The 57,671-nt window shown below is 62.4% G+C and carries 50 protein-coding genes and 2 pseudogenes (1 of these 52 running past the window's edge); 41 read left to right on the forward strand and 11 right to left on the reverse strand.

What is annotated here, in order from left to right; translation table 11 throughout:
• The 9 genes from OKW45_RS00525 to OKW45_RS00565 form a co-directional block, all read left to right on the forward strand.
• Positions 1-199 carry the 3' portion of a catechol 2,3-dioxygenase gene (locus tag OKW45_RS00525; RefSeq protein WP_018424335.1) on the forward strand. 731 nt of this gene lie to the left of the window's left edge, so 199 of the gene's 930 nt are visible here — the last part of the coding sequence; its start codon lies beyond the left edge, outside the window; it ends in the stop codon at positions 197-199.
• A gap of 38 nt (positions 200-237) precedes the next feature.
• Positions 238-1,692: a 2-hydroxymuconic semialdehyde dehydrogenase gene (locus tag OKW45_RS00530; RefSeq protein WP_429465186.1), complete on the forward strand. Its 1,455-nt coding sequence runs from the start codon at positions 238-240 to the stop codon at positions 1,690-1,692.
• An 8-nt stretch (positions 1,693-1,700) separates the two neighbouring features.
• Complete coding sequence (gene dmpE / locus OKW45_RS00535) at positions 1,701-2,525, forward strand: 2-oxopent-4-enoate hydratase (RefSeq protein ID WP_184062073.1); 825 nt, start codon at positions 1,701-1,703, stop codon at positions 2,523-2,525.
• The gene (gene dmpH, locus OKW45_RS00540; protein WP_018424338.1) at positions 2,522-3,310 is read left to right on the forward strand and encodes a 2-oxo-3-hexenedioate decarboxylase; all 789 of its coding nucleotides are present in this window, start codon (positions 2,522-2,524) and stop codon (positions 3,308-3,310) included. The genes dmpE and dmpH overlap by 4 nt, the downstream gene beginning before the upstream one ends.
• 31 nt (positions 3,311-3,341) lie before the next feature.
• The gene (gene thmT, locus OKW45_RS00545; RefSeq protein ID WP_018424339.1) at positions 3,342-3,533 is read left to right on the forward strand and encodes a 2-hydroxymuconate tautomerase; all 192 of its coding nucleotides are present in this window, start codon (positions 3,342-3,344) and stop codon (positions 3,531-3,533) included.
• Positions 3,534-3,561: 28 nt separating this feature from the next.
• Positions 3,562-4,521, forward strand: a complete 960-nt coding sequence (locus OKW45_RS00550) for an acetaldehyde dehydrogenase (acetylating) (protein ID WP_429465188.1) — start codon at positions 3,562-3,564, stop codon at positions 4,519-4,521.
• A gap of 20 nt (positions 4,522-4,541) precedes the next feature.
• On the forward strand, positions 4,542-5,549 hold the full coding sequence (dmpG, locus tag OKW45_RS00555; protein ID WP_018424341.1) for a 4-hydroxy-2-oxovalerate aldolase: 1,008 nt from the start codon (positions 4,542-4,544) through the stop codon (positions 5,547-5,549).
• A gap of 71 nt (positions 5,550-5,620) precedes the next feature.
• Positions 5,621-6,523, forward strand: coding sequence for a SphA family protein (locus OKW45_RS00560; protein WP_429465190.1), 903 nt, complete (start codon positions 5,621-5,623; stop codon positions 6,521-6,523).
• 48 nt (positions 6,524-6,571) lie between these two features.
• Positions 6,572-7,399 (forward strand): alpha/beta fold hydrolase, encoded by an 828-nt coding sequence (locus OKW45_RS00565; protein ID WP_429465192.1) that lies wholly within the window; start codon positions 6,572-6,574, stop codon positions 7,397-7,399.
• Between the two features lie 692 nt (positions 7,400-8,091).
• On the opposite strand, the gene OKW45_RS00570 is transcribed toward OKW45_RS00565, so the two are convergent.
• Positions 8,092-9,009, reverse strand: coding sequence for an AraC family transcriptional regulator (locus OKW45_RS00570; protein ID WP_429465194.1), 918 nt, complete (start codon positions 9,007-9,009; stop codon positions 8,092-8,094).
• Between the two features lie 94 nt (positions 9,010-9,103).
• Between OKW45_RS00570 and OKW45_RS00575 the strand changes: the two genes are divergently transcribed.
• Together OKW45_RS00575 and OKW45_RS00580 are read left to right on the forward strand one after the other, a co-directional pair.
• Entirely contained in the window at positions 9,104-9,853 is a 750-nt protein-coding gene (locus OKW45_RS00575; protein ID WP_429465195.1) for an SDR family oxidoreductase, read from the forward strand.
• Between the two features lie 84 nt (positions 9,854-9,937).
• The gene (locus OKW45_RS00580) at positions 9,938-10,696 is read left to right on the forward strand and encodes an SDR family oxidoreductase (RefSeq protein WP_429465197.1); all 759 of its coding nucleotides are present in this window, start codon (positions 9,938-9,940) and stop codon (positions 10,694-10,696) included.
• 473 nt (positions 10,697-11,169) lie between these two features.
• Here the strand turns inward: OKW45_RS00580 and OKW45_RS00585 are convergent, their stop codons facing one another.
• The gene (locus tag OKW45_RS00585; RefSeq protein WP_018424348.1) at positions 11,170-11,754 is read right to left on the reverse strand and encodes a TetR/AcrR family transcriptional regulator; all 585 of its coding nucleotides are present in this window, start codon (positions 11,752-11,754) and stop codon (positions 11,170-11,172) included.
• A gap of 103 nt (positions 11,755-11,857) precedes the next feature.
• Between OKW45_RS00585 and OKW45_RS00590 the strand changes: the two genes are divergently transcribed.
• The 6 genes and pseudogenes from OKW45_RS00590 to OKW45_RS00615 all read left to right on the forward strand — a co-directional run.
• Positions 11,858-12,508 carry an NADPH-dependent F420 reductase gene (locus tag OKW45_RS00590; protein ID WP_429465199.1) on the forward strand — a complete coding sequence of 217 codons (651 nt, stop codon included), beginning with the start codon at positions 11,858-11,860 and terminating at the stop codon, positions 12,506-12,508.
• A 52-nt stretch (positions 12,509-12,560) separates the two neighbouring features.
• Positions 12,561-13,502, forward strand: coding sequence for an SDR family oxidoreductase (locus OKW45_RS00595; protein ID WP_429465201.1), 942 nt, complete (start codon positions 12,561-12,563; stop codon positions 13,500-13,502).
• 83 nt (positions 13,503-13,585) lie between these two features.
• A complete protein-coding gene (locus OKW45_RS00600; protein ID WP_429465203.1) occupies positions 13,586-14,206 on the forward strand; it encodes an NADPH-dependent F420 reductase in 621 nt (206 codons plus the stop codon).
• 73 nt (positions 14,207-14,279) lie between these two features.
• On the forward strand, positions 14,280-14,681 hold the full coding sequence (locus OKW45_RS00605; RefSeq protein WP_018424352.1) for a nuclear transport factor 2 family protein: 402 nt from the start codon (positions 14,280-14,282) through the stop codon (positions 14,679-14,681).
• A 73-nt stretch (positions 14,682-14,754) separates the two neighbouring features.
• Positions 14,755-14,965 (forward strand): annotated as a pseudogene (locus OKW45_RS00610) (LysR family transcriptional regulator); the annotation flags it as partial.
• Positions 14,966-15,267: 302 nt separating this feature from the next.
• Positions 15,268-15,531 (forward strand): annotated as a pseudogene (locus tag OKW45_RS00615) (transposase); the annotation flags it as partial.
• A gap of 350 nt (positions 15,532-15,881) precedes the next feature.
• On the opposite strand, the gene OKW45_RS00620 reads toward OKW45_RS00615, so the two are convergent.
• The 4 genes from OKW45_RS00620 to OKW45_RS00635 all read right to left on the reverse strand — a co-directional run bounded on the left by OKW45_RS00620 (position 15,882) and on the right by OKW45_RS00635 (position 24,640).
• Positions 15,882-16,937: an alpha/beta hydrolase gene (locus tag OKW45_RS00620; RefSeq protein ID WP_429465204.1), complete on the reverse strand. Its 1,056-nt coding sequence runs from the start codon at positions 16,935-16,937 to the stop codon at positions 15,882-15,884.
• Between the two features lie 486 nt (positions 16,938-17,423).
• On the reverse strand, positions 17,424-18,620 hold the full coding sequence (locus tag OKW45_RS00625) for a porin (RefSeq protein ID WP_429465206.1): 1,197 nt from the start codon (positions 18,618-18,620) through the stop codon (positions 17,424-17,426).
• 233 nt (positions 18,621-18,853) lie between these two features.
• A complete protein-coding gene (locus tag OKW45_RS00630; protein ID WP_429465208.1) occupies positions 18,854-24,409 on the reverse strand; it encodes a trifunctional serine/threonine-protein kinase/ATP-binding protein/sensor histidine kinase in 5,556 nt (1,851 codons plus the stop codon).
• A gap of 30 nt (positions 24,410-24,439) precedes the next feature.
• Positions 24,440-24,640, reverse strand: a complete 201-nt coding sequence (locus OKW45_RS00635) for a hypothetical protein (RefSeq protein ID WP_429465210.1) — start codon at positions 24,638-24,640, stop codon at positions 24,440-24,442.
• Positions 24,641-24,975: 335 nt separating this feature from the next.
• On the opposite strand from OKW45_RS00635, the gene OKW45_RS00640 reads away from it, so the two are divergent.
• A complete protein-coding gene (locus tag OKW45_RS00640; protein WP_429465212.1) occupies positions 24,976-25,662 on the forward strand; it encodes a TetR/AcrR family transcriptional regulator in 687 nt (228 codons plus the stop codon).
• 198 nt (positions 25,663-25,860) lie between these two features.
• Complete coding sequence (locus tag OKW45_RS00645; protein ID WP_429465213.1) at positions 25,861-26,271, forward strand: response regulator transcription factor; 411 nt, start codon at positions 25,861-25,863, stop codon at positions 26,269-26,271.
• Positions 26,272-26,370: 99 nt separating this feature from the next.
• On the opposite strand, the gene OKW45_RS00650 is transcribed toward OKW45_RS00645, so the two are convergent.
• Entirely contained in the window at positions 26,371-27,039 is a 669-nt protein-coding gene (locus OKW45_RS00650) for a response regulator transcription factor (protein WP_429469174.1), read from the reverse strand.
• Positions 27,040-27,386: 347 nt separating this feature from the next.
• On the opposite strand from OKW45_RS00650, the gene OKW45_RS00655 reads away from it, so the two are divergent.
• Positions 27,387-27,905 carry a hypothetical protein gene (locus OKW45_RS00655; RefSeq protein WP_429465215.1) on the forward strand — a complete coding sequence of 173 codons (519 nt, stop codon included), beginning with the start codon at positions 27,387-27,389 and terminating at the stop codon, positions 27,903-27,905.
• 110 nt (positions 27,906-28,015) lie between these two features.
• Here OKW45_RS00655 and OKW45_RS00660 read toward each other — a convergent pair whose 3' ends face one another.
• From OKW45_RS00660 to OKW45_RS00670, 3 genes are all read right to left on the reverse strand, one after another.
• A complete protein-coding gene (locus tag OKW45_RS00660; protein ID WP_429465218.1) occupies positions 28,016-29,143 on the reverse strand; it encodes a VIT1/CCC1 transporter family protein in 1,128 nt (375 codons plus the stop codon).
• A 23-nt stretch (positions 29,144-29,166) separates the two neighbouring features.
• A complete protein-coding gene (locus tag OKW45_RS00665) occupies positions 29,167-29,700 on the reverse strand; it encodes a DUF3331 domain-containing protein (RefSeq protein ID WP_429465220.1) in 534 nt (177 codons plus the stop codon).
• 275 nt (positions 29,701-29,975) lie between these two features.
• Positions 29,976-30,377 (reverse strand): HdeA/HdeB family chaperone, encoded by a 402-nt coding sequence (locus OKW45_RS00670; protein ID WP_429465222.1) that lies wholly within the window; start codon positions 30,375-30,377, stop codon positions 29,976-29,978.
• Between the two features lie 517 nt (positions 30,378-30,894).
• Between OKW45_RS00670 and OKW45_RS00675 the strand changes: the two genes are divergently transcribed.
• From OKW45_RS00675 to OKW45_RS00745, 15 genes are all read left to right on the forward strand, one after another.
• Positions 30,895-31,515, forward strand: a complete 621-nt coding sequence (locus OKW45_RS00675) for a class I SAM-dependent methyltransferase (RefSeq protein ID WP_429465224.1) — start codon at positions 30,895-30,897, stop codon at positions 31,513-31,515.
• A 747-nt stretch (positions 31,516-32,262) separates the two neighbouring features.
• Positions 32,263-32,823 carry an NADPH-dependent FMN reductase gene (locus tag OKW45_RS00680; protein WP_429465225.1) on the forward strand — a complete coding sequence of 187 codons (561 nt, stop codon included), beginning with the start codon at positions 32,263-32,265 and terminating at the stop codon, positions 32,821-32,823.
• A gap of 196 nt (positions 32,824-33,019) precedes the next feature.
• Positions 33,020-33,157 (forward strand): hypothetical protein, encoded by a 138-nt coding sequence (locus OKW45_RS00685; protein WP_162634096.1) that lies wholly within the window; start codon positions 33,020-33,022, stop codon positions 33,155-33,157.
• A gap of 266 nt (positions 33,158-33,423) precedes the next feature.
• Positions 33,424-34,392: an oxidoreductase gene (locus OKW45_RS00690; protein WP_429465227.1), complete on the forward strand. Its 969-nt coding sequence runs from the start codon at positions 33,424-33,426 to the stop codon at positions 34,390-34,392.
• Positions 34,393-34,457: 65 nt separating this feature from the next.
• Positions 34,458-35,129, forward strand: coding sequence for a heavy metal response regulator transcription factor (locus tag OKW45_RS00695; RefSeq protein ID WP_018424383.1), 672 nt, complete (start codon positions 34,458-34,460; stop codon positions 35,127-35,129).
• On the forward strand, positions 35,126-36,514 hold the full coding sequence (locus OKW45_RS00700; protein WP_018424384.1) for a heavy metal sensor histidine kinase: 1,389 nt from the start codon (positions 35,126-35,128) through the stop codon (positions 36,512-36,514). Before OKW45_RS00695 ends, OKW45_RS00700 begins: the two co-directional genes overlap by 4 nt.
• 193 nt (positions 36,515-36,707) lie before the next feature.
• Positions 36,708-37,991, forward strand: coding sequence for an efflux RND transporter periplasmic adaptor subunit (locus OKW45_RS00705; protein WP_429465229.1), 1,284 nt, complete (start codon positions 36,708-36,710; stop codon positions 37,989-37,991).
• Between the two features lie 16 nt (positions 37,992-38,007).
• A complete protein-coding gene (locus tag OKW45_RS00710; protein ID WP_429465231.1) occupies positions 38,008-41,103 on the forward strand; it encodes an efflux RND transporter permease subunit in 3,096 nt (1,031 codons plus the stop codon).
• Positions 41,104-41,120: 17 nt separating this feature from the next.
• Positions 41,121-42,617, forward strand: a complete 1,497-nt coding sequence (locus OKW45_RS00715) for an efflux transporter outer membrane subunit (RefSeq protein WP_429465233.1) — start codon at positions 41,121-41,123, stop codon at positions 42,615-42,617.
• A gap of 24 nt (positions 42,618-42,641) precedes the next feature.
• Positions 42,642-42,878, forward strand: coding sequence for a hypothetical protein (locus tag OKW45_RS00720; RefSeq protein WP_018424388.1), 237 nt, complete (start codon positions 42,642-42,644; stop codon positions 42,876-42,878).
• 240 nt (positions 42,879-43,118) lie between these two features.
• Positions 43,119-44,045: an ABC transporter substrate-binding protein gene (locus tag OKW45_RS00725; protein WP_429465235.1), complete on the forward strand. Its 927-nt coding sequence runs from the start codon at positions 43,119-43,121 to the stop codon at positions 44,043-44,045.
• Positions 44,045-45,655, forward strand: a complete 1,611-nt coding sequence (locus OKW45_RS00730; RefSeq protein WP_184006969.1) for an amino acid ABC transporter permease/ATP-binding protein — start codon at positions 44,045-44,047, stop codon at positions 45,653-45,655. Before OKW45_RS00725 ends, OKW45_RS00730 begins: the two co-directional genes overlap by 1 nt.
• A 64-nt stretch (positions 45,656-45,719) precedes the next feature.
• Positions 45,720-46,970: an acetamidase/formamidase family protein gene (locus tag OKW45_RS00735; protein WP_429465237.1), complete on the forward strand. Its 1,251-nt coding sequence runs from the start codon at positions 45,720-45,722 to the stop codon at positions 46,968-46,970.
• A 271-nt stretch (positions 46,971-47,241) separates the two neighbouring features.
• Entirely contained in the window at positions 47,242-49,623 is a 2,382-nt protein-coding gene (locus tag OKW45_RS00740; protein WP_429465239.1) for an acetamidase/formamidase family protein, read from the forward strand.
• 76 nt (positions 49,624-49,699) lie between these two features.
• The gene (locus tag OKW45_RS00745; RefSeq protein WP_184006966.1) at positions 49,700-50,101 is read left to right on the forward strand and encodes a RidA family protein; all 402 of its coding nucleotides are present in this window, start codon (positions 49,700-49,702) and stop codon (positions 50,099-50,101) included.
• 47 nt (positions 50,102-50,148) lie between these two features.
• On the opposite strand, the gene OKW45_RS00750 is transcribed toward OKW45_RS00745, so the two are convergent.
• Positions 50,149-50,913 carry a DeoR/GlpR family DNA-binding transcription regulator gene (locus tag OKW45_RS00750; protein WP_429465241.1) on the reverse strand — a complete coding sequence of 255 codons (765 nt, stop codon included), beginning with the start codon at positions 50,911-50,913 and terminating at the stop codon, positions 50,149-50,151.
• Between the two features lie 334 nt (positions 50,914-51,247).
• On the opposite strand from OKW45_RS00750, the gene OKW45_RS00755 reads away from it, so the two are divergent.
• From OKW45_RS00755 to OKW45_RS00780, 6 genes are all read left to right on the forward strand, one after another.
• Positions 51,248-52,240 carry a 2-keto-3-deoxygluconate permease gene (locus OKW45_RS00755; RefSeq protein WP_429465243.1) on the forward strand — a complete coding sequence of 331 codons (993 nt, stop codon included), beginning with the start codon at positions 51,248-51,250 and terminating at the stop codon, positions 52,238-52,240.
• A gap of 2 nt (positions 52,241-52,242) precedes the next feature.
• Positions 52,243-53,577: a four-carbon acid sugar kinase family protein gene (locus OKW45_RS00760; RefSeq protein ID WP_429465245.1), complete on the forward strand. Its 1,335-nt coding sequence runs from the start codon at positions 52,243-52,245 to the stop codon at positions 53,575-53,577.
• Complete coding sequence (gene pdxA, locus OKW45_RS00765) at positions 53,574-54,575, forward strand: 4-hydroxythreonine-4-phosphate dehydrogenase PdxA (protein WP_018424398.1); 1,002 nt, start codon at positions 53,574-53,576, stop codon at positions 54,573-54,575. The genes OKW45_RS00760 and pdxA overlap by 4 nt, the downstream gene beginning before the upstream one ends.
• Positions 54,576-54,596: 21 nt before the next feature.
• Positions 54,597-55,193, forward strand: coding sequence for a TetR/AcrR family transcriptional regulator (locus tag OKW45_RS00770; protein ID WP_429465247.1), 597 nt, complete (start codon positions 54,597-54,599; stop codon positions 55,191-55,193).
• A gap of 106 nt (positions 55,194-55,299) precedes the next feature.
• A complete protein-coding gene (yqhD, locus tag OKW45_RS00775; RefSeq protein WP_429465249.1) occupies positions 55,300-56,454 on the forward strand; it encodes an alcohol dehydrogenase in 1,155 nt (384 codons plus the stop codon).
• Positions 56,455-56,495: 41 nt separating this feature from the next.
• Entirely contained in the window at positions 56,496-57,401 is a 906-nt protein-coding gene (locus tag OKW45_RS00780) for an NAD(P)-dependent oxidoreductase (RefSeq protein ID WP_018424401.1), read from the forward strand.
• Positions 57,402-57,671: the final 270 nt, after the last annotated feature.

A 57,671-nucleotide genomic window follows, 5' to 3' on the forward strand; every position in this document is an offset into this window, starting at 1 on the left:
GCCGACGCGTCACGGCATCACGCGCGGCGCGACGATCTACTTCTTCGATCCGTCCGGCAACCGCAACGAGGTCTTCGCGGGCGGCTACATCCACTACCCTGACAAGCCGACTATCACGTGGCACGACAAGGACCTGGGGCGCGCGATTTTCTATCACGACCGCAAGCTCAACGAGGCCTTCCTGAGCGTGTTGACCTGAGCCGCGCGACTGGCGCAACGAAACGATCGAGACTATCCATGACTGAATTCAAGAATTTCATTGGCGGCGAGTGGGTCGGCACGGATCGCACGTTCGAAGACCGCAACCCGGTCGACGACAGTGTGATCGGGCTCGTGCACGAGGCCGGCCGCGCCGAGGTCAACGCAGCGGTGCAGGCCGCGCGCGTGGCCTTGCACGGACCTTGGGCGCGCATGACGCTGCCGCAGCGCGTCGAACTGCTGTACGCGGTGGCCGACGGCATCAACCGGCGCTTCGACGACTTTCTCGCCGCCGAAATTGCCGATACCGGCAAGCCGCATGCGCTGGCGAGTCACATCGACATTCCGCGCGGCGCGGCGAACTTCAAGGTGTTCGCCGACATGATTCGCAACGTCCCCACCGAAAGCTTCGCCATGGCGATGCCGGACGGCGGCGAAGCCCTCAACTACGGCGTGCGTACGCCGCGCGGTGTGATCGCGGTCGTGTGTCCGTGGAACCTGCCGCTGTTGCTGATGACATGGAAGGTCGCGCCGGCGCTCGCATGCGGCAACACGGTGGTGGTGAAGCCGTCCGAGGAAACGCCGGCTACCGCAACGCTGCTTGGCGAAGTGATGAACGAAGTGGGCGTGCCAAAGGGCGTCTACAACGTCGTGCACGGTTTCGGTCCCGACTCTGCGGGTGCGTTCCTGACTGAGCATCCCGGTGTGAACGCGATCACTTTTACCGGCGAAACGCGCACCGGCGAAGCCATCATGAAGGCTGCGGCGAACGGCGTGCGGCCGGTGTCGTTCGAACTCGGCGGCAAGAACGCGGGCATCGTCTTTGCCGACTGCGATTTCGATGCGGCCGTGGTAGGTATCGCGCGTTCCGCTTTTGAAAACACAGGGCAGGTGTGTCTCGGTACGGAGCGCGTCTACGTGCAACGGCCGATTTACGAGCGCTTTGTCGATGCGCTTGCGGCACGAGCGAAGGCGTTGCGTCCGGGGCGCCCCGGCGCCGAAGGCACCACCTTCGGTCCGTTGATCTCGCAGACGCATCGCAGCAAGGTGCTGTCGTACTACGAGCAGGCGCGCGTCGACGGCGCGGTGGTCGTAAGCGGCGGCGGCGTACCCGATATGGCGGCTGGGTTGAAGGACGGCGCGTGGATCGAGCCGACGATCTGGACTGGCCTGCCGGACGGCTCGCGCGTGATCCGCGAGGAAATCTTCGGCCCGTGCTGTCACGTCGCGCCGTTCGATGACGAAGCTGAAGTGATCGCGAAAGCCAACGACACGCCCTACGGTCTCGCCGCCACCGTGTGGACGCGCGACACCGGCACCGCGCATCGCATGGCGCGCGCGCTCGACGTGGGCATCTGCTGGATCAATTCGTGGTTTCTGCGCGATCTGCGCACCGCGTTCGGTGGCGCGAAACAGTCGGGGATCGGCCGAGAAGGCGGTATCCATTCGCTCGAGTTCTATACCGAGCTGCGCAACGTATGCGTCAAGCTGTGAGGGCTGAGATGAATCCGCTAAAAACAGAAGGGCTCGCGCCCGAAGCGATCGAGCGCTACGGCGACGAACTCTATCGCGCGTTGCGTCATGCCGAGCCGGTTGCGCCGCTGACCGCACGCGAACCCGGCATCACGATCGACGACGCCTACCGTATCCAGTTGCGGATGATTGAACGCCGCATCGCGCTCGGCGGCGAACGAGTGATCGGCAAGAAGATCGGCGTGACGAGCGAAGCGGTGATGAACATGCTCGACGTGCGCCAGCCGGACTTCGGGCATCTCACGTCGGCGATGGTGTTCGCGGACGGCGCCGCGATTGACGTGTCGCAACTGATCGCGCCGAAGGCCGAGGGCGAAATCGCGTTCGTGCTGAAACACGACCTTGCGGGGCCGGGCGTGACGAATGCGGACGTATTGCGTGCCACCGAGGCCGTACTGCCGTGCTTCGAGATCGTCGACTCGCGTATTCGCGACTGGAAGATCCGCATTCAGGACACCGTGGCCGACAACGCGTCGTCGGGCGTATTCGTGCTCGGCGATCAGGCGATCGACCCGCGCGAACTCGATCTCGCACTGGTCGGCATGACGCTCGAAAAGAACGGCGAGATAGCGGCAACCGGCGCGGGCGCAGCGGCGCTCGGGCATCCGGCCAACGCGGTGGCGTGGCTCGCGAACACCCTCGGCCGGCTCGGCATGACGCTCAAAGCGGGCGAGGTGATTCTGTCCGGCTCGCTCGCGGCAATGGTGCCGGTGACGGCGGGCGACTCGCTGCGGATCAGTCTCGGCGGCATCGGCAGCGCGTCGGTGCGTTTCATTCAGGGAGAAAAACCATGACGCTCGATCAAACGACGATCGACGCCCTCGCGCATCGGCTCGACGAAGCTGAACTGCAACGGGAGGCGATCACCAAGATCACCGACGCGTATCCGCAGATCGACTGGGCCGACGCGTATGCGATCCAGGATTCGCTGCGTGCCCGCAAGGAAGCGCGCGGCATGAAAGTCGCGGGCTTGAAGATGGGCCTCACGTCGCACGCGAAGATGCGCCAGATGGGTGTGACAGACCCGGTCTACGGCTTTCTCACCGACTACGGTTCGTGCATGGACGGCGCGGCAATCGACACGTCGTCGCTGATCCACCCGAAAGTGGAAGCGGAAATCGCGTTTGTGACGAAGCATCCGCTTGCAGGTCCCGGCTGCCACATCGGCACCGTGCTGGCCGCAACAGACTTTGTGCTGCCCGCGGTGGAAGTGATCGACTCGCGCTACGAAAACTTCCGCTTCGACCTGAAGAGCGTAATTGCCGACAACACATCGTCGGCGCGCTTCGTGACGGGGGGCCGGCATCGCAGCGCCGCCGGTCTCGACCTGAAGAATCTTGGCGTGGTGCTGGAGAAAAACGGTGAAATCGTCGCGACGGCGTCGGGCGCGGCGGTGCTCGGCCATCCGGCCGCCAGCGTCGCGATGCTCGCCAACATGCTCGGCGCGCGCGGCAAGGCCATTCCCGCGGGCACGTTGATCCTGACCGGCGGCGTGACCGAGGCCATTGCAGTTGCCGCCGGCGATTCGGTCACCGCGCGCTTCCAGCATCTTGGCAGCGTGTCAATGCGCTTCGTCTGAGCGAAGCGCGCCTGCATAAACGGAGACATTCATGCCCATCATCAACGTTCATCTCATGGAAGGCCGGACCGACGAACAGAAGGCGCGTTTGATCGGCGCACTGACCGACGCCGCCATCGAATCCATCGGCGCGCCGCGCGAATCGGTGCGCGTGCTGCTGATCGAAATCCCGAAGACGCACTTCGGGATTGGCGGCAAAACCGCATTCGAACTCGGGCGCTAGTGCGCCACGCATCAAAGGAAATCTGACCATGTCAAACGTGCACGGCGCATCGGCGCCGCAAAAAGTCGCCATCATCGGCTCCGGCAACATCGGTACCGACCTGATGATCAAGATCCTGCGTCACGGCAAACATGTTGCGATGGGCGCGCTCGTCGGTATCGATCCGCAGTCGGACGGCCTCGCGCGCGCGCAACGTCTCGGCGTGCCGACGACCGCGGGCGGCATCGACGGCCTGCTCGCCATGTCGAACTTCGGCGACATCCGCATCGCGTTCGACGCCACTTCGGCCGGCGCGCACAAGCATCACAACGCGCTGCTGCAGGCGCACGGCGTCAAGGTCATCGACCTGACGCCCGCCGCAATCGGCCCGTATGTGATTCCGTCGATCAATCTCGACGAGCAGCTCGACGCGCCCAACATCAACATGGTGACGTGCGGCGGCCAGGCGACGATTCCGATGGTCAACGCGGTATCGCGTGTGGCGAAGGTCCACTACGCGGAGATCGTTGCGTCGATTTCCAGCCGCTCTGCCGGTCCAGGCACGCGCGCCAACATCGACGAATTCACCGAAACCACGTCGAAGGCGATCGAGGTGCTCGGCGGTGCGACGCGCGGCAAGGCGATCATCGTTCTGAACCCGGCCGAACCGCCGCTCATCATGCGCGACACCGTCTTCACGCTGTCCGATCCCGCGGATCGCGACGCCATTGAAGCGAGCGTCGCCGCGATGGCCGAGCGTGTGCAGCGTTACGTGCCGGGTTATCGGCTCAAGCAGCGCGTGCAGTTCGATCTGTTCGACGCAAGCCAGCCGCTGAACGTGCCGGGCTTCGGCCCGATCACGGGACTGAAGACCTCGGTCTTTCTCGAAGTGGAGGGCGCCGCGCACTATCTGCCGGCCTATGCGGGCAACCTCGACATCATGACCTCGGCCGCGCTCGCGTGCGCCGAACGTATCGCCGAAACGCGGCTCGCGCCGCTCGCGGCCTGATCGCGCAACGGAGCGACACCATGCATAACCGCAAACTCTATATTTCCGACGTGACACTGCGCGACGGCAGCCACGCGATCCGTCATCAATACAGCATCGCGAACATGAAGGCGATCGCGCGCGCACTCGACGATGCGCGCGTCGATTCAATCGAGGTCGCACACGGCGACGGACTCTGCGGATCGAGCTTCAACTACGGCTTCGGCGCGCACAGCGACGTCGAATGGATTGCGGCCGTCGCTGAAACGGTCAGCCACGCGAAGGTCGCGACGCTGCTGCTGCCGGGCGTCGGCACCGTCCACGATCTGCGCAACGCCTACGATGCGGGCGCGCGCATTGTGCGCGTCGCGACGCATTGCACCGAGGCGGATGTGTCGAAGCAGCATATCGAGCACGCGCGCGAACTCGGCATGGACACCGTCGGCTTTCTGATGATGAGCCACATGACGACGCCCGCCGCATTGGCGCAGCAGGCAAAGCTGATGGAAAGCTATGGCGCGACCTGCGTCTATGTCGTGGACTCGGGCGGCGCACTGTCGATGGACGGCGTGCGCGAGCGCTTCCGCGCCTTCAAGGACGTGTTGAAGCCCGGCACCCAGACCGGCATGCACGCGCACCACAACCTGTCGCTCGGCGTGGCGAATTCGATTGTCGCGGTCGAGGAGGGCTGCGACCGGATCGACGCATCGCTGGCGGGCATGGGTGCGGGGGCGGGCAACGCGCCGCTCGAAGTGTTTATCGCGGCGGCGGACCGGCTTGGGTGGAATCACGGCTGCGATGTGTACGGCCTGCTCGACGCAGCCGATGACATCGTGCGTCCGTTGCAGGATCGGCCGGTGCGTGTCGACCGCGAAACGCTGGCGCTTGGCTATGCGGGCGTCTATTCGAGCTTCCTGCGGCACGCCGAGGCGACCGCCGGGAAATACGGTCTGAAGACGATCGATATTCTTGTGGAGCTGGGCCGGCGGCGCATGGTCGGCGGGCAGGAAGACATGATCGTCGATGTCGCGCTCGATCTGAAGAAGTAACCCCGTTGCGGGCGGCCGCCAGGCCGTCCACCCGCAAAGGCTCACGAAAACAATATCAAGGAGACAGCAAGATGGAAGTTCGAATCGCGTTCAGGCGAGGGATGCTGCTGGCCGGCATTTGCGCCGCACTCAGCACCAACGTGCACGCCACCGAAGGCGGCAGCGACACGATAGGCGAGGGCGCCGAGGCCTTTTTCGCCGGAGCGTTTCCGCCCGCGGGTGTGTATGGACTGCTGTACTACACGCATTACTTCGCGTCGCGCTTCAACGACTCGCACGGCAACAGTTCTGTGCCAGGGTTCAAGCTGAATGCCGACGTGCTGATTCCGAGGCTCCTGTACATGTCGAATCTGTCGCTGCTCGGCGGGCGCTTCGGCGCGTATGTGGTGCTGCCGATGGAGCATCTGTCGCTGGACGCGGGAGGCGCGTCGTTCGATCGCACCAATCTCGGCGATCTGATCGTGAGCCCAGCGTTAATCGCGTGGGGCGATGGTTCCCTGCGAACGGTGGGCGCGCTCGAATTCGTGCTGCCGACCGGACAGTATGACAAGAACGCAGCGCTAAACACCGGCAAGCACTATTACACGGTGAGACCGATATTCGGCGTCAGCTGGTTTCCGGCCCCCGGACTGGAGATGTCGGCGAAGATCACTTACAGCTTTAACTCGATGAACACCGCGACCGACTACCACTCGGGCCAACTGTTCCACGTCGACTATGGCGCGAGCTACGCGGTGACGACAAAGGCGCGGGTCGGCATTGCGGGCTATTTCGTCAAGCAGACCACGGACGACACGCAATATGGCGCGTCGGTGAACGGCGACGGTTTTCGCGGTCAGGCCTTCGCAATCGGCCCGGGGTTTCGCTACGAGTTTGCGAAGGGGAGCGTGGACGTGCGTGTGGTGAAGGAGCTTTTCGTGAGAAACAGACCGGCGGGCGAGGCGGTGTGGGCGCGCGCTGTCATCCCGTTCTGACAATCAATCAATGCCGCCGCCAGGAAGGCGACGGCCAAGGAGTTCACCATGACACAGCAACACGATCCTGAAATCGGCCTGCGGATTCGCGCGGCGGGCCTCGACACGAATTATCACGACGTCGGCGCCGGCGAACCGGTGTTGCTGATTCACGGCTCGGGGCCCGGGGTCACCGCGTGGGCAAACTGGCGTCTTACAATCCCAGCGCTCGCCCGTACGCGCCGCGTGATCGCACCCGACATGGCGGGTTTCGGCTACACGGAGCGCCGCGCGGGCACACATTACGACATGGATCTGTGGGTGAACCACTTGGTCGGTCTGCTGGACGCGCTTGACATCGAGCGCACCGACCTGGTCGGCAACTCGTTCGGCGGTGCCCTCGCGCTGGCAATGGCCGTGCGTCATCCGGAGCGCGTGCGCAAGCTAGTGCTGATGGGTGCAGCGGGTGTGCGCTTCGATCTGACGCCGGGGCTCGATGCAGTGTGGGGCTATGAGCCAACGGTCGCGAACATGCAAAGCATTATGAACGTGTTCGCGTTCGATCGTTCACGCCTCACGCCCGAGTTGGCGGAGTCGCGCTATCGGGCCAGCATCCGGCCCGGCTATCAGGAGTCGTTTTCCGCGATGTTTCCGGCGCCGCGGCAACGCTGGGTCGATGCGCTCGCGTGTCACGAACATGAACTGGGCGAGGTCCGACAATCGACGTTGATCGTGCATGGCCGCGACGATCAGGTGATTCCGCTCGCCAACTCGCTGCGGCTGCTCGAACTCATCGGCCCGTCGCAATTGCACGTCTTCGGTCAATGCGGGCACTGGACGCAGATCGAACATGGCGATGCGTTCAATCAGTTGGTCGACAATTTTCTGGTGGGTTAGAAAAGCTGGCGAGGCGGTCGATCCTCAGTGCGGCAAGACGGGCGCCGCCAGAAAGCTCCGGCGTAGTCGCGTATGTGGTGTGTCACGCCGTTCAGCCTATGGGGTTGCCCTGCCGACGAAGAACTGCCGCGTGCGGTTCACATGATCAGTGTCGACGCTGAGCTCGCAGGAGCACTGCTTGTCCAGACGAGGCGCCATCCTTTTCCATCGCGTCAAGTAAACGGGCAGATAGAGAAACTGACCCAATCGTGACGCCACGGAGCCGACTTTTCAAGCGTGACAAACGATTATCTGCGGTCGCTCGGCATCGCGCGTTTGCTTTTCTCGCAAGCGGCCATTCGCTATAAGCAAGTTCCAAAGGAAGATGAATGTCCGCAACATGGCCGATGAGCGGGCAGTGGCGATCTTCGCGTCAATGGCAGTTCCACCTTCGGAAGCTGTCATTCGACTGATGAGCATCTGTAGGTCCGCTCCGGGTCGGCACATGCCTTTTGCATTGCACGCGCGGCCAGGATGAGCGTCGCGCTCGGTCGTCGGGCGCGGATCGGCCACCTGCGGTCATACATCGGCCGTAGACGCCAGACATTCAGACATTCGATGGGCTGTAGCGGTCTCGATAACGGACATTCCTGGTGAGTGCGGATCGCATAGGGACGCGCGTCCGCATCTGAGAACAGCCTATTTGAGCCGCCTCATGCGCCGTTCGCGACCGCCTGCACCTCGCGCGCATACTGCGTGGGCGGCCGACCGACGTGCCGCGTGAAGGCGACGCTGAAGGTGCTGGCTGAACTGTAGCCGATGCGCTGCGCAATCTCGGCGATGCGGCCTTCATTGCGACGCAGCAGGTCCTTCGCGAGTGCCATGCGCCAAGTGAGCAGGTATTCCATCGGCGCGATGCCGACCGTGCGACTGAAGCGCTCGAAAAAGGCCGAGCGCGAGAGTGCGGCCTCCTTCGCGAGTTCAGCAACGGTCCAGGCGCGTGTCGGATGTTCGTGCATCCCGCGGATCGCGGCCGCGAGGCGGCCATCGGAAAGCCCGCGCACCAGGCCCGGCGACGCATTAGTCTGTGCCGCGGACCGCAGCGCTTCGATGAGCAGCACTTCCAGCAGTCGTGCGAGCACGACCTCGCGCGCGGGCCGCTGCTCCCGTGTTTCCTCTCGCACCAGTTGCACGAGCGTGGCCAGCCGCTGTTCGCCGCGCACATGCACGAGTTGCGGGAGCAGCGAGACCAGCAGCGATGCATCCGGTGAGCCGAAACTGCAGTGGCCGGCCACCATGTGCGCGTCGATGGGGCGATCGGGGTCGCCGATTCTGAATTCGCCGTCGCCCAGCGCGGCGGGCGGCCGCGTCTCGACGCCCGGCGATGGCGGCTCGAGGCTCGACATCGCTACGCCGTAAGCCGCGGGAATCAGGACAAAGTCGCCTGACAGGAGCTCGATGGCCTCATGTCCGTCGATCGCGATGCGGCAGCAGCCCTCGAGAATCACGCAATAGAACGGCTGGCCGGCGACCGAGCGGCAAATGTGCCAGGGACTCGCGCCGTGGACGAGCTTGGAGAACCGGGCGCCCGGCTGCAGCAGCGTCACGACTTCGGCCAACGGGTCGATCATTGCCGGACTCCTGCAAATGAAATTCGGATGATCGATTGTAGCAAGTACGGCCTTGGCGATTTATCGTACGGACACACGCCCTACAGGAGTCCCCATGAAAACCGTACTGATCACCGGCTGCTCTTCCGGATTCGGCCTCGAGATCGCCCGTTACTTCCTCGCGCGCGACTGGCACGTCATCGCCACAATGCGCATGCCGCGCGCGGATGTGCTGCCGCCCGCCGACGGTCTGCGCGTGCTTGCGCTCGACATCACGGACCCGGACAGCATTCGCGCGACTGTCGAGGCCGCAGGGCCGATCGACGTCCTCGTCAACAACGCGGGGTTCGGCGCGGCGTCCCCGGCCGAATTAACCCCGATCGCCACGGTACGCGAAATTTTTGAAACCAACGCTTTCGGCACGATCGCATTGACGCAAGCGGTGCTGCCCCAATTCCGCCAGCGCAGGGCCGGTGTGATCGTGAACGTCACGTCGAGCGTGACGCTGAAGGCCCTGCCCCTGATTGCGGCATACCGTGCGAGCAAGGCGGCGGTGAACGCATTCACCGAATCGATGGCGCTGGAGCTCGAGCAGTTCGGCGTACAGGTGCGGCTGGTGCTGCCGGGACGTGCGCCCGAAACCCGCTTCGGAGACAACGCGCGCGCCCACATGCATGGCCTCGACCACGAAGCCTATGCGGACCTTGTCAAGGACGTTTTCGCGCGGATGCTGGATGCGTCCGCCCCGACCACCCGGGCGCAGGACGTCGCCGAAGCGGTGTGGCGCGCAGCGACCGATCCGTCGGCGCCGATGCGCCTCCCGGCCGGCGCCGATGCCGAAGCCTGGGCGGCCGAGACTCGCTAACCCGCCAGTTGCATCGCGCTGAGCTGAACTGAAAAACGGAACTGGCTTTTGCGCGCTAAAGCGCAACACCACAAGGAGATTGCCATGCAGGACAAACCCGTCGCCCTGGTCACCGGGGCCAATCAAGGCATCGGCCTTCAGATCGCCAAGGATCTCGCGGCACACGGCTTCACTGTGCTGGTCGGGTCGCGCAATCTCGAGCGCGGCGAGGCTGCGGCCAAGGAGGTGGGGCCGGACGGCCACGCGCTCCAGCTCGACGTGACGGATCAGGCTTCGGTCACAGCCGCGGCGGAGCGCGTAAGCAACGCGTTCGGCCGCCTCGACGTGCTGATCCAGAACGCCGCCATTTCGAACACGAAAAAGCGATCCGGTCAGTCCGTCGAGGAGTACGCGAAAACGACCCGCCCGGGCAACGTGTCCCTCGATGAGATGCGCGCGGTGTGGGACACCAACGTGTTCGGCGTGCTCGCCGTTTATCAGGCGATGCTGCCTCTTCTGCGCGCGACGCCGGGCGCCCGCATCGTCAACGTGTCGAGCGGCGTTGGGTCGCTAACGACGAACTCGGACCCGGCCTTCGCCTACCGTGCGATCTTCGGCCCCGTCTATCCGGCGTCCAAAACGGCTCTCAATGCCTTGACGGTCGCCATGGCGATCGAGCTGGAACCGGACGGGATCAAGGTCAACGCTGTCTCCCCGGGCTTTACCAAAACGAACCTCAACGGCTATTTGGGCACCGAGACCGTCGAGGAAGGCGCTCGCGAAGCGGTGCGCGTCGCGCTGCTGGGCCCGGACAGCCCAACAGGGACGTTCACGCGCTGGGAGAATGAAACGATCCCGTGGTGAGGGAGTCGCGGGCGATCGGAGGGATTGATGGATCAGGCCAGGGCGGTTGCAAATCGGCCGTTCGCCTGAACAATCGGTCACTGCGCTGCGTTTGGCCGTCATCGGATTGATGTCGGCTGAGGGCCACTCGGCAAATTCGATGAGGCGACTGGCAGTTGCACCTCGGAAGCAGCCGTTGCTGTGGCGCGAGTTCGAGCGGCGGCTCGGGGTCGCGTGCTGTCGATCGCTGGCTGACGAGGTTTAACCTGCATATGCAAAATCGCATGGGTCGGCACCCGGCCATCAGTTGCCATTCAGCATGCGTGCAGCCTGGACGTTCACACGTCAGCAACACATTCGTGAGCGGCCGTTCGAACCGACGTGGCCCTCTCCACGATTCCCTCCCGCTATCTCGTCTGGCTGTTCGCGAAGTTACCCCTCGCTGCAACCGCTGACGACTACGCTGTGCTCATGCTTTGGTACATGCCGGCAGCTCAAACGTCCTGAGCCTGGGAGGCGTCATTCACTGATCGCTTACTTGTCAGGATTGCGCTCGCGATGATCTGAAAGAGATGATCGGCTCGTGGCGCAAAAGAGGGTAGGTCGATGAGCCAGCCGAGCGCCGCCATCAAGCCGAACATGTCGTCCCCGTTCATATCGGCACGTGCTGTCCCTTCGGCTTGAGCACGCAGCAACAGTCGCGCACTCGCTGAGTGCACCGCTGCGCATGAAGCATAAAGAGCGGAATCCGGGTTCGTGTGAGCGGCCGCCATCAGGGCGACAACGCCCCTGTAGCTTTGGGCGAACGCCTTCCATTCGCGAAACCAGGATACGAGCGCTTCGTCAGGGGAATTCGACGTTTCAAGTTCTTCTGCCTTCTGCGTCAGTGCATCCAGATTCGTGCATAGCAACGCTTCAAACAAAGCTTCCCGTGTCGGAAAGTGACGAAGCAGCGTAGCCAACCCGACATTGGCTCGGCGAGCGATATCGCGCATCGAGGCATCGGCACCATCTTCGATGAGAACCTCACGCGCGATCGTGAGGATGTGGCTGTAATTTTTTTTTGCGTCGGCTCGCATGGGCGTCTCTTGACAAATGGATCATTGATCCATATATTTGGATCAATGATCCACATGGTACAGCAAACCGTACGATTTGGAGAGTACGGGCGTTACCCAACCCATGAAGAGACTGCACATGAGCAACATCAGCATCATCGGAGCCGGCGGCATGGCCGCAGCGATTGGCGGCCTTGCTATCAAGGCTGGGCACACCGTTGAGGTTATGAGTCGCGATGCCGCGAAGGTGCAGACGCTGGTCGAGCAGCTCGGAACTGGTGCGGCGACAGGGACGTTCGGCAACGCGCCGGCCGGCGACATTGTCATCCTGGCGGTTCCCTACACAGTCGCTCTCGACATGGTGAAGCAGTACGGCGAAAAGCTGGCGGGCAAGCTCCTAGTCGATATCACCAATCCGATCAAATCCGACTTCACGGGCTTCTTGACGCCTGATGACAGTTTCGGCTCGCAGGAGATCGCCAAGGTCGCCCCTGCCAATGCGGACATCGTCAAGGCGTCCAACACTCAGTCCTCCCACGTCTTGGCTTCGGGTCCAGTCGAGGGTCACACATTGGACGTGTTCATCGCTGGGGACAACGTGCAGGCGAAGGCGCGCATCTCGACGTTCATCGAGAGCCTCGGACTACGTCCGATGGATACCGGGCCGCTGACTATGGCACGGACGCTGGAGCACGCCTGCATGTTGTGGCTGAGCCTCATGACTCACTCCATCAAGCACACCAACTTCTCCCTGGGCGTCAGCCTTCTAGGCTGAGAGCTCCCGTAGCAATACTTCTCGCATCACATCAACTTAAAGGGACTGCAACATGCACATTTTCGTCACTGGCGGTACCGGCCATTCCGGCCCGTACATCATCTCCGAATTGATCGCCGCCGGACACGAGGTCACTGGCCTCGGCCGGTCGGACACGGCCGCCGCGGCGGTGTCCGCGCTCGGCGCGAAGGTACGTCGCGGCAGCCTGGAGGATCTCGATGGGCTCAAGGAGGCGGCTGCGGACTCCGACGGCGTCATCCACGTCGCGCACAGGCAAGACCTGCTTCCATCCGGCGGACTCGCCGCCGTGGCTGCCGCGGAGGTGCAGATCATGCTTGCCTACGGCGAGGCACTGGCAGGGACCGGAAAGCCGCTGGTCGTGTCGGGCAGCATTGGCTCGCCCGGGTGGGAGGGCTTAGGCCGGCCAGCCACCGAGGAGGACCCGCCCCTTCCCGGCGGCGATGCGTACAAGGGCACCCTGCGGGTTCGCAACATCGTGGAGACGACCGCAATCGGCCTCGCTGAGAAGGGTGTGCGATCGTCGATCGTGCGGATTCCTCCCATCATGCACAGCACGACCGACAAAGCCGGCTTCCTCCCGCTGCTGATCGGGATCGCGAAGGAGAAGGGCGTCATCGGCTATCCCGGAGACGGCACGAACTTGTGGCCGGCCGTGCACGCCCGCGATCTTGCCTCCTTGTTCCGCCTGGCACTGGAGCAGGGTCCGGCTGGCAAGAACTGGCACGCGATTGCCGACGAGGGTATTCCGTTCCGCAAAATCGCCGAGGCCATTGGCAGCCGTTTGAACCTGCCTGCCGCGCCGATTCCCGCGGACGTACTGATGCTGCCGGGATATTTTGGGTTCCTCGCGAATTTGGTCACGCTGGACCTCCCAGCGTCCAACGCTATCACCCGCCAGACCCTCGGCTGGAAGCCCACCCAGCTCAGCCTGCTCGACGATTTGGACAACGGCCATTACTTCCCTGCCGTCTGAATTGAGCTGGGGCAGTGAGCTGGGCCGCAACGGGCCTAGTGGAGAGACTACGGGCAATACCCCAACTTATGAGGAAACAACACATGAGCACTATCAGCATCATCGGAGCAGGAAGCATGGCCGCGGCGATCGGCGGCCGTATCGCCAAGGCTGGACATACCGTCGAGGTGGTCAGCCGCAATCCCGCCAAGGCGCAGGCGCTGGCCGACCAACTCGCGGCCGGAGCGACCACGGGGACGTACGGCACTCCACCGGCGGGCGACATCGTCATCCTTGCCGTGCCGTACACCAGTGCGGCGGCGGCGGTGGCCGATTACGGGGATGCACTCAATGGCAAGGTGATCATCGACATCACTAACCCGGCCGCCCCCGACCTGTCGGGCCTCGTCACCCCCCACGGCAGTTCTGGCGCGCAGGAGATCGCCAAGGGCCTCCCCGCTGGCGCGCGTGTCGTGAAGGGTCTCAACACCATCTTCGGTCATGTGCTTGCCAAGGGTGGACACCTCGATGCGTTCATCGCGGCCGACGATGCAGAGGCGAAGGCACGCGTCTCAACTTTCCTCGAAAGTCTCGGGCTGCGTCCGTTCGATGTCGGAGGCCTGCGGATGGCCCAGACGCTAGAGGCTCTCGGCCTGATGATGATCAGCCTTGCCAAACACGGAGCCGGTACCTGGAACTTCGCGATGAAGGTCGATATCGGCTGACGCGTCGAAACCGCGTCCTCACCACGCGCTCAGTTCGAGCGTGACACGACCCGTGGGAAATGGAGAAATTCCTATGAGTACCGAAAAGAACGTCCAGGCCGTGAAGAACTTCTTCGCCGCGATTGGCCGAGGCGACAGGGAGGGTCTGCTGGCGCTGGTCGCCGAAGACATCGAGTGGATCATTCCGGGTGAGGACTGGCCGCTGGCCGGCACGCATTGCGGACACACCGGATTGGCAGCCTTGCTTCAAAAGGCTTCCAGTGAAATGGAAACCTCATTCCCAGAACCTCCGGAGTTCGTAGCCCAGGGAGACCGGGTGCTGGTTGTTGGCCTCGCCACTGGGAAAGTCAAAGCCACGAACAAAGCCTTCGAGGACCATTTCGTCTACGTCATCACTATTCGTAACGGTAAATTGAAGAACATCCGGGAGTACATCGACACGCAAGCACTGGCGCGGGCCTCCAAGATGGCGTGAGCTCTGGGCCCTGGCCTATGAATACCGGCGGCTCGCGCCCCGGAGCGAGACAGACTCAGGAGGAGCGATACGATTGGAGCTTCGACATCTTCGCCGGTTCGTCGCAGTTGCTGAGGAACTTCATTTTGCGCGAGCAGCGGAGCGACTGCACATTGAACAGTCGCCGCTGTCTCGCGCCATCAGGGAGTTGGAAGAAGACCTTCGTCCAGTTCTTTGCGTGTACTACGCTTAGCACTCGCTTAACTCGTGCAGGCACGCTATTCCTGGAGCATGTGCGTTCGGTCGACGTGAACGTGACGGCTTCATGCCTCCGTTCGCGATATGACGAGCGGCCGTTGTGGCCTCCAAAACCGCCTTGCAGATGCCGTAGATATACTGCCCGCTTCGGGTCGGCAGTACGCATTCGTTGAACTCGGCAGCGGTCATTCGCCTCCGGTCCTCGGCGAGCGACCGGTGAGCAGCAGTGAGCGGGCATATCACCATCGACGCACGAACGCCGGCTTTGGCCGACGACTTGCCCGTCAGTTCACGCCTGATGCACAACACCTTTGACCGACAATAGCCCGCGAGCGAAAGCAGGGAATGTCAATACACGTCCATTGCCTTTGGACGGCGCTGCCGCGAAGCAGGCGTACAGCCGTCGATGGGCACGGCCGGCGATGCCTATGACAACGCGATGTGCGAGTCGTTCTTCGGCACACTCGAAGCCGAACTGCTCTGTCGCGAACACTTCGCGACCCACGAACAGGCACGGCGGCGTCTGTTCTCGTTTCTGGAGAGCTGGTACAACATACGCCGCCTGCACAGCAGCATCGGCTACTGTTCGCCGCTCGAGTTCGAAAACCTGCATGCGCAAGGTCAAAGCTTATTGCCGCGCGGGTTCTCCACCGCCAGGCAGCGTCGTGGTCGTGACAGGCGACCCGCCGCCTGGCCGTGGACCACCCGCGATTCAACCTTATCGGGAGGTGCCACACCGCATTAAACTCAACTGCAGATCTATCCGTCGAACCGGGTCAACCTCATACTTCGTGACCGAGCATTTGCGTTTTGGTCGCCAGAGCCTGCGTCCCGGCGCGCACGATTCCATCGCGATCAGGCAGTGCTCCTGCTGCACGACATAATCCAGAAGTGCCTCGCGGTAATCATCACGGCGCCAGTAGTAACGAGAGGAATGGTGACAGCCCTGTAGAAGAAGCCTGATCAATGACCGAGGTGCCTGTTGAAGAACTCGGTAATTTCACCAAACGCTTCTTTTGTCTCGGGTATGCGGTCATCCATTTGGTACTGCGCGTGCGACATGCCGTCAAAGACCTCGAGTTGTGCATCGACACCCGCCTCCCGAAGCTTCCGATGCACGCGAATGGTGTTGCTGAGCAGCAGGTCCCGGGTTCCCGTGGTCAGGATAGCCGGCGGAAAACCGTGCATGTCTCCGTAGACAGGTGAGAGTAGTGGGTCTTTGAGATCGTGGCCGTGCGCATAGACCACGGCCGCGGCATCGCAGAATCCATCGCGTGACACCAGGACGTTGTCGACCTTCTCATTGGTGTAGAACGAATCGCCAGTCTTCGTGAGGTCCGACATCGGCGTGCCTGGCGCGATCGCGCCGGGCATTTGCAGGCCTTCCTGTTTCGCGCGCAGCATCAGTTCCAGCACCAAAGCACCACCCGCCGAGGTCCCAAAAACGCCCACGTTCTTCGCATCGTTCGACCGCAGTACTGCCTTGTAGACCGTCTCGACATCGTCAAGCGCAGCGGGGAAGTAGCCCTCAGGCGGCATCCGGTAGTCAATAGAAATCACCTTGTAATGCCCCAGGCCCGCCATGATGACGGCTTCGTTCGTGCCCGCCTCGCCCGGGTAAAGCTCATAGCAGCCGCCATGAATGTGAATCAGCACCTTGTCGTGATGATCGGGCGGAATAACATCGGGCGTCACGACGTACACCCTCACACCGTTGATTGTATCGGGCTGCACCGTCACACCGAGGCGTTCCCGCATGGCCGGTTGGGTTTGCATGACCGTGACAGCCTGCGCGTTGGCAGCCACTCTCCATTGCTCGCCCGTGGTCCACAACACATTCCATGCTGGGTTATAGGGCGCCGCGATGAGTTTTTGCAATTCGGGGCTAACATCTGCCGGGATTGGCAGGATCTTTGCGGGCACCTGCCGCGGGGCAAGCGCGTCGTCTCCGGCGAGCGCAACGCCCGAAACACCCACGAATGCAGCGCACGCGAGTACAAACAACTTGGTGAATTTCATGGATGACTTCCGTTTGCTTGCTCAAAGCGCGAGTTTATAAACGATCTCGAATGGTTTCAGGGCGCGAATCCGTCCGAGCTTCTGATCGTCACCGACGCTCATGGTGTGATCTTTTTGTGCTCGATGCCGCGTGGAAATATCACACCATCAAGCCGCTTTCGTCAGCGCTGTGTTCGGCTCGGCGCGATCGGCACGGTCACCCCCAAAAAAAGCCCGCCAGAATGGGCGGGCCAACTGTTTCTCGGAGAACGCTTCTCGGTGACAGGGACTACCGGCAACGTTATCAAGCCTCTCGCGCTCGAATAACGCAGTTGAGGTAGCTTGTCACCCGTCAATACTCGGCTCTCTCCCGGGGAAGCGAATGTTCCGCTCCCACGAATCGAGCCCCAACGATACAAATATCAGTCATCGCCGGGTGAGAAACACTCGTCCCTGCCGCACGCGAATCGCCGCAAGCCCGACGTTCCTCAACCGTTCGATCAGGCCTTAGAAGCGGGTGCGCAGACCAGCGCCCACGACCACCTGGTTCTTCGTTGCCGCAATCCCGCCGACATAGGAGCTTGCGCCTTCAAATGCAGTCAAGCTCGAATTACCCGGTGCCGCCGAGTTCAGACCGCCGCTCAAGTGTGACCAGTTGGCGACTGCGTACACGTCCGTGCGTTTCGACAGGGCGTAATCCGACAACAGGCTGAGCTGATTCCACTTCGGCGATGCCGCGTTCCCAGCATTGTCGAACTTGCCATCGGTGAAGGTGTAAGCTGCGCCTAGGGTCAACGCCGAGGTCAGGCTGTAATGCGCGTTCACTTCATAGTTCGTGAAATGAACATAAGCGGCGTTTGCAGCCGTCAACGTACCGCCGCCGGGGAAAGCGGTTGCGTTGTTCAGCTTGGTGTCCGTGATCACAAAACCAACTTTGGCCGGGCCGAACGTGTAGTTCAAGCCGCCGCCGAAGGTACGCTGACGCCCTGCGGTGAAGTTCTGGTCACCGGTGCCGCTGCCGTTGGCGCTGTTATCAACTGCGCCACTGTTGTTGAGGCTGCTGATGTTGTTGTTGATCTGCGTGTAACCCAACGTCGCAAGAATCGGCCCGTTGTTGTACATGGCACCAAAACTGTACGCACGGTTGTTCGCGAAGCCGCCGGCCTGGTTCGAGAGGCCATACAAGGCGCCGACGGTCAGGCCATAGTAATTCGGGCTCTGGTATTTCACCGCGTTGTTGACGCGGAACGTTCCGAGCATGTTGTCGTTGTCCATCACGTGCGCGAAGGTATTGCCACCTGCGCCGTTGAAGTTTTCCATCGATACATGGCTGACCCAGTCGTACATGAATTCGTTCTGACGACCCATGGTCAGGGTGCCGAACTGGTTGCTCGACAGGCCGACATAAGCGCTTCGGCCGAATTCGCGGCCACCCTGGCCAAGCTTGCCGTTGCTCAGCGTGAAGCCGTTTTCCAGCACGAATAGTGCCTTCAGGCCACCACCCAGATCTTCGGCGCCTCTCAGGCCCCAACGATTGCTTTGCATCATGGCGTCGGTCAGCTTGACATTGCTGTGACCGCCGGTGTTGTTGCTATAGCTAATGCCTTCATCCAGCAGGCCGTACAGGGTGACGCTGCTTTGCGCATGCGCTGCGGTCGTGCCGAGTGCTGCAAGCAGCGTGGCAGACAATACTTTGTACTTCATCAAGACTCTCCATAGCTGAGTGCTCCTCGCAAACAGGGCAGCGTTTGCGGGAGACGAAAGTCTAGCCTTGTATACATAGTGAATTTTTTGAAATATGGACAACGTGTGTTTTATACAAATATGTCAAACATGTAATTTTCACGTCACGGAGCTAACACCCAGGGGTGGTGTGTGTACGGCTTGATAAGTAGCGATCTTCACGCGGCGAATTTTGATGAGCGCGGTGATCGTCCTTAACCGGCTCGCCGTCCCTGAACGCAATGCCTTTCAGCAACCGCTTTAACTTTCTGGTGAGCGCGCACCGTGAATTGAAAGATCGCGCCGCGAGGCTCGTTCGCGTTCGCCCACAATTGGCCGCCGTGTGCCTCGACGATCGAACGGCAGATCGACAGCCCCATGCCCAAACCGGTGGGCTTCGTTGTGTAGAACGAGGCGAAAACATGCTCGGGGGTGCTGTCCGGGGCAAAGCCCGGCCCCGAATCGCGCACCGTCACAAGTACGCAGTCGGCGTCGGCGTTTCCCTTGCTGATCAGCACTTCCCGCGCGCCATCGCTGACGTCGCTCATGGCCTCGATTGCGTTGATGACCAGGTTCAGGAGGACCTGTTGCAATTCGACACGGTCTCCTTCGATGAAGGGCAAGCCGTCTGCAAGTCGCGTCTTCACCGAGGCGCCGTGCTTCACGGTTTCGCCACGGGTGAGCTCGATCACCTCGCGAATCGCCTCGTTGATATCCACCGTTTCCTTGCGTGGTGGCGCCTTCCTGATCAGTTGACGGATCCGTCCGATCACGTCCCCCGCCCGATTACCGTCATTGACGATACGGCGGAGCGCCTGCCGCACCTCCTCGACGTCAGGCGGCTGGGCGTCCAGCCAGCGCAGCGCGGCTGCGGCGTTGGTGACCGTCGCGGCGATCGGCTGGTTGACCTCATGCGCGATTGAGGACGCGAGCTGGCCCATGGTGGCTACGCGGTTCGCATGCGCCAGTTCCATCTGCACTTCACGATAGCGCCGCTCGCTCTCGCGGACTTTTCCCTCCGCCTGCTTGAGCTCGGTCAGATCGAGCACGAAAGCGACACCCGCGCTCCCGCCTTCCTCGAAGACCGCTGCCCCGGTCAGCACAGGCACACGCCTGCCGTCCTTGCGGAAATACTCTTTCTCGAAAGGTTTTAGGGTCCCGGTATTCTTAAGTTCGGCCAGGGCATGTGCGGAGCGGTCGCGTGATTCCGGAGTTGTCAGCTCCGTCCACCGCACGCGACCCGCGACGAGATCTTCACGGTCGTATCCCACGATTCGTAGAAACGCGTCATTGGCCTCGAGAATTGCACCTTCATTGTTCCGGATCACGATGCCGATGATGTTGGCGTCGACCAAACGCCGGATCTGAGCTTCGCGCTCCGCGAGGTCGCGGTATAAGCGGGCATTTTCCAGCGCGATCGCCGCCTGCGAGGCGAGCAGCTTCAACACGGCGATGCGGGCCGGTGCGAAGACGTGGGCCATCAGATTGTTTTCGAGGTAGAGCGCGCCGGTTAGCCTGGCCTGATTCATCAGGGGCAGGCAGAGAATCGAACGGGCACGATGCTGATGGATGTAGGGGTCCGTCGCAAACGGGGGCTGGGCCGCGGCATCGTTGAGAATGACGCTCTCCCGGGTGCGTAGGACATGATAGAGGACCGACTCCGGCAGCACCGCGGCAGTCACCGGCTTCTCGCGCAGCTGCACCCGGGGCGTGTCGCCGCCGGCCGTCGCTTCTGCTGCTATCCGTTGTTCGCCGCCGTCTGGAAGAATCAATAGACCCCGCTCGGCACCGGCCTGTTCAATCGCCGTGCGCATGAGCGTATCGATCAGCTTGTCGAGGACGATGTCGCCCGAGACGGCCTGCGATACCTTGATCACAGTCGTGAGATCGAGATGTTCGACCGGCGCGCCGATTGTGCTCGTCAGGCGCGGCGCGGGCTCTTCCACGCCAAGGTGCGGATACTTCTCCTCAAGTTGCCGCGCCTTCCCGTTGGCTCCCCAACGCAGGTAGCAGGAGTGAGCCTGCCGCAAATACAGGCGCCGAAACTGTTCGAAGCCGCGCGCGGCGTAAAAGCGTGCGGCCACTTCGTACGCGATCGCCTCGTTCTGGACGAAGCCATTGTCGCGCGCCGCGCGGATCGCCTGTTCGTAGAGGCGCATCGCGTCGACATCGCGGCCTTCAAGGCGAGCGATCTCGGCACCTACCAGCGCCGCGCGGTCCTCGAAATTTTCCGGACAGTTGTCCGCCCAAGCCCGGAGCTGGTGATGGTGCGCAACGACAACGTCCAGGTGCTGCTGTCGCGCGCCGGCCGGTTCGCGCTCGCAACAGGCGGCATGGGCCAGCGCACAGTAAAAGCGATGATCCGCGGCTGTGAACAGCAATCGCAAGATGCCCGGATGCACCTGTTCCGCTCTGGCCGCCGCCTGGATGGCAGCGGCAAAGTTGCCCGCATGGAAGTGGGCCTGCAGCTTTCGGGTATGGTAAAGGCAATCGATCCACGCGAACTGCGGGTCACTAGCCAGACGCGTTTCGATCTGGACTTCGTCGAACTGTTCGTCATTGAAAGAGCCGAATGTCGACGTCAGGCCGCGCAGCATCCGAACCAGCCCGAGGTACGATGCGATGGGCTCGACGTGGTGCCCCAATTGCATCTTTTGTGCAAATGCGAGACCGCCCTCGGCTTCGAGTTGGACCTCGATGAGAGGCGTGCCCGCTGCGAGTAGATTGTCGATCAGGTAGAGACCCCTGTACCACCCCATAAACAGCAGATCGCCGCTCCGGTTCGCGATCTCGAAGCCACGGCGCAGCAGATCGCGTGCAGTCCCGACCTGCCTTGCGAATGGAATCAGGTGACTTCCCGCTGCCATATAGGTCCGGGCCTGAAAGCGCGTGAATCCGCGTCGCTCTGCCAGTTCGCAGCCGAGTTGCCCCAGGCGATAGGCCGACTCGTGGTCGCCGAAGTGCGCGCTGGCGACGCAGCCAAACCATGCGTAGGTCGCGCACGAAGCGTCGCTGTTGCCCCGCTCCAGGCTGAGATTGACCGCCCAGCACATGGCGAGGGGATAGAGGTTCTTTTCCGTATGGAATGCAGGCGACACGAGCTTGGTCAGGACCTCCATCGTTGCCAGAGATGCTGGATCGGCCATCAACGGCAGTTCGATCAGATCTTCGATGCTGCGGCGCCCGAGCTGGGACCAGAACCGCTCGTATTCGCGTCGCACGTCCTCCTCTGTCGGCTGCGGCGACCAGTCGACCCCCAAATGCCGGAGATAGTCGAGGCCAACGGCGACGGCGCGGCCGCTCTGACCAAGCGCCGTGTAGAGGTCCAGAAGCAGGCAGGCGACCGACGCACGCTCGACGGTCGTTGCAGCCCGAGGCGAAAGCGCGTTTAACCGGTCTTCTGCGGCTGTCCGGGCACTGCTGAGGAACTCGCATTCGGCCCGGTTCAGCTCCAGCGCAAAGATCAGTTCGTGCCGGCGCTCCCAGCTATCCGTCGCCAACAGCGCCGCACCGGCATTGAGATAGGTGAGCGCCGAGGCGTAAGCGGTGGCCCCCTTGGCGCGCCTGCCCGCGGTCAGATTGAGCTCGGCGAGCTGGTCCCGCTCCTCTTGTTCGGTGATCAGCGCGGCGCCGCGGTTGAGCTGATTGACGATCTCGAAGATCGCCTCCTCCCGTTTCTCGGGGGGCGTCTGCGTCACCAGCAGCCGTCCGATCCGGAGATGGACTTCAGCCCGCAACGTTTCCGGGATCAGTGAATAGGCGGCCTCCTGCACCCGGTCATGGATAAATCTGTAAGAGCCTTCCAGACGCTCGACCAGTTCGTGATGCACCGCCGGCCATAGCGCCGCGTTGACCTGCATCTTCGAGGCGCCGAGAACGATTGAAAGCATCGCGCTCGCGGCCACGTTGCCAAGGCAGGCGAGCTGCTGCAACGCCTCCTGCGCTCCGACCGGCAGGCGGGTCAACCTGCCGGCCATGAGGTCCACCACATTCTCGGTATAACCCTTGGCGTGGATGCGATCGAAATCCCAGCACCAGCACGCCGCGTCATAGTCGAAGGCGAGTAGTGCCTCTTCGGCAAGCAAGTAAAGAAACTGAATCACGAAGAACGGATTGCCAGCGGTCTTCTCATGCACCAGCTGCGCGAGCGCCGCGGCATGCTTCGACTTGCAGTGAAGGGCATCCGCAATCAATTTCTCTATGTGCTCGTGCGCGAGCGGTACGAGCCTGATTTCCGCGATCGTGGCGCCAGTGTTCCTGATGGCCCGAAGTTTGATCATTAGCGGATGCGTGGCATCGACTTCGTTGTCCCGGTAAGCGCCGATCAGCATCAGGTATCGCAGTTCCGAGCGGGTCAGCAGATCCTCGAGCAGATCAAGCGTCGCCGCGTCGAGCCACTGCAGATCATCGAGAAACAGCGCGAGCGGATGTTCCGGGCGGGCAAACACGCCGATGAAGCGCTGGAACACGAGCTGGAATCGGCTTTGCGCCTGCTGCGGGTCGAGCTCCGGGACAGCGATCGGCTCACCGATGATGAGCTTCAGTTCGGGGATGAGATCGGTCATGAGCCGTGCATTCGGGCCCAGCGCCTCCAGAAACGCGCCGCGCCAGCGCGCCAGTTCGGTGTCGCTCTTGCCGAGAAGCGGCCTCACCAGACCTTGAAAAGCCTGCACCAGCGTCGAATAAGGAATGTCGCGTTTGTACTGGTCGAACTTGCCGGAGGCGAAGAGCCCCCGCGGCGGCACCAGCACTTTGTGCAGTTCATTGACGACCGAGGATTTGCCGATGCCGGAATAGCCGGAGACCAGCACCAGTTCGGGCGCGCCGCGTTTGACGACCCGATCGAACGCGGCAACCATGGTGTCGATCTCGCGCTCCCGTCCGTACAGCTTCTCGGGAATCAGCAGCCGGTCGGGGGTGTCGTGTTCGCCCAGCGGGAAGTCGTCGAGCTGGCCATCGCGCTCCCAACTGGTGAGGCAGCGTCGCAGATCCCGCTCGACGCCGACCGCGGTCTGATAGCGCTCCTCGGCGGTCTTGGCGAGCAGCTTCATGACGATCCGGGAGAGCGCAGCGGGGACCGTCTCCAACCGCTCGCCAGGCGGCACCGGCTTTCTGGCGATATGGCAGTGCACCCACTCCATCGGGTCGGCGGCCGTAAACGGCAGCTCGCCGGTGAGCATCTGATAGAGCGTAACGCCGAGCGAATAGAGGTCGCTGCGCGAATCGATCGAGCGATTCATCCGGCCGGTCTGCTCGGGCGCCATGTAGGCGAGGGTGCCGGCGATGGTCTCGGGCGGCTCGGGCGCCCGCCGTTCGCGCGGCAGCCGCGAGGCGAGGCCGAATCCCGTGAGCCGTACCCGTCCGTCCGCGCCGTTCACCAGGATATGGGCGGGCTTGAGATCCTTGTGGACAAGGCCGCGCTGGTGCAGCTTGCCCAGCGCCGCGGCGATGCCGACGGTGAGGCGCAACACGCTGCCCGCCTCCATGGGCGCGCCGAGCAGCCGCCCGAGCGGCTCACCGCCAGGATCCTCGAGCACGAGTAGCGTGCGGCCCTCTTCGCGAACCAGTTCCAATGGCCGCAGCGCCCACGCGCCATCGAGTTCGTCTTTCAGTGCGAATTCATGAGCGAGACGATCGAGGCTCGCCGGCGGCGGAGGTTCGGCGGCAGGCCGCACCATCAGCACGTTGTCGCCGCCGACATCGCCCGGGCGCCGCCCTCGACTGAAGACGCGCTCGCCATCGTCCCACAAGATCTGGAGTCGGTTACTCATCGGCGCCGGAACCATGTATAGGAGGGTTACTTATTTGCCGCACTCTGCCGCGAGACTGCCGCCTGTCCCGTAAAGAAGACGGCAGCTTTCATCCGCCTCATCCGGGCCGGGCATGTTGCCGAGCGTTGCGTGAGCGACCGTCACCACTTGGGCGGTGGTGCTAGCGCGCGGCGCCTTCATATGCATGCCGTGAAACGCGATCGCCGCAGCCACCAGCGCCAGGATCGCCATTGCCACTGATTCGTGCCGGCGATGCGGGTGCGTAATGAGGTTCGCGACAGGGTGACTAACTTCGTTAAATTGCTGCATAGGGTAAGCACTCCGTTGCCGCCACGACAGCCAAGCCACGGAAGTTAAAAGGACGAGTCCGCCTGTTTCGGCGGCCTCACCCAAGCTGTGAAGGTCAGGCAGACCGTGGCGTGAGCACTGCTGTCGCGAGTGTCGTGGCCATACTCATGGCCGGTCCCTACTTCAATATGTACAGTATAGTCAAAATGACTTTATTGTCCAAATGTTCGGTGTCCCTTAGAATCGGGGAACGATCTGATGAGTGGTTCGCGGAGACGATGAAGAGTTCAGGCGAAAAGACAGGAATGGCGCCGGCGCAATTGGCCAGGCGAGCGGAGATTGGGCGCGAGCGTCGCGCCCGTACGCGGGCTTTACTAATGGACGCCGGAATCAGGGTTCTCGCTGAAAAGGGCCCGGATAACGCGAGCATCGACGACTTCATGGCGAAGGCGGGGCTCGCGAAGGGTACCTTTTATAACCACTTTCAAACGCGCGAGGACATGTTGACGGCGGTGGCGACAGACCTGGCTGAGGAGCTCAATCTGCATATTGTCGAATTGACGGCCGCAATGCCCGATCCCGCGCAACGAATGGCATGCGCCGTTCGCTACTTCGTTCAGCGGGCAGCCGACGATGCAATCTGGGGATGGGTGGTCCTGCGCATCGGTCTCGGAGCCGGTCCTCTCGGGGACAGCATGGCGCGGGAATTGACCCGCGACGTTCGGGACGGCGTAAAGTCGAAGCGGTTCTTGATCGATGCCGAACAGGTCGGCGCCGACGTCATGCTGGGCTCGGGCTTGATGGGCATCCGGTCAGTATTGCTGGGGAAGGCAGGTCCTAAGCATGCGTCTGCGGTCGCGGCGTCCATTCTAAGGGCGCTGGGTGTGCCCGCAAGCGAGGCGGCGAAAATTGCGGCCATGAAGTTGCCCGCTCTCGATCCTTCAAAGTTACGTCGCCTTTCCTAAAGGCAACCTGCGTATTGAGTTTCTCGTGCCAGCGGCTTTTAGATGATGGGGATGGCACCCGAGCCGGGGCGCTGGTACTCATACATTCGTATGATTTTCGTCCATCGGTTTGTGCTCTACGCTTGGGTCCAATAGCGCATACGGGGGAGCCTTCAAGTCCGCGCTCTGTCCGTTGCGCCCCATTTCCCAAGGGGAGAGGTGAGCCAGTTACGTGTCCCTCGGATAGCTTCCATTGTCGACGACGACGAGGCCGTCCGCCTTGCCACCGCGAGCCTGATTCGTTCGTTAGGCTGGGACACGCGCGTCTTCGCGTCGGCTGAGGAGTTTTTGGCGTCCGCGAGCGTCGCAGAGACGGCATGTCTGATTTCCGACGTGATCATGTCGGGCATGTCCGGCGTCGATCTGCACGATCGCCTGCTGGAACTCGGATGCGCTCCGCCCACCATCCTGATGACAGCCTTTCCGACCGCTGTCCTGCAGGCGAAAATCCAGGCAAAAATCGAGGCGAACAGTGTGCTGGCGTTCCTCGAGAAGCCCGTCGACACCGCCGCCCTGGCACAGTGCCTGACTCTCGCGTCCGGCGGATCATTGCGTGTCAAGCGCTCGTGAGTGCACGAAGCAGCGAGTTGAATCATCTCAAATGAGAATGTACGGAGCAGAAGCGGGGCGGACAGCGCCCACACCGTCACGGAAGGCTCAGGATCAGGATCACTTCAGATGATGCGGCTCGATCCCGAGGGCTTCCGCCTTTCGCACGAGATCTGCTACGGAACGCGCTGCCATTTTTTTCATCGCCTGTCCGCGATGGATCTTCACGGTGATTTCGCTAAGATTCATCTCCGAGGCGATCTGTTTGTTCATCAGGCCGGCCACCACGAATCCCATTACCTCTCGCTCCCGCGATGTCAACGAGCCGTAGCAGGCCCGAAGCGCCGCGATGGATTGTTCGGCCGCGCGGCGCGCCGCATCGCGAGTCAACGCATTCGAGACTGCGTCCAGCATGTCCTGATCGCGAAAGGGCTTGGAAAAAAAGTCGAGCGCTCCCGCTTTCATGGCCTTGACGGACATTTCCACGTCGCCATGACCTGTCATGAACAGAATCGGCATTTGAAGGCCGCTCTTCGCGACTTCTTCCTGAAACGTGAGGCCGCTTTCGCCGCGCAACCTGACGTCGAGAATCAGGCAACTGGGCGCGTCGTACTTCTCGAAGGCGAGAAACTCGTGCGACGATCCGAAAGTCTCGACGCGTAGCCCGACTGACCGAAGCAGGGCGCCCAGCGCGAGCCGAACGGCCTCGTCATCATCGACCACATAAACCACAGATGGCTTGCTGCCGCCGGCGCTGCGGGTCGACGTCGAATGCGACTCCAAAATCATCTCTTCCCCTTCCGAATCGACAAAGTGCGCGGTGACGTTGGACATCGCGTGCGCGGAAGCGCGCCGAAGACATGAACCACTTTCGGTAAATCGGCGCGTCCTCGAACGCACGGTACCGCACTCCGTCGTATTTGGCGAGCTATACGCAGGTATGAGTTCTCAACGTCTATGCGGCAGCGGCGCCAACCGTTCGTAGAATGGTTTTGCCAGTCAGGCGCGCGTATCTTCATTGCACGACGCAGGCGTTCGTACGGCGCGGGTACGTCGCTCTCATTGACTCGCGGCGCAATCAGTTAAGCCATGCATGCGTCCATTTTTCACCGGCATCGCCAACAGGAGAATGCCTCGTGGATATGAAAGAGATAGCACGCGCTAGCGACGTCGCGGATCACAACAGGTTCTTTGCAGAATATTTGCCGATCCAGACCGAAGCGGACGCGTCACATTTGCCGCCCGGCCGGACGGTAACAGCGCTGACTTTCGCGATCTGTGGATGGTCGTTTATTGAAGCGCCGTTTGAGTGCAGCGCATCGAGCGACGATACCTGGCTGTTGGCTCTTGTCGTGGCGAAACTGATCATCATCGCCGCGGGCGTTGCGGCCATTGCGGACATTCGTTTCGCCCGCGGAATATTCGCCTTTATCTGCGGCACGAGCGTATTGGCCATCGCACCCGGACTCCCGTTTGAGTTCAAGCACTCCGTCGCGATTTCGCTGTTGTCGCTGATCGAATGCACCGGCAAGACTGCTTTCGTTATCGTGTTCTGCACTGGGCCGATGCGCGAACGCAAGTTATCCGTGTCATGTCGTCCTCGGTGCGCAGTATTGGCAGGCGCACGGAAACAACCTCGCGACTCGCAGGGCTAATGGGATGCAATCTCGACGAATGAAGCATTCGAGAGTGCCGATCTGCCAGGCGTCGATGCGGGATACGGGCTGGGCAGGTGCATCGACGCCGGCTCGACCGCCGTTCAGGTTCAGGAAATAGAGACACCAAGCAAGTGGCCGGCGCCGAACGTAAATCCTGCGGCCAGAAGACTGATGACCACCTGACGGAGACACGAAAAAAGGGCGCTACGTCCGTTAAAGAGCGACGTGAATACGCCGATGGAAGCCAAAGCCAAAGTGCTTAGCACGATGCACTGAACGATTGCGCTGAAGCCGTGAGTCCACAAGAACGGCATCGTTGGAAAGATAGCCCCCACCGAGAAAAGACCGAAGGACACCCCCGCTGCCGACCAGGGATTACCGCCTAGATCCGCCGGGTCCAGACCTAGCTCCTCACGTGTCAATGTATCAAGCGCATTATCTTTGTCACGCATCATTTGTGATGCGACACGCTTTGCCTCATCCGCATCGAAACCTTTAGCGCGGTAAATGAGCACGAGCTCGTGCTCTTCCGCTTCAGGCGTTGTCTCGAGTTCCTCGGCCTCCCTGGCAATCTGGTTGCTAGCCAGTTCACGCGCATTGGTCACGGACAGCCATTCACCAAGCGCCATTGAGCACGCTCCGGCGGTCAACCCGGCGAGCCCCGTAAAGAGGATCGTCCTATTGCCGGTTCCCGCGCCTGCCATGCCCATAATGAGGCAGAAATTGGAAACCAGTCCGTCGTTCGCACCCAGTACGGCGGCGCGCAGATCGTTGCCTGACGATACGCCCTTGTGCCAGGGTTCTGCCGCTGCGATGCGTGCCCCTTGCGACATTTTCGGGTCGCCACCGCTGGCGAGCTGCTGAACGACGGTCGCGTGGCGATGTTCGTCGGCCGACATGCTGCCAGCGTCTGGCTGGCCCTGGTACTTGTCGCGATCCGCGTACTCGGCAGCAGCTAATGTGGGCAGCACGAAACCTGCGCCAATCAGCCGTACGAGCGCTTTCATCAGGCGCGTTTTTACAGCGAGACCGGTCCCGTGATACCGGTCGCCATTGACCTTCAACTTGTCGGCCCAAACCTGTGCGTGCTCACGCTCCGATTTTGCCAGTTCGCCGTAGATCTCTTTTCGCGCATGGTTGTCCTCAACCTTCGCCAAGGCTTCGTACAACTCAGCGCTATGAAGTTCGTCGGATAGGTTCGCGCGATATCGTTTCAATTCGTGTTTTGATGCCATGACATGTCCTCGAGCTCTGGCGGTCACTCGCGCGACGGCCGCCGGGGCGCGAGTTGAGGGGAATCGATGTAGACGGCGAGGATCATCGCGGATGCATTCGACGGCCTGCGGCGGCATGGACCCGGTCGATAGATCGCATCGCTGCTTTGTATCGGCAAGCCACTTAGCGCGCAGACTCCCACCCGCCTCGCAACCCTTTTTTGCCACGTCTGATATCCATAATTGCAGCTCGTCGGGTCGCGCCATGACAGGACCACCGATACGGCGCTCGGCCGATCGAGAATGTCGATCGTGGCATTGAGCCCGCAACCGACCTCCAGAGCAGGGGCGCGGGAGGGACGCGGACTGCACCGCGCGGGCTGCGCGGCCTCGTTACGATCGCCACTGCAAGCACCGAGCGAACAGGTAATGTGTAACCAGCGCGACGCGTATTCGTTCGCCGGCGTGGCGACGTACCGCGAGCCAGACAAAGACGGATTACGGCCGCGTGCGAGTACTGACGGAGCAGCATCGGGGCGCGACGATACGTACGTGTGTTTGCTCATTGCATTCTCCATCGGACCGGAAAAAGCGGCAAAAAATCGGCGACACCAGCACCCGCTTCGCTGTCACCGGGAAGATGCACGCTGTCTCGGAAGGGCTTCAGCGCCGGGTGGATGTGGACTGACCGATTGACTGTTACTGAAAGACCGCGCGGTCCATGGAATCAAGATAGGCGGACGACTTCAAAAAAAACATTCTACGAACGGTTGGCACGGTCCTCCGCGAGCGGTAGGGATCTCATACATTTGTATAGAGGACGATCTGTATGGGATCGATAGTGCGCATCCGGTTAGTGGTGATCGTAAAGATTGAATTTCCCCGACCTGGCCAGCTGCTTTATCTTGCCCATGAATGATGCTTTCGGCGTTTTCTTGCATTCTTCAACGACTAAGGCGACAGGACGTGCGGTGTCGACCACGAGCTCATCCGTTTCTTTCACACCGAGCCGGTCGACGCCGGCGGCCCAAAAAACCAATGCGGGCTTGTAATTGTCGTCCAGCGCCAAGAAGTCTTCGCATTTCATTCTGCCTGGTTGCACTGTCGTGGGTGATTTCGCAAGCGCGATAGGTGACAGGCCTAAGCCCATCATGACCGCTCCAATCAGGATTATTTTCATCATGTCTTTCTTCAGAGTCGAGTGATAAGGAAGGGAAAACGGGTGAGCAAGGAGAACGGCGTCTGTTGCAGACATCGTGCAAATGCATCACCGCGAAATCAGATTAGACATGCAAGACGAACAAGACAATTCCACGAACGGCAGGGATTGCCCCTGCTTATGAACGACTGCCTTGTACCTGCGTATGACGGGTTGATGGTAACTACTTGCGGGACGCCCGCCAAGGCAGATCCTTCCCGTCACCACATCGATGACATACACACGTATAAGAGCACTATGCTCACGAAGGACTGCCGCAATCGTTCGTACAATGGTCTTCGTGGTTCTATCCGCCTATTCTGATTTCGTCGACCTGGTGTTATCACAATGATCCCCGCCGGTTCCATGCGCCTCGAGTGGGCAAATGGAACCACCTTTCGAGCCGGCTCCGGCCGGCTCTCTTTTTCCCCGCGAAGTCGGTGAATGGCGGCAAGGATCTGCCAACGGCGCATCGACAAGGACGCGCTCGCGGTGTTTTCGCGTCGTGGTTGCGGACGTCTCGGTGCTGAGCTGATAGCGGCCGCACGAGGTCTGCCTCGTCCGTTACCGTCCAATGTCCCTGATGGCGCACAATGATGGATTGGCGCGATGGCTATACGCTTCTTTACCGTTTTCGACTAACGTGAAAGCTAAATTTATCAGGCATTGGTTGCAGGATCCTATGTCTGTCGGCGCTATTGCACCGTCTTCCCGATATCTCGCCGCCGCCATGGCTGAAGGGGCGGAGGCTTTTGACGCAATTGTCGAAGTGGGCGGGGGAACAGGCGCCATTACCCAGGCACTCGCGAATCGTAATCCAGAGGCTCGTCTGGTTGTATTCGAACTGTCGGAGCAACTCGCTGACGGCCTGCATGCGCGGTTTCCTCGTGCTCAGGTGGTCGCCGGCGCATTCCACGAAAATGTCTCCGTGCTGCACGACCTTCCTCCGAAAACGGTAGTCGTGTCGGGCTTGCCCTTCAGGTCATTACCGGCAAGGATCGTGCGCCCAACAGTGGAAGCACTGGCTGACGTTTTGCGTGCAGACCAGGCCCGCCGCCTCGTCCAGTTCTCATACCGGCTGCGCGCTCCATTTGCGGCGCCTGCGGATTTTTTCTGGCGTCGGGTTTGCACTGTCTGGCGAAACGCCCCGCCTGCCAACGTGTGGGAACTCCAGGGCAAACCGGTTTCAGCCTGATGCGATACTGAGGGGCAACGGTTCAAGGTTCGGCGAACGCCTCGGCACGCATCGTGGTCGTGGCGGAACTCTCTCCAACGCGACGTCCGTCTGTTAGCGCATCGCGGCTGCGACAAGAAGACGGAATGGGAGCGCGGTCAGCATTGCAGCGGCAAACCCTACGCACCATAGAATGACAAACCACATCATTCTGGTTCCGTATAGACGGCTCCAATTTTCAGTTTTTTCTGGCATCACATTCTCCGTTTATAAGATCATTAGTCATGCGAACGCGTCGGACCGTACGTGTCGGATCAACTCCGGGCCGACGGCGAACACACCAAGGCGATGAGCTTGCTCACAACCAGTAGCGTGGCTCGCGCCCGGAGCGCATCGCGCTTCCCATGCCGTAGGTTCAGCTGCCGCACAAGCGTCTCCGGCGCCTGTTGCCGGGCCCGCCCATCACGTAAATAATGGCCTTGCCCATGCGCCGCTTCAGTGCGTCAACCGTTGGCCCTGGCAGATGATCCGCCTTGGGATCGATCCTTCGCGCCGCTAGATTCCGTGGTTTGCGGCATGTTCCGAGAGCTGTTTTCCGTCACTCCGCCATACGCAGGTATAAGACAGCCATTCCCCTATAGGCGCGGTCTATGTCGTTCGTAGGATGGTCTCGTTTGTCTCGCCGATCTAACCTGATGTTCACCCGGGCATTTGCGCGATGCATGTCGTCAAACGCAAACGCACCCTTCTGTCATCAACGGAGCGCTCATGTCGGAACCCTATAAAGTTGCTGTACTGATTGGCAGTCTTCGCCAGAAGTCTCTCAATCGCATGCTGGCCAACTCACTCGCGCAGATTGCACCTCCAAGGTTGTCGCTGCACATCGTGGAGATAGGCGCGCTGTCTTTATACAACCAGGACCTCGAGGACGACACGCCGTCAGCCTGGAAAACTGTCAGAAACGACGTGTCAGCAATGGATGCGGTTCTGTTCGTCACCCCGGAATACAACCGCTCCATTCCAGCCGTTCTGAAGAATGCTGTCGATGTTCTCTCCCGGCCTCACGGAGCAAGCGCATTGTTAGGGAAACCTGCGGCCGTTGTCACCTCCTCGCAGGGAGCAATGGGCGGGTGCGGTGCGAACCATCACCTTCGGCAGTCGTTGGTTTGTATTGGCGTGAACGTCATGTCCACGCCTGAAGCATACGTAGGCGGCATTGCTGGTCTGTTTGACGAGCAAGGCGTCTTGACCAATTCCGGAACCAGTCGGTTTCTGGAGGAATTCATGGCCTCATTCTCGCAATGGATCGAGCGGTTTGCGAAGGGCTAGTCTTTACAGGAGGCCCGTGCGAATATGGTGACGGCGAACGCGTCGGGCTCTCGCACCGGCATGGGCGCCAATGCTGCATCGGCTGCAGGGAATGCCACGGTTGGCTCAACTGTCGCAGGCGTACGCAACACCGTCTCGGTCAGCACAGGCGACGGACGCGCAACTGGCCGGCGAGCGCAGCCGTTTTCGAGCAGTGATGGATCGTTCGCCCTACGAGCGCTGCATGGGTTCGACGCGTTGCACGCCGAAGTCCTTGAGCGCATTGCTTGGCATGTCGACGGCCTGCTCGGTAACGGCGTTATATAGCGACGCGCACTCGTCGGACTTCCAGTGACGCTCCGAAATGACTGAAACGTCATCCAGCGGCCATGTCGTGTTAACGATCGAAGTCCGATAATGACAACCGAGACCATTCCAGTCCACTCGAGACTGACTGGGCGAGCAAACCGCAATCGATGCAGTACGCGAAGAGCAATTGATGTTGGCTCGAGTCTCCATGCTGGGCGGCTCGCGGCATGATTGTCGCCGGATATGCTCTCGGATCGCCGACGTGATAGTCTCGGCCTCAGGTATTCAATCTTCACGCCGCCCCGGACCAACATGCACACACGGTGGACCACCGACGACATTGCGCCGCAGACCGGCAAACGAGTGCTCATCACGGGAGCGAATAGCGGTATCGGCTATCAGGCCGCGCTGACGCTGATGCGCAAAGGGGCACGGCTCATCCTGGCATGCCGCGATAAACGACGCGCAGAAAAAGCTCTCGCCCGCCTGAAAGCCGAAGTTCCCGGAGCAAGCGCGGAACTGGCGATTCTCGACCTCGCTTGCCTCGCGTCCGTCCGCTCGTTCGCGCAGAAAGAACTCGCGGAGCAACGCCGCATTGATATTCTGGTGAACAATGCCGGCGTCATGGCGCCGCCGAAACGTCTTGAGACCACCGACGGCTTCGAACTGCAGTTCGGCACCAATATGCTCGGCCATTACGCACTCACGGCGCTGCTCATGCCCGCTCTCGAACTTGCCGCGGCTGAATCGCCTGACCGGCCGCGTATCGTGACGATTGCTTCCATCGCGCACAAGCAGGGGAGAATTGATTTCGACGATCTGCAGTCGGAGAAGCATTATTCGCCGATGCAGTCGTATCGCCAGTCGAAGCTGGCGAATTTGATCTTCGCCTTTGAGCTCGACCGTCGACTGCGCGCGGCGAATTCCCGTGTCATGTCTGTAGCCGCCCACCCCGGGGTCGCGAACACCAATCTGTTTCGTTCCGGCGATCGATCCGCGCTCTCACGGGCTGCTCGCAGCCTCGCTGGCCGGGTTATCGGCGTCGCGCTGAACAGCGAATCCGCCGGCGCGCTGCCGACGCTCTACGCGGCGACGTCGCCCCACGTCGATGACGGCGGCTATTATGGGCCGCAAGGTTTCCTCGAGGCACGCGGGCGCAGGATCGGCGAAGCGAGTGTCGCGACGCAGGCCATGGATGAACTGACCGCCCAGCGTTTGTGGCAGCTATGCGAATCGCTCACGCAGATTCGCTTTCATCTGCAGTCCGAGCGGACCGCGTGAGTTGGACGCACGATGCCGCCGGATCTTTTTTGAATCGCGTTAATTGAACGACAGGTTGCAGCACCATGCGAATACTGATTATCGAGGACGAGCCGAAAATGGCTACCTATCTCCGCAAGGGGCTCATGGAAGCGAGCTTCCAGGCGGATACCGCCCTTGATGGCAAGGAGGGCCTCTTCCTTGCGCTTAGTGAAGACTACGATCTGATTCTGCTTGACGTGATGCTGCCCGAACTCGACGGGCTCGAAGTCCTCAAGCGCATACGGGAGAAAAAACATACGCCGGTACTGCTGTTGACGGCTCGCGACACGGTCCAGGACAAAGTCGTCGGGCTCGAGTCCGGTGCGGACGACTACCTGTCCAAACCGTTCGCCTACGCCGAATTGCTGGCGCGGGTCCGTGCGCTGCTGCGAAGGCCGGCGCAGTCGTCGGTCACTGTTTTGTGTGTCTCCGACATGGAGATCGATCTGGTCAGGCGGCGCGTGCGGCGCGGCAACGTGCGCATCGAATTGACGGCTCAGGAGTTTGCCCTGTTGAAGTTGCTCGCCGAGCGCCAGGGCGAAGTGCTGACCCGGGCTTTCGTGACTTCCCACGTGTGGGATATCAACTTCGACAGCGACACCAATATCGTGGACGTCGCGGTCAAGCGTCTGCGCACGAAGATCGACAGCCCGTTCGAAAACAAGCTGCTGCATACGGTTCGCGGCATGGGCTACGTGCTGGAGGACAGGGCATGATTGGGGCCGGCGCGCCGTATTCACTGCTGAAGCGGCTCGCGCTCGCATTTTCGATTCTTGCCATCCTGGTGCTGTCGCTCGCCGGCGGCCTTCTCTACCATACGCTCTCACTGGAACTGCGACGCCGCGACGACAGCGAAATTGCCGTGAAGCTTCAGGAGTTCATGGCGCAGGCTCGCACATTGGGCAGCGCGGTATCGGTCGCGCAAAACGGTGCGGTATTTCAGGAGGCGCTGCTTTCACATCCCGCGGTGTCTTTCGCGATATCCGGCGGGGGTGGTGAACTGTTGGTGTACACCGGGGGACGCGGGCAGCGTCTGGCATCCGGGCTGGGCAAAGACGCCGGATCTGGTCCGTTCACCTGCAATCCGCCGGTCGTCGGGCCTGCCCGCTGCGTTGTGGGGCGAGAAAAGCTGTCGTCCGGGGAAACGATCCAGATCGTTCTCGCGCACGCGTCTCATGTACGGCGCTCGGTGCTGCGCGCTTTTCAGGAGGACCTATTGCTCGTGCTCGTCGGCGGTTCGCTGCTGATGGGCTCACTCGGTTATGCGATCGCGAAACGGGGCCTCGCGCCTGTGAAAACGATTGGTGCTCGCATTTCCAGCATCGAGGCACACAATCTGGACAATCGTCTGCAGATCGGCGGCGGCCCCGTCGAGCTTCACGACATAGCTGTCCCGGTCAATCGCATGCTCGACCGGCTCGAGCGCGCCTTCACGCGCCTCTCGCAGTTCTCGTCGGATTTGGCGCACGACATGCGCACGCCGCTCGCGAATATCATCAGCTCCTCGCAAATCACGCTGTCCAGGCCGCGCACGATTGATGAGTACGAGACGCTCATCGATTCGAATATCGAGGAGTGCGAGCGACTGCAGCGCATGATCGAGACCATGCTGTTTCTCGCGAGGGCGGATCATGCCAGACAGCAACTCAAGCTAGGGTCGCTCGACTGTCAAAGCGAATTCGCCAAACTCACCGCATTTTTCGATGCCGTCGCGGAGAATAAGAGCGTTCGGTTCTTCATCGATGGGCCCGTGCAAGTGCGAGCCGATCCGACGCTGTTCAGGCGCGCCGTCAGCAATCTGCTATCCAATGCGCTGGAGCATGCCGGGACCGCGTCCGAAGTCGTGCTACGAGCGTTCCGCGCGGGAGAGTATGTGGCCGTGCAGGTCATGAATAACGGCGAGAGCATTCCGCCCGAACATATCGATAAAATCTTCGAACGCTTTTATCGCGTCAATGCTGCCCGCGAGGGATCGGCGAAGAATACCGGCCTCGGTCTTGCGATCGTCAAAGCGATCATGGAATCGCACCGAGGCAAGGTCGAAGTGCTGAGCCGCGCAGGCAGCACGGTGTTTACGCTGTATTTTCCGGCTCTCGTCTAAAGCGCGGCGCGCCGCGCCGCAGCCCGTTCTCCTCTTCTACCTCGCGCACGTCGCCAGCCTCAATGTCAAAAATGACATTTAGCCGCAATGTGTGTATCAGCCGCAGATTTCGATAATTGACACCAGGCGATCGAGGACATTAAGTCCTCGCTCTTCGAGTGTGTCAGGTCAATTCGATTCTGCGAGGGACTCATTGAAAACCAACTACCAGAGACGCCTGTATGCGTCCGTCGCCGGGGCCGGCTTGATCGTTCTGTGCGGCGCCTTCGCGATTCATTCGCGGACCACGCGGGCAACGGCCGAACCCGTAGCGGCTGAATCTGCCACGTCAGCGGCAGCGAGCAGTACGCCTACCGTTTCCAACGCCGTCGACCTGGCGCCCGAGGCGCTCTCGAACCTGCATCTGCAGATCGCCGACGCGGCGCTTCGCCCAGGCGTGCGGACCATCACCGCGCCGGGCGTGATCGCCTTCAACGGCAAACAGCTCGCACAACTGAGTTCCCCATCCAGAGGTCGGATCGAGGCCGTCGACGTCGCGGTTGGCGACCACGTGCGTGCGGGGCAGCGACTTGCCGTGCTCGACGAGTTCGACCTCTCCGATGTGCGCAGCCAGCTCGCCAGCGCGCAAGCCGCGCTCGCCGATGCGACGGCCGCAGCCGACGCGGCACACGCCGCGCTCGCGCGCGGCACTGAGTTGGTCGACGCCGGCGGCATTGCGCAAAGCGAACTCGAGCGCCGTCGCGCGATCGCGGCCAATGCCGATGCCACGCTGCGCTCCCGGCAAGCGGATCTGCAGAAATGGCGCGGCATGACACAACGATTGATGCCGATCGATGCCGCCGCGAAGGCAAAAGGCGACATGCGCACCCTTGCCGCATTGAGTCCGCGCGACTCGCTCGGCGCCGTCGTCGCGCCATTCGACGGTGTCGTCACGGCAGTGAGTACGGCCGCCGGCAACATCGTCGATACGTCGCAGTCGCTCGTCACGGTGACGGATCTGTCGACCGTGTGGCTGCAAGTCAGCGTGCCGGAACACGACGCCGCTGCCGTGCACGCGGGTCAGACAGTCGCGGTGAACGTCGATGCCTATCCGAATCAGCCGTTCAACGGACGCGTCATCGACGTCGCGGATCAGGCCGATCCGAATACGGGCACCGTCACGGTGCGTTGCGAAGTGCCGAACCCCGGCGGCCTGCTGCGCGCCAACCTGTTCGCCACGGCAAACATCGCGGCGCCGCTCGGCCACGATTCCGTGCTGGTGCCCGATTCCGCGTTACAGGACGTGAACGGGCAGACGGTCGTATTCGTGCCTGCGGGTCAGGGTCACTTCCTCCCGCGCACGGTCCATACCGGCGTGGCCGAGAGCGGCATGACGGAGATCGTGAGCGGGGTCAAGGCCGGAACGCCGGTGGTCGCCGACGGCAGCTACTGGCTGAAGGCCGCGCTGATGCAAACCACCATTCCCGACGAAGGCTGAACCGCGAGCGCAGGTCATGATTACGAAGATTGTCGATGCGGCGCTGAAGAATCGCGCCATGGTACTGATCCTGGTCGCCGTACTGATCGCCTTTGGGCTCGTCAGCATGCAGCGACTGCCATTCGATGCGCAGCCCGATATCTCGCCGGTCCAGGTGCTCGTGACGACGCAAGCGCCGGGGCTCGCTCCGGTCGATATCGAGCGCTCGATTACCGCGCCCGTCGAACTCGCCCTGCAAGGGTTGCCCGGCATGCAGGCGCTGCGCTCCATTTCCCGTTATGGCCTGTCGGTCATCTACGTGCGCTTTGCCGACGGCTCGAACATCTATCAGGATCGCAATCTGATCGGCGAGCGCCTGCAGACGGTGCAGCTTCCGCCCGGTACAAATCCGCCTCAGATGGGACCGCTGTCGGATGGCCTGAGCGAGATCTATCAATTTCAGGTGCGTGGCCACGGGCAATCGCTGATGACGCTGCGAACGTTGCTCGACTGGCAGATCGCGCCGAAATTCCGCGAAGTGCCGGGCGTGGTCGACGTCAACGTGAACGGCGGCGAATTGAAGACCTACGAAGTGCAGGTGGCGGACGACGCGCTCACGCGCTACGGCCTTTCGACCGCCGACATCTTCAATGCCGTGCAGATGAACAACGGCGCGGCCGGCGGCGCGACCCTCGAGCACAACGGCGGGGAGGCCATCATTCGCGGCGAAGGGCTGCTTCGCAACGCGACCGACATCGGCAACATCGTGTTGCGCACCGAGCCGGATGGCACGCCGCTTTACGTTCGCAATGTCGCGCGCGTCGTCGAGGCGCCGATGCCCCGGCTTGGCGCAGTCACGCGCGACGGCCAAGGCGAAGCCGTTGTCGGCGTCGTTCTGATGGGACTCGGGCAGAACACGCGTATCGTCGCGCAGCGGGTTCAGGACGCCGTCAGGGAAATCAACAAGACGCTGCCGCCCGGCGTCGAAATCGCACCGTACTACAACCGCGCCGACCTGATGAACCGCGTGCTGCATACGGTTGCTCACAACATGGTCGAAGGCGCCGTGCTCGTGATTGCCGTGCTGCTGCTGTTGCTCGGCAATGCGCGCGCCGGCCTGATCGTCGCGCTGGCGATTCCTTTGTCGATGCTGGCCGCGGCGATTGCCATGTACAGCGCGGGTATGTCCGGCAATCTCATGAGCCTGGGCGCCATCGATTTCGGCCTGCTCGTCGACGGCGCGGTGGTCATGATCGAGAACATCGTACGGCGGCGCGCGGAAGCACCGGCGCGGCCCATGCAGGCGGTCGTGCTCGAGGCATCCCGGGAAGTGGCGCGGCCCGTCACGTTTGCGGTCCTGATCATTACCGCCGTCTATCTGCCGATTCTCAGCCTCCAGGGCGTCGAGGGAAAGATGTTCCGCCCGATGGCGTTGACGGTCGTGTTCGCGCTCCTCGCGTCGCTCGTGATCACGTTGACCGTGATGCCCGTTCTCGCGAGCTTTCTGCTGCGCGGCAAGGTGGCCGAACACGAGAGCCGCATCATCCATTGGATACGGCGGCGCTATGAGCCGGTGCTCACGCGCGCGGCGCATCGTCCCGTGCTGACTATCGGGCTTGCCGTGCTGCTGCTCGCGCTCGCGGGCGTTCTCGGCTCGCGCCTCGGTGCGGAATTCCTGCCGCGTCTGGAAGAAGGGGCGCTCACGGTCACGACCACGAAGCTGCCCGGCATTTCCGTGCCGTCGGCGGTCGAGTCACAGACGATGGTCGAGCGAACGCTAATGCGCTTTCCCGAAGTCCAGTCGGCAGTCACGCTCGGGGGCAGTTCCGAGATTCCCACCGATCCGATGGGTGTCGAGCAAAGCGACACTTTCATCATGCTCAAGCCGAAATCGGAGTGGAAGACCGCGCAGACTCAGGAGGGACTGGTCGAAGCGTATTCGGATGCGCTCAATCGCGCGGTTCCCGGCCTCACGCTCGATTGGGCCCAGCCGATCCAGATGCGCATGGACGACATGCTGGCGGGCGTGCAGGCGGATGTAGCCGTGATGATTCACGGCAACGACCTCGACGCGTTGCACGATACCGCGCAGCGTATTGCGAGCGTGATCGCTCGCGTGCCGGGAGCCGCCGACGTGCAAGCGCAACAGACGGTCGGCCAGCCGTACTTGCGCATCATCGTGAACCGGGATGCGGTGGCGCGCTATGGCCTCAATGCGAGCCAGGTTCTCGACGTGGTGCAGGCGCTTGGAGGCCGCACGGTTGGCTCGATTTCGAATAACGATGGCCGCTTCGATATACGCGTTCGTCTGACGCCGCAAGACCGCACTGATGTGGCGCGAATCGGCGCGCTACGCGTGAGCAACGGCGCGGGCAAGGCCGTGCCGCTCGCCGAAGTCGCCGACATCCGGATGGAGCCCGGTCCTTCGACGATCGAGCGCGAAGAGGGGCAGCGCGTGATCATGGTGCAGGCCAACGTGCGCGGCCGCGATCTCGCCGGGTTCGTGCTCGCTGCGCAACATGCCGTGGCCACGCAGGTCAAGCTTCCGCCCGGGTACAGCCTGTCCTGGAACGGCAGCTTCAAGAATCTGCAGGAGGCGATGTCGCGGCTCTACGTGGTCGTGCCCGTCGCCCTGGCGGTGATCTTCGTCCTGCTTTATCTGATGTTCGACAGCGTGAGCCTGGCGGCACTCATCTTCTTCAACGTGCCGTTTGCGGCAATCGGCGGGATCCTGGCGCTCTGGACTCGCGGCCTGCCGTTCAGCATTTCGGCCGCCGTCGGCTTCATCGCGCTGTTCGGCATTGCGGTGTTGAACGGGGTCGTGCTGGTCAGCTACATCGTCGAGAAGCGGGCGAGCGGCCTTGGCGCTATCGAGGCTGCGCGGCAGGCTGCCTTGACACGGCTGCGTCCCGTGCTGATGACGGCGACTGTCGCGAGTCTGGGCTTCCTGCCTATGGCTTTTTCCACGAGTTCCGGCGCGGAAGTTCAACGGCCGCTCGCCACGGTGGTGATCGGTGGACTGATATCGGCCACGCTGCTGACCTTGCTGGTGCTGCCGTCCCTGTACCCGTGGTTCGACCGCCGCAAGCGCACGGTGCCGCAAGAGCAGACCGTACCGGAATACGCAAAATGACACAGGGTGCTACTCACATGATCACCTTCAAACGTTCGTCCAGCCTGTTGATACCGTTGCTGCTCGCGGGTTGCGCGGTCGGTCCCAACTTCACGCAGCCTGCCGCACCGGCTGGAGCCGGCTATACGCAAGCGCCGTTGCCTTCGAGGACCGCGGCGGCGGCCGGCGCGGATGGGCCGGCGCAGGACTTCGTCGCCGGCGGCGATATACCCGGGCAATGGTGGACGCTGTTCCAGTCTCCGCAGTTGAACCAGCTAATCGATCGCGCGTTCAGGCGCAGCCCGACGATCGACGCCGCACACGCTGCGCTCACTAGCGCGCGCGAAAACATGTTGGCGCAGGAGGGGGCGTTGTTCCCCAGCATCGGTCTCGATGCGTCGGGCAGCAGGAACGGGACGCCGACTGCGAGCCTCGCACCGGTCGCGGCGAACAACCAGCGCATCTATTCGCTCTACACAGGCGAGCTGACTGTTTCATATTCGCTCGACGCATTCGGCCTGAATCGCCGGACCGTCGAATCGGCGGCCGCGCAAGCCGAGAACCAACGCTTCGAACTCGAAGCGGCCTATCTGACGTTGAGCAGCAACGTGGCGCTCGCGGCGATCGACGAAGCGGCCTTGCGAGGTCAGCTTGCCGCGCAGGAAGAGATCATCAAGGCCGACACCGAACTCGCGGACATCGTCCGCCGTGAATACACGCTCGGCGAGGCCGCACAGGCCGATCTGTTGCAACAGCAGGCTGTGCTCGCCCAGGCGCAAGCGGCGTTGCCGCCGCTCGAAAAGCAACGGGCGCTGCAGCGCGATGCGCTGACTGCTCTGGTGGGAGGCTTTCCGAATGAAGACCTGGCGGTGCACTTCGATCTGGCGGACCTGCACCTGCCTGACAATCTTCCGGTGAGTCTGCCGTCCAGGCTGGTCGAGCAACGCCCGGATATTCGCGCCGCTGCCGCCACGCTGCACGCGGCCTCCGCACAGGTCGGCGTCGCCATCGCCAACCGGCTGCCGCAGATCTCACTGACCGCCGCACTGGGCACCTCACCGAATGCTCTCGCCAACGCGTTCACGCCATACAACCAGTTCTTCAACGTGGTCGGCAAGGTCGCACAGCCGATCTTTCAGGGCGGGGCGCTGCTGCACCGCCAGCGCGCCGCACAGGGGGTCTACGAGCAGGCCGGGGCGCAGTATCGCCTGACGGTCATCAACGCGTTCCAGAACGTTGCCGATGTCCTGCAGAGTGTGCAAGCCGATGCGAAGACGCTGGAAGCGTCCGTGGCCGCCGAACAGGCTGCATCGCGCAGCCTCGAGATCGCTCGCCGGAAGCTGCAGACGGGGGAGATCGCTTACCTGTCCGTGCTGACGGCACAGCAAAGCTATGAAACGGCGCACGTCGCCGCGATCCAGGCGAGAGCTGCGAGGCTCGCGGACACGGCGGCGCTCTTTCAGGCCGTCGGCGGCGGTTGGTGGAACAGGTCGGACGCGCTGGTCTCGAGCGCGGCGCTGAAAGAAGCTCATTGAGTCGGACCACGCGACACATTCCTCATGATACGAACTCTCATTGGCCTGATCTTCGTCGCTCTGCTGAACGGCTGCGCCTATTCGTCGGCACAGGCTCACCGTGCGCCGCTTGCGCAGACTGCGACAACCCGGACCGTCGACTATGCGGGCCTGCCCTGTGGCAATCAGCAAGTGCACGTCAAATCGCCGCCGTGCTACTTCCCGCGCGAAGCGCAAATACCTGCCGCCACGCTGCAGGCGGGGACGGCGTCATCGCATTGAGTACGACGCATTGCGCCCGGCAGTCGAAGCGTCCAGCTTGCCGGGCGCGCTGCCGACTCGACTGGGCGTGCGACAGCATCGACCCGCTCGCGGCGCTGATGTCCTGCTTCGCGCCCGTGCAAGCATTTGGGCGCGCTGGAACAAGTCCACGGAATTTCGTTCACCTACCCTTGGTTTCGTGCGATGCAACGAGGCGTACATAGGGTGGGCCTTTGACATCTGCCGTTCAGGAGTATGGGGATGAACACAAATATTGTCGGTCATGGACGTGGCATGCCGCGCGCAGGCGGTTTTGGCCGCCGCTGGCGCGAGCTGTTTGTCGGCGCTGCCAGTCTGCTGGCGCTGCTGATGTCGGGTCACGCTCAAGCCGCCGCGCCGGTGCCCGCCGAGTGCGCCGCGTTGCAGGCGAAATACCCGCAATTCAAGGGCAAGACGCTGATCAACGCGATCAACCCGCACACGCCGGGTTACGAAGCGCTGGACCCGAACGATCCGACGAAATACATCGGCTTCGACATCGATCTCGGCGAGGCGATCGGCAATTGCCTCGGCTTCAAGATGGCGTACAAGCCTGTCGCGTTCTCGGCGCTGCTGGCGACGCTGCAAAGCGGTCAGGCCGACATCGTGATCTCCGATATCTATGCGACCGAGGAGCGCGCGAAGGCGGCAGACTTCATCACCTATTCGAAAGTGTTCGACGGCGTGCTGGTTGCGAAGGGCAATCCGAAGAAAATCAGCGGCATCAACCAGACGATGTGCGGCACGACCGCTGCGGAGAACACCGGCTACGTCGAAGTGCCGCTGATCCAGAAGCTCGCACCGGCTTGCAAGGCGGCGAACAAGCCGGAAGCTGCCGTGCAGCTGTACGACAACAACGCGAACGCAATCCAGGCGATTCTCTCAGGCCGCGCCGATACCTACATCAACGACGTCAATACGGTGGACCAGGCGGTCAAGGCGTATCCGGGCCAGCTCGAAAAGGCCAATGCGGTGACACTGCCGTATTCGATTGGTATCGGCGTACCTAAAACGAATCCGGCAATGCGCGCGGCGGTAATGGCGGCGCTCGTCGCGATCCAGAAGTCCGGCACCCAGACCGAGCTGCTGAAGAAGTGGTCGCTTGGTGCTGAAAATCTCGAAACTCCCAAGCTGATTGCCTCGAACTGATGAATTTGTTCCTGCACTATGTCGGCCTGCCGTATCTGTTAAGCGGCATCGGCTTCACCATCGCAGTCACGCTCCTCGGGCTGGCTGGCGGTCTGATCGTGGGACTGGTGCTCGCGAGCATGCAACTGAGCAAGGTGGGGCCGCTTGCCGTCATCGCGCGCGGCTACACGGTGATTTTTCGCGGAACGCCGCTGATCCTGCAACTCGTGTTCGCGTACGACGCGCTGCCGCACATCGGTTTGAAGTTGAGCGCGATGGGCGCCGCGGGTCTCGCGCTTGCGGCGAACGAGGGGCCGTTCATCGCGGAAATCCTGCGCTCCGGCGTGCTCGGCGTCGACCGTGGGCAAGTTCTTGCGGCGCAGGCGCTCGGCATGACGCCGACCGTGTTGCTGCGCCGTGTGATCGCGCCGCAGGCGATCCGCACCATGGTGCCGGCGCTCGGCAACGAATCGGTCAGCGCGTTGAAGAACTCGTCGCTGGCCTCCGTGATCGCGGTCGACGAACTGACCTTGCGCAGCACGCAACTCGCGTCGTCGACGTTTGATTTCTTCTCGATCTTCTTTGCGTCCGGGCTGATGTATCTCGTGCTGACCGGCTTGATTGCCGCGATCCAGCTATTCGCCGAAACCGCGCTCGATCTCGATCGCAGTCCGTCCGGACGCTTTGCGCGACTGCTGCCGTGGCGCCGCGCCGCGCTCGCCGTGGAGCCCTCCGCCGCAAGCGCGACGCTATCCGTCGGTGCGCCGCTCGACGCCGCGCCCGTGCCGGTTGCGCGCAAGGCCCATGCGGAGCGCGCAAGCCGCTACGAGCTATTGCAGACGCAGAAAGCGGCGGTGCAGGTGAAAGGGCTGAGCAAGCGTTACGGCAAGCAGACGGTGCTCGACGGCTTCGACCTCACGGTCCGCTTCGGCGAGGTCATTGCGCTGCTCGGGCCGAGCGGATCGGGCAAAAGCACGCTGCTGCGCTGTATCAATCACCTGGAGCAGTGGGATGCCGGCGAAATCCGTATCGGCGGCAAGCGCATCGGGTTTCGGGTTGACGGTCAGCCAATGACACAGGGCGACCTCGCCAACGAGCGAGCGAGTGCCGGCGTCGGCATGGTGTTCCAGCATTTCAATCTATTTAGCCATCTGACGGCATGCGAGAACATCGCCGGGCCGCTGCGCTGGGTGCACGGGATGCCACCGGCCGACGCCGAGCGCCGCGCGCGCGAACTGCTCGAACGCGTCGGCCTCAGTCATCGCGCGGATGCGTTGCCGCGACATCTGTCGGGCGGCCAGCAGCAGCGCGTCGCGATTGCCCGCGCGCTGGCGCCGAATCCTCGCGTGCTGCTGCTCGACGAACCGACCTCCGCGCTCGACCCCGAACTCGTCGGCGAGGTACTCGACGTGATTCAGCGGCTCGTGGACGAAGGCGGCCTGACCATGATCATCTCCACGCACCAGTTGCGCTTTGCCGATCAGGTCGCCGATCGTGTCGTGTTCATGAGCGGCGGCGCGGTGGTCGAACAGGGACCCACGCATGAAGTGCTCACCCAGCCGCGCCATCCATTGACAGCTCGATTCCTGAGCGTGATGGGCGCGGACGACCGGCTCGAAGTCGCGTCTTGACGGCGCACGCCATTCAGCATCGCCCGGCCGTTCGTGCCGGGCGTCTTACGAGGTTCGAACAGACATGAAGCACCATACACTCCCGGTTTCGCCTGAAACGGTTCACTGGGGTTACTTCAGCAAACAGGTCGCGCCCGCGTTGACGCTGCGTTCCGGCGACCGGGTCACCATCGAGACGCTGACCCACCATGCGAACGACGACCACGAACGGATGGTCGCGGGCGACCCCGGCGCCGAAAGCATCTTTCAGTGGACCCGCGAGCACAAGGCCATGCCGCGCCGGGGCGCGGGGCCAGCCGATGGACCGTTTACGCTCGGCTCGGGCGAAGGTGTCGGCGTGCATCTGCTGACCGGGCCGGTCGCGATCGAAGGGGCCGAGCCGGGCGACGTGCTCGAAGTGCGAATTCTCGACGTGCGCCCGCGGCCGAGCTGCAATGCGTGCTATCGCGGCCGTTGTTTCGGTTCGAATGTCGCCGCATCGTGGGGCTTTCATTACCACGATCTCATCGAGGAGCCGAAGCCCCGTGAAGTCGTGACGATCTTCGAGCTCGATACCTCGGGCGAGCCATTTGCGCGTGCGGTCTACAACTACGTGTGGACGCCGCAAACCGACCCGGACGGCGTGGTCCACGCGATGATCGATTACCCGGGCGTCAAGGTCGACCCTACGCTGGTGAACAAACGCGAGAACATCCTGCCGAACGTGAAGGTGCCGGCCAGGCTGCATTTCGGCACGATGGGGCTCGCGCCGGCGGAGCTCGACTATGTCAGCTCGATTCCGCCCAGCTACACCGGCGGCAATATCGACGATTGGCGCGTCGGAAAAGGTGCGCGGATGTATTACCCGGTCGCGGTCGAAGGCGCATTCTTTTCTGTCGGCGATCCTCATGCGGCGCAGGGTGACAGTGAACTTGGCGGTACGGCGATCGAAACCTCGCTCACCGGCGACTTCGAGTTCGTGCTGCACAAGAAGAATGACCTCGGCGGCACGATTCTCGAAGGCCTCACGCACCCGATGCTGGAAACCGACGACCAATGGTCGGTGTACGGATTCACTTTCGCCAACTACCTGGCGGATCTCGGCCCGGCCGGACAGACTGAGGTGGCACAGCACGCGAGCCTCGACAAGGCAATGCGCGACGCGTTCCGCAAGCTGCGCCGTTTCCTGATGACCGTGCACAGGCTAAGCGAGGATGAGGCCATTGCGCTGATGTCGGTCGCCGCGGATTTCGGCGTCACACAGGTGGTCGACGGCAATTGGGGTGTGCATGGATCAATTCGCAAGAACGTCTTTGTCGGCGGCGCCGGCCGCTGAGACGTGCCGCTCGGGCCGCAGGCGATTCGCCGCGCGTGTGCGCGGGCGTCCCGTATGCGTCAGGTTAGTGCACAGGGGCGTTGCTGGTGCCTGGGCGCGCAATCATCGCGGTCGGGCGGCCACCGGCGCTCGGGCCGCCGCGCCCTCGCGATGCACCCGACCCGAATTGGTGCGGTTATTGCTTTTTTGGGCGACCCGTACCGCTCGTCGAATCTGTCCTCGGGTAGCGGGCGTTGCGCTCGTGCGACGCGCGTCTGTTCTGGAGTCAACGTTGGATTTGCTGCGCTTTACTACCGAGTCCTATTCGGAGGCCGAACGGCTTCGCGCGTGGGTTAAAGCGCTTGACACGATGGGGTGGCGTAGCGGTGCGATTGCTTCTGTGCGGGCGTTGCGTGGCATGATCGTCGCGCAGAGGTCGCCCGGCGGTTTCGATCTGGGCCTGCTGGCGTCGGTGGCTCAGACGCTCGAACCAAATGCTGCCTGTGGCGACGGCGTGCTGATCGTGCTGCACCTTGACGGTGTGGCGACGCTGCAGGCCAACAGCGGACGTCAGCCTCTGGCAGTGAACGACCTGGTCTTTCTGCCGTCGGGCGAAGGCGCCTCGCTGCTCTTCGCGACCGATTTCCGCGCTTTTGTCGCGCGTGTACCGCGCTCGGCGATCAGGGGGCGGCTGTTTGCATCGTCGATGAACGCCGGCCGGATCGCCGGAGATGCCGGTGTCGGGCACGTGTTTTCCGGTTTTCTTGCGTCGCTTGCGGAAGGCGTGGAGACGTTGTCCGCCAACGACCTGCGTCCGCTTGAACTCGCGCTGGTCGAGTTTCTGGTGGCGATTCTGTCCGTGCAACAGCGCGAAACGCCGATTAGCGGACTGACATCGTCACAGGCGGCCATCTTCTCGCGCGTGTGCCGCAGTATCGATGCGCAGCTTGGCGACCCCAACATCACCCTCGCGCGTCTCGCCACAGAGGAGCGCGTCTCGCAGCGCTACCTGCAAAAGCTGTTTGAAACTGTCGGCCAGAACTTCTCCACGTATTTGCGGCTGCGCCGCCTTGAACGCTGCAGGGCCGAACTCGTCGATCCGCTCCACGAAAAGACGTCGATTTCGGATATCTGTTTTCGTTGGGGCTTCAACGATCCCGCGCATTTCAGCCGTGCGTTTCGCGAGCAGTACAAGACGTCGCCGCGCGCCTTCCGTCATGAAGCGAGCCTCGATTTGGCTCGACATGTGGTGCAGCGCATTTCGCGCGGATTGCCGCTCAACACGGATGCGCTGCTGGCTCCCGCGCAAACCGCGTCGCGGGAAGCAACGCTCGACGCTGACGGTGCGATCGTGGCCAGTCGCCCCGTCGACACGCGAACCGGTTCGAGGCAGGCAATCAGCAGCCGGTCCGGCAAGCCGCGCCACCATCTGTTGCGTGCAACGGCCAACACGGTACATTGGGGCTATTTCTCACACGACCTGAAGCCGGTGCTCGAAGTCGACAGCGGCGATAGCGTGACGATCGAGACACTGACGCAGCATGCGTCGGACGACTGGGCGCGTATGGTGGCCGGCGATCCAGGCGCTGAAAGCGTGTTCCACTGGACCGCCGAGCGCAAAAACGTGAACCGGCGCGGCGCCGGACCGATCGACGCATCGATCTACGGTCGAGGCGCAGGCGAAGGGTTTGGGGTGCATATCTGCACCGGCCCGATTGCGGTACGTGGCGCCGAGCCGGGCGACATACTGGAAGTCAGGATCCTCGAGGTGCATCCGCGGCGCTGCGCGAATCCGCAATTCAGCGGGCGGGCGTTCGGCAGCAATGCGGCCGCGTGGTGGGGTTTCCATTACCGTGAATTGTTGACCGAGCCTAAACCGCGCGAAGTCGTCACGATTTATGAACTCGACGCAGAGCCCCGGCCGGACCAGGGCACGCCCTTTGCGCGCGCGGTCTACAACTACCGCTGGACGCCGCAATGCGATCCGTTCGGTGTCGTGCATCCGACCATCGACTATCCGGGCGTTCCGGTCGATCATTCCACCGTTGAGGAAAATTATGGAATTCTCAAGGGTGTCAAGATTCCGGTGCGCCCGCATTTCGGTCTGATCGCGGTCGCGCCGCAACAGGACGGTCTCATCGACTCGATTCCGCCGTCCGCGTTCGGCGGCAACCTGGACAACTGGCGCGTCGCGCAGGGTGCGAGCGTCTATCTGCCGGTGGGTGTTCCCGGGGCATTGCTGTCGGTCGGGGATCCGCACGCATCGCAGGGCGATTCCGAGCTATGTGGGACGGCGATCGAATGCTCGCTGACCGGCGAGTTCCAACTGATATTGCACAAGAGAGCGACTTTGGCTGGCCAACCGTACGCGGATCTCACGTATCCGCTCGTCGAAACCGCCGACGAGTGGGTACTGCATGGATTCAGTCATGCCAACTATCTGGCTGAATTCGGCACGCACGCGCAGAGCAAGGTCTACGAGAAGTCGACGCTGGATCTCGCGATGCGTGACGCGTTCATCAAGACGCGCCGCTTTCTGATGACGACCAAGGGCCTTACCGAAGACGAAGCAATCTCGTTGATGTCGGTCGCAGTCGACTTTGGTGTGACACAGGTCGTCGACGGCAACTGGGGTGTGCACGCGATCATCCGCAAGGCCTTGTTCACGGAATAATCATCTTGTCGTGCGTGCGCGATCGGTCTGCCGAAGCGGTGCGCACGGTGCTTTCCTTTTTCCGGAGTTACCTCGAATGGATGTATCTACAAAATTCTGGATGGTCGAGGGCGGCCCGACACCGGTAGGCCCTTTCTCCCATGCAACCGAGCACGACGGCTGGGTGTTTCTCACCGGCCAGATGCCGACGTCGCCGGAGGACGACAACGCACCGCTTCCCGAAGGCGTGGCCGCCCAGACGACACGAGTGATGGACAATCTGATACTGGTGATGAAGGGGATGGATCTGGGCCTCGAACATGTCCTTTCGGCGCGGATTTTCCTGACCGAATTCAAACGGGATTACGCGACGATGAACGCCGTCTATGCAGCTTATTTTCCGACTGGGAGATTGCCGGCGCGGACCTGTATCGGCGTAACCGGATTGGCGCGTGACGCGCTCGTCGAAATTGACTTCATTGCTCGCAGGCCGGGTTGAACAGCGACTCGATGCAGCCGTTATACCTGGCAGTCAATGTGCCCATGCTACCGCGTCGTCTCGACGGTCACCTCGCCGTGCAACAGGAATGAGGTCATCTCAGGTGCGTCGCGACGGGCATCGGTCACGAGCGTCCACTCGCGTTCGAGCGGTGTCCAGTGTTGCTGGCTTGCGCGGTCCAGCTTGTGCGAGGTGACCAGTACGAAGACTTGTGCAGCCTGCCTGATAACGCATTCCTTCAGGTAGGCCTGCTCCGCTGACGCCTCGCAGAGGCCTCGGTCAGCCACCACGCCGTCCGCGCCGAGAAATGCCTTGTCGACCGACAGGCGGCTCAAGGCAAGCTGCGCAAGCGGGCCGAGCGTGCTCATGCTGGTGGGACGCAGATCGCCGCCGATCAGCGTGACGGGCACTTCGCTCGCAGCGAGCGTGTTGACGGCCAACAGATTGTTGGTCACAACGCGAACCTCGCGACGGCCGGCGAGCAAACGTGCCATTGCCGCGGTGGTGGTGCCGCCGTCGAGAAAGATGGCGTCGCCATCCTGCACATGGCTCACGGCCACGCGCGCGATGGCCTCCTTTTGCTCGCGAAAACTCTCGCGGCGGCTATCGAGCGATTCCTCGGGTTCGTGAATACCGAGCGAAGCGGCCGCGCCTCCGTAGGTGCGCACGACGCGCCGTTCGTCGGCGAGCGCGCGCAGGTCGCGGCGAACCGTCGCCTCGGACATGCCGAAGTGCTCGCACAACGCGCTGACATCGGTCATGCCGGAGAGGACGGCCTGCAGCATTGCCTCGCGGCGGTTCGTAACTTTCATGGTGATGGTTTGCCTGGGTGGTGCGCCGTGTAAAGGCGTCGAATCGCGTAAGTGTAATCAAACGGGCTGGCGGGGCAATGGGGCGGGGCAGGCAGGTGTGCGCCGCGCGAATGTGCCCGCCTGCGGCTGCAGGCCCGCTGCGTCAAATTAACTGAATTGATTGAATCGATCAATTCAGGCGAAAGCCATCGCCACCATCATTTTCCAAATTCCCTCTGCAAAAAGACGTTATTCCAGAAAAATTTGCGCGAAGCGGGGGGCGGGCGTACACTCATAAATGATTGAATAGATCATTAAAGTGATCATATCGATCACAAACAACCGTGAGACAACTATGGCCCAACTACCCATCAAGCGCGCCATCGAACGCGTACCCGGCGGAATGATGATCGTCCCGCTCCTGCTCGGCGCAGTCATCGCCACCTTTCTGCCGGGCATGCCGAAATTCTTCGGCTCCTTCACGAATGCGCTGTTTACGGGTGCGTTGCCTATCCTTGCTGTGTTCTACGTGTGCATGGGCTCGTCCATCGATATCAAGGCGACGCCCTATCTGCTGAAGAAGGGCGGCGCGCTGTTTGCCGCGAAGGTGGGGACGGCGATTGTCGTCGGTTTCGTGCTGGGCCATTTTCTTGGCGAGATGCCCGTCTCCTCCGGACTGTTCGCCGGCATGTCGACGCTCGCGGTGGTCGCCGCGATGAACGACACCAACGGCGGCCTCTACATGGCGTTGATGGGGCAATATGGCAAATCTGAAGACGTCGGCGCGTACACGATCATGTCGCTCGAATCCGGCCCGTTCCTCACCATGGTCACGCTCGGCGTGGCCGGGCTTTCGGCGTTTCCCTGGCAGACGCTGGTCGGCAGCGTCCTGCCGCTGGCGGCCGGCATGCTGCTGGGCAATCTCGACCGGGAAATGCGCGCCTTTCTTGGCCGCGCCGTGCCGGTCATGATTCCGTTCTTCGCGTTGGCGCTCGGTGCGAGCCTCGACCTGCACAAGGTATGGCAAGCGGGCCTGCTGGGCATCGGCCTCGGCATTGCCGTGGTGATCGTCACGGGCATTCCCCTTTACCTGACCGATCGGCTGACGGGCGGCACGGGTGTCGCTGGGGTGGCGGCCGCCAACACGGCGGGCAACGGCGCGGCGGTGCCGGCGCTGATCGCCGCGGCCAATCCGGTCTACGCTGAAGCCGCCAAAAGTGCGACGCTGCTGGTTGCCGCGTGCGTGGTCGTGACGGCCATCGTCTCGCCCATACTCACCGCGGCTGTCGCAAAGCGTGTCGCCACGCGCACGGAAGCGAGCAACTCGACCGTCGGAGCGACACGTTGAGCATGAGTAAACTTCTGATCGTCGCCGACGACCTGTCCGGCGCCGCCGATTGCGCGATTGCCTTCGCCGCTGCTGGTCTGCGCACGGCGGTGAGCCTCACGGCGGCGCAGGCGATACCGCACGCCGAAGTGATCGCGGTGGATACTGACACGCGCCGTATGTCGCCCGCTGACGCGGCACGTTGCACGGGCGCGGCGTGGCAGGTATACGGCGCGCCGGCCTGCCGGTTGTACAAAAAAATCGATTCCACCTTGCGCGGCAACTGGGCCGCCGAAGTCGCCGGCTTGCAGCCGCTCGCGGGGCTCGCCATTGTCGCGCCGGCTTACCCGGCAACCGGGCGTACTGTGAGTGACGGCCGGGTCTTCGTGCACGGCATTCCGCTCGAAGAGACCGAAACCTGGCAGCTCGAACACGCTGAACGTTCTGCCGATCTCGCGACGATGCTGGAGTCCGCGGGCCTCACCACGGCGCTGCTGACGGTAGCGGCGCTGCGCGGCGATCGGCGGACATTGCGCGAGACGCTTGGCGCGGTGATGCGCGGCGGCGTGCAGGCGCTGGTCGTCGATGCGCAAACCGATGCGGACCTCAGGGCGCTCGCCGAGGCCACGGCGTCGCTCGACGGCGCGTTCTTCTGGGTCGGCTCCGGCGGACTGGCTCGCGAGCTGGCTTTGGTGAGCAGCCATTCCTCGCCCGCGCCGGACCAAAACGCGGCGGCGCCGCAGATGCACCGGCAGGACGGCGCGGTGCTGATTCTGGTCGGCAGCCTCTCGGCGGTCTCGGAGCAGCAATGCGCGATGCTGCGCGAGCGTGCGGGCATCGCCGAGTTCGTGGTGCCGCCCGCCTTGCTGCGAGACGCCGAGCGGCATCCGCAATGGCCGGGCTGGCAGGCCCGCGTGGCCGCTCACCTTGGCGAACGCACCGATCTGCTGCTGCGAATCGGGCGCGACGAAGCGTTCAATCCGGCCGAAGGTGCGCACCTGTCGAAGGCGCTGGCGGCGCTCGTTGCGCCATCGTTTGCGCATCTCAGCGGACTGATCGCCACCGGCGGCGAAACTGCGCGCGCGATGCTGAGCGCGGTCGGTATCGCCAGTTTGCAATTGCTGTCGGAGATCGAGCCGGGCGTCGCGGTAGCGCGTCCGCATGGCCGCGAGCACCTCAGGATTGTCACCAAGGCCGGCGCATTCGGCAGCGCGCATGCGCTGTACGGCGCTTACCTTCATCTGAGGAGCGCGACCGACTCCGCGCACGGCGGGCCGGAAGTCAGCAGCCCGGCCGGCCCCTCCACACCCTCAACGGCTTGCAACACGAGCCCACGGAATTCAGCCAAAACACTATGAGCAACTACCTTCCTGTCATCGGCATCACGATGGGCGACGCAGCCGGCGTGGGTCCCGAGATCGTGGTCAAGAGCCTGACGCACGAGTCGGTCTATCAGCAGTGCCGCCCGCTTGTCATCGGCGATGCGGCACGCCTGGAACGCGCGAATGAGATTCTCGGCGGTAGCGCCACGGTGCGTCGTATCGAGAACGCGTCGGAGGCCCGCTATGAGTCGGGGACCATCGAGTGTATCGACCTCGCGCTGATTCCCGTCGACCTGCCATTTGGCAAGCTGTCGGCACTCGCGGGCGACGCCGCCTACCGCTACATTGCGCGCGCGGTCGAGCTGGCAAAAGCCGGCGAGATCGACGCGATCTGCACGGCACCCTTGAACAAGGAGGCGCTTCACGCTGGCGGTCACAAGTATCCTGGCCACACCGAGATGCTCGCATATCTCACCGGCATCGACGAAGTCTCGATGATGCTCGTCGCGCCTAAATTGCGCGTGATTCACGTGACCACGCACATTGGCATCATCGATGCGATTCGCAAGATCGAGCCGGGCCTCGTGCAGCGCACGATCGAACGCGGTCATGCGACGCTCGTGAAGGCCGGCATCGCCAATCCGCGCATCGCCGTGTGCGGCATCAATCCGCATGCGGGGGAGAACGGCCTGTTCGGTTACGGCGAGGAAGGAGAAAAGATCGTTCCCGCGGTGCAGCGTCTTCGCGAGCGAGGCTGGGACATTGAAGGTCCGTTGCCTGCCGACACGCTTTTCTTCCGCGCTGGACGCGGCGATTTCGACCTGGTGGTCGCGATGTATCACGATCAGGGTCACGGTCCGGTCAAAGTTCTTGGGCTGGAGGCGGGTGTCAATGTGACGGTCGGTCTGGATGTGATCCGCACCTCGGTCGATCACGGCACGGCGTTCGACATCGCCGGCAAGGGCATTGCCGATGAGCGCAGTCTCCTCGAAGCCTTGCGTCAGGGTGCCGAGCTCGCCACGCGGCGAACCTGAGGCGCGGCGATGGGAGTACCTGTGCGCAGAACCGCGGACTTTCACCAGAAGCTGCTGGAGGCCGGCGTCGCGCTGTTTGCCGAAACCGGTTATCACGGCACCGGCGTGAAGGACATCGTTGCGCGCGCCGGCGTGCCGAAGGGTTCGTTCTACAACTACTTCGACAGCAAGGAAGCGTTTGGCGCGGCGATCCTGCGTCACTACGCGGACGAGCAGGCGGCAGAGTGGCAGCAGTATTCGATCGAAGCGGATGTGCCTGATCCGCTGCTCGCGCTACGCGGCATCTACGAGCGCATGGTGGCCGACTACGAGGCTTGTGAAGATCGTTGCGGATGCCTGTTAGGCAATTTTGCCGGCGAAATCGCGCAGTCGAGCGATCTGTGCCGTCGTGCGGCGCGCCTGACGGTCGACGAATGGCGCATGCGTTGTGCGGAGTACCTGCGCCGAGGACAGGAGTTCGGTTCGGTGCGCCGCGATCTTCCGGCTGAAGCAATGGCAGACCTTTTCTGGAACATGTGGGAAGGCAGCCTGTTGCGGATGAAGCTGGAGGACTCGGTCGAACCTTTGAAGGCCTGTGTGCATTCGATGTTCGATCTGTTTTTCAAGTCCTGGCAATAACAGTAAGCGAGGTCGGCGCGCCGGGCGGCGCGCAGTCGCTCTGCGGTGCGCGGTTTGTCCGCAGTTGAGACGACCGGTCATATCAATGCAGGAAAGCAAGGTTCCCATGCAAAACTTCATGTTCCACAATCCAACTCGCATTCTGTTCGGCGAAGGCCAGATCGCCGCACTCGACACGGAGGTCCCGCCCAACGCGCGCGTGATGATCACGTGCGGCGGCGGCAGCATCAAGAGCAATGGCGTGCTCGCGCAAGTACAGGCAGCGCTCGGCGAGCGCCCCTATTTCGTGTTCAGCGGCATCGAGCCCAATCCCACCTACGAAACCTTGATGCAGGCGGTCGAGTTGGCACGTGAGCGCGACCTCGACTTTCTGCTCGCAGTCGGCGGCGGCTCGGTGATCGACGGCACGAAGTTCATCGCGGCCGCACTGAAGTTCGACGGCGAACCGTGGGACATCCTCGCGAAACAGGTCGAAGTGCGCGACGCGATGCCGTTCGGCAGTGTGTTGACGTTGCCGGCCACGGGTTCCGAAATGAACAACGGCGGCGTGATCAGCCATCGCGCGAAAGGCGACAAGCTGCCGTTTCGCAGCGATGCAACCTATCCGCGATTTTCCGTGCTCGATCCGGTCACGACCTACTCGCTGCCGCCGCGGCAGATCGCCAACGGCGTCGTCGACGCATTCGTTCATGTCGTCGAGCAGTACCTGACCTATCCGGTCGATGCGAAAGTGCAGGACCGCTTTGCTGAAGGGCTGTTGATCACGCTGACCGAAGTGGGTCCGCAGGCGCTTGCCGAGCCGCACAACTATGCCGTGCGCGCCAACCTCATGTGGACCGCGACGCTCGCGCTCAACGGCCTGATCGGCGCAGGCGTGCCGCAGGACTGGGCGACTCACATGCTCGGCCACGAAATCACCGCGCTGCACGGGCTCGATCATGCGCAGACGCTCGCGATCGTGCTGCCGGCCATGCTGAGCGTGCGACGGCAACAGAAGCACGCCAAGCTGCTGCAATACGCGGAGCGCGTCTGGAACATTACCGAGGGTAGCGAGGACGAGCGCATCAACGCGGCGATCACCGCAACCCGCGTGTTCTTCGAGCGCATGTCGCTCGGGACCCGGTTGCGCGACTATCAGATTGACGGCAGCTCCATCGGCACGCTGATCAACAAACTTGAAGAGCACGGGATGACGGCGTTGGGCGAGCATGGCAACGTGACGCTCGAAGTCAGCCGCCAGGTCTATCAACTTGCAGTCTGAGCGATCCCGTGTCCGCTTGACTGTTCTCCTGGATTATCACCATGAAGATTGGATTCGTAGGTCTTGGCTCGATGGGCGCCGCAATTGCGATGAACCTGATCGAGTCGGGGCATGAGGTGCATGTTTTCAACCGCACGGCCGCGAGGGCGGAGCCTTTGCGCGCCGCTGGCGCACGGGTCGCCGCAAGCCCGGCGCACGCCGCGGAGTCGGCTGACGTCGTTTTCACGATGGTCGCCGACGATGCCGCGCATGCCGCCGTCACGTTCGGCGAGGCCGGTATTGCTAGCGCGCTGCGACCGGGCGCGCTGCATATCTCGATGAGCACGATTAGCGTGGCGGCCGCGCAGGATCACGCGGCGCGCTACCGCGAAGCGGAGCTCCCTTTCGTGTCCGCACCGGTATTCGGACGGCCCGACGCCGCTGCGGCGCGCAAGCTCTTCATCATGGCCGCGGGCGAGGACACGCATCTCACCGTCGCGGTCCCGCTTCTTGAGCAACTCGGACAGTCGGTCGGCATCGTCGGCACGGATCCTTCGCAGGCGAACCTTGTGAAGCTGATCGGCAATTTCATGCTGTCCGCGATCATCGAGACTTTGGGCGAGGCCTGTGCGGTGGCCGGCAAGGCGGGCATCGACCCGATGCGCCTCGTCGAATTGCTGACGAGCGCGAACTTCAACGCGCCGCCGTACAAGATCTACGGCCCGTTGATCGCGTCCCAGCAGTTCCAGCCGCCGGGTTTTTCGTTGCCGCTCGGCCAGAAGGACAACCGTCTGATGCTGGCGGCCGCCGAGGCGCTGGGTGTGCCGTTGCCGTTGGCGAGCCTCGTGCGTGACCGCTTCCTGACCTTGCGTTCGCAAGGGATGGGCGCCGCGCACGACTGGTCGGCCGTAGCGTTGTGTGCGTTGTCCGATGCGGGTATGAGCAAGCCGGTCCACTTCCCGACCTAGCCGCCTCGCGGCTGATTCGGCGGTCTTCACGCTGAGCCACACGATGACGAGCGCTGCCGCGGCCAGCCGCGGCAGCAGTAAGCCGTCCAGGGGCTACCATCCGAATCTTTGCCGGAAACTGTCTGCACTGAACGAGGATGTGAGCCCCACGGCGAAGATTGTCATGTCATCGGTGGCCTCGGCATGGCTCTTTTCAGACGCCTCTCGGAAACGCGCCACAGCGGTAATCAAATCAGGGTATCGCGTGGCGGGTTCGTCTGACCTTGGCAA

Origin of the sequence: Paraburkholderia lebeckiae (assembly GCF_050436225.1) — a bacterium.
GTDB classification, from domain to species: Bacteria; Pseudomonadota; Gammaproteobacteria; order Burkholderiales; family Burkholderiaceae; genus Paraburkholderia; species Paraburkholderia tuberum.

Excerpts from the sequence above, each read along its gene's own strand:
- OKW45_RS00530 (WP_429465186.1), top strand. The coding sequence starts at position 238 with ATGACTGAATTCAAGAATTTCATTGGCGGCGAGTGGGTCGGCACGGAT.
- dmpE (WP_184062073.1), top strand. The coding sequence starts at position 1,701 with ATGAATCCGCTAAAAACAGAAGGGCTCGCGCCCGAAGCGATCGAGCGC.
- dmpH (WP_018424338.1), top strand. The coding sequence starts at position 2,522 with ATGACGCTCGATCAAACGACGATCGACGCCCTCGCGCATCGGCTCGAC.
- thmT (WP_018424339.1), top strand. The coding sequence starts at position 3,342 with ATGCCCATCATCAACGTTCATCTCATGGAAGGCCGGACCGACGAACAG.
- OKW45_RS00550 (WP_429465188.1), top strand. The coding sequence starts at position 3,562 with ATGTCAAACGTGCACGGCGCATCGGCGCCGCAAAAAGTCGCCATCATC.
- dmpG (WP_018424341.1), top strand. The coding sequence starts at position 4,542 with ATGCATAACCGCAAACTCTATATTTCCGACGTGACACTGCGCGACGGC.
- OKW45_RS00560 (WP_429465190.1), top strand. The coding sequence starts at position 5,621 with ATGGAAGTTCGAATCGCGTTCAGGCGAGGGATGCTGCTGGCCGGCATT.
- OKW45_RS00565 (WP_429465192.1), top strand. The coding sequence starts at position 6,572 with ATGACACAGCAACACGATCCTGAAATCGGCCTGCGGATTCGCGCGGCG.
- OKW45_RS00570 (WP_429465194.1), bottom strand. The coding sequence starts at position 9,009 with ATGATCGACCCGTTGGCCGAAGTCGTGACGCTGCTGCAGCCGGGCGCC.
- OKW45_RS00575 (WP_429465195.1), top strand. The coding sequence starts at position 9,104 with ATGAAAACCGTACTGATCACCGGCTGCTCTTCCGGATTCGGCCTCGAG.
- OKW45_RS00580 (WP_429465197.1), top strand. The coding sequence starts at position 9,938 with ATGCAGGACAAACCCGTCGCCCTGGTCACCGGGGCCAATCAAGGCATC.
- OKW45_RS00585 (WP_018424348.1), bottom strand. The coding sequence starts at position 11,754 with ATGCGAGCCGACGCAAAAAAAAATTACAGCCACATCCTCACGATCGCG.
- OKW45_RS00590 (WP_429465199.1), top strand. The coding sequence starts at position 11,858 with ATGAAGAGACTGCACATGAGCAACATCAGCATCATCGGAGCCGGCGGC.
- OKW45_RS00595 (WP_429465201.1), top strand. The coding sequence starts at position 12,561 with ATGCACATTTTCGTCACTGGCGGTACCGGCCATTCCGGCCCGTACATC.
- OKW45_RS00600 (WP_429465203.1), top strand. The coding sequence starts at position 13,586 with ATGAGCACTATCAGCATCATCGGAGCAGGAAGCATGGCCGCGGCGATC.
- OKW45_RS00605 (WP_018424352.1), top strand. The coding sequence starts at position 14,280 with ATGAGTACCGAAAAGAACGTCCAGGCCGTGAAGAACTTCTTCGCCGCG.
- OKW45_RS00620 (WP_429465204.1), bottom strand. The coding sequence starts at position 16,937 with ATGAAATTCACCAAGTTGTTTGTACTCGCGTGCGCTGCATTCGTGGGT.
- OKW45_RS00625 (WP_429465206.1), bottom strand. The coding sequence starts at position 18,620 with ATGAAGTACAAAGTATTGTCTGCCACGCTGCTTGCAGCACTCGGCACG.
- OKW45_RS00630 (WP_429465208.1), bottom strand. The coding sequence starts at position 24,409 with ATGAGTAACCGACTCCAGATCTTGTGGGACGATGGCGAGCGCGTCTTC.
- OKW45_RS00635 (WP_429465210.1), bottom strand. The coding sequence starts at position 24,640 with ATGGCGATCCTGGCGCTGGTGGCTGCGGCGATCGCGTTTCACGGCATG.
- OKW45_RS00640 (WP_429465212.1), top strand. The coding sequence starts at position 24,976 with ATGAAGAGTTCAGGCGAAAAGACAGGAATGGCGCCGGCGCAATTGGCC.
- OKW45_RS00650 (WP_429469174.1), bottom strand. The coding sequence starts at position 27,039 with ATGATTTTGGAGTCGCATTCGACGTCGACCCGCAGCGCCGGCGGCAGC.
- OKW45_RS00660 (WP_429465218.1), bottom strand. The coding sequence starts at position 29,143 with ATGGCATCAAAACACGAATTGAAACGATATCGCGCGAACCTATCCGAC.
- OKW45_RS00665 (WP_429465220.1), bottom strand. The coding sequence starts at position 29,700 with ATGGAGAATGCAATGAGCAAACACACGTACGTATCGTCGCGCCCCGAT.
- OKW45_RS00670 (WP_429465222.1), bottom strand. The coding sequence starts at position 30,377 with ATGTCTGCAACAGACGCCGTTCTCCTTGCTCACCCGTTTTCCCTTCCT.
- OKW45_RS00675 (WP_429465224.1), top strand. The coding sequence starts at position 30,895 with ATGTCCCTGATGGCGCACAATGATGGATTGGCGCGATGGCTATACGCT.
- OKW45_RS00680 (WP_429465225.1), top strand. The coding sequence starts at position 32,263 with ATGTCGGAACCCTATAAAGTTGCTGTACTGATTGGCAGTCTTCGCCAG.
- OKW45_RS00685 (WP_162634096.1), top strand. The coding sequence starts at position 33,020 with ATGGATCGTTCGCCCTACGAGCGCTGCATGGGTTCGACGCGTTGCACG.
- OKW45_RS00690 (WP_429465227.1), top strand. The coding sequence starts at position 33,424 with ATGCACACACGGTGGACCACCGACGACATTGCGCCGCAGACCGGCAAA.
- OKW45_RS00695 (WP_018424383.1), top strand. The coding sequence starts at position 34,458 with ATGCGAATACTGATTATCGAGGACGAGCCGAAAATGGCTACCTATCTC.
- OKW45_RS00700 (WP_018424384.1), top strand. The coding sequence starts at position 35,126 with ATGATTGGGGCCGGCGCGCCGTATTCACTGCTGAAGCGGCTCGCGCTC.
- OKW45_RS00710 (WP_429465231.1), top strand. The coding sequence starts at position 38,008 with ATGATTACGAAGATTGTCGATGCGGCGCTGAAGAATCGCGCCATGGTA.
- OKW45_RS00715 (WP_429465233.1), top strand. The coding sequence starts at position 41,121 with ATGATCACCTTCAAACGTTCGTCCAGCCTGTTGATACCGTTGCTGCTC.
- OKW45_RS00720 (WP_018424388.1), top strand. The coding sequence starts at position 42,642 with ATGATACGAACTCTCATTGGCCTGATCTTCGTCGCTCTGCTGAACGGC.
- OKW45_RS00725 (WP_429465235.1), top strand. The coding sequence starts at position 43,119 with ATGAACACAAATATTGTCGGTCATGGACGTGGCATGCCGCGCGCAGGC.
- OKW45_RS00730 (WP_184006969.1), top strand. The coding sequence starts at position 44,045 with ATGAATTTGTTCCTGCACTATGTCGGCCTGCCGTATCTGTTAAGCGGC.
- OKW45_RS00735 (WP_429465237.1), top strand. The coding sequence starts at position 45,720 with ATGAAGCACCATACACTCCCGGTTTCGCCTGAAACGGTTCACTGGGGT.
- OKW45_RS00745 (WP_184006966.1), top strand. The coding sequence starts at position 49,700 with ATGGATGTATCTACAAAATTCTGGATGGTCGAGGGCGGCCCGACACCG.
- OKW45_RS00750 (WP_429465241.1), bottom strand. The coding sequence starts at position 50,913 with ATGAAAGTTACGAACCGCCGCGAGGCAATGCTGCAGGCCGTCCTCTCC.
- OKW45_RS00755 (WP_429465243.1), top strand. The coding sequence starts at position 51,248 with ATGGCCCAACTACCCATCAAGCGCGCCATCGAACGCGTACCCGGCGGA.
- OKW45_RS00760 (WP_429465245.1), top strand. The coding sequence starts at position 52,243 with ATGAGTAAACTTCTGATCGTCGCCGACGACCTGTCCGGCGCCGCCGAT.
- pdxA (WP_018424398.1), top strand. The coding sequence starts at position 53,574 with ATGAGCAACTACCTTCCTGTCATCGGCATCACGATGGGCGACGCAGCC.
- yqhD (WP_429465249.1), top strand. The coding sequence starts at position 55,300 with ATGCAAAACTTCATGTTCCACAATCCAACTCGCATTCTGTTCGGCGAA.
- OKW45_RS00780 (WP_018424401.1), top strand. The coding sequence starts at position 56,496 with ATGAAGATTGGATTCGTAGGTCTTGGCTCGATGGGCGCCGCAATTGCG.